The 54,537-nt window shown below is 67.0% G+C and carries 54 protein-coding genes and 2 riboswitches (1 of these 56 only partly in view); of the genes, 24 read left to right on the forward strand and 30 right to left on the reverse strand.

Going from position 1 to position 54,537, the window contains the following annotated elements:
• The first annotated feature begins 217 nt into the window (after positions 1 to 217).
• From AC1DQK_RS05080 to AC1DQK_RS05095, 4 genes are read left to right on the forward strand one after another with little or no spacing between them, the layout of a single operon-like run.
• A complete protein-coding gene (locus AC1DQK_RS05080) occupies positions 218 to 520 on the forward strand; it encodes a YggT family protein (protein ID WP_477868065.1) in 303 nt (100 codons plus the stop codon).
• A gap of 32 nt (positions 521 to 552) precedes the next feature.
• Positions 553 to 834, forward strand: coding sequence for a DUF167 family protein (locus tag AC1DQK_RS05085; RefSeq protein WP_477869232.1), 282 nt, complete (start codon positions 553 to 555; stop codon positions 832 to 834).
• Positions 831 to 1,724, forward strand: a complete 894-nt coding sequence (gene folD / locus AC1DQK_RS05090) for a bifunctional methylenetetrahydrofolate dehydrogenase/methenyltetrahydrofolate cyclohydrolase FolD (RefSeq protein ID WP_477868067.1) — start codon at positions 831 to 833, stop codon at positions 1,722 to 1,724. Before AC1DQK_RS05085 ends, folD begins: the two co-directional genes overlap by 4 nt.
• Before the next feature lie 25 nt (positions 1,725 to 1,749).
• On the forward strand, positions 1,750 to 2,391 hold the full coding sequence (locus AC1DQK_RS05095) for a MarC family protein (RefSeq protein ID WP_477868069.1): 642 nt from the start codon (positions 1,750 to 1,752) through the stop codon (positions 2,389 to 2,391).
• Positions 2,392 to 2,439: 48 nt separating this feature from the next.
• Here AC1DQK_RS05095 and AC1DQK_RS05100 read toward each other — a convergent pair whose 3' ends face one another.
• The gene (locus tag AC1DQK_RS05100; protein ID WP_477868071.1) at positions 2,440 to 4,257 is read right to left on the reverse strand and encodes an AcrB/AcrD/AcrF family protein; all 1,818 of its coding nucleotides are present in this window, start codon (positions 4,255 to 4,257) and stop codon (positions 2,440 to 2,442) included.
• A gap of 311 nt (positions 4,258 to 4,568) precedes the next feature.
• Here AC1DQK_RS05100 and AC1DQK_RS05105 point away from each other — a divergent pair, with 311 nt between their 5' ends.
• Genes AC1DQK_RS05105 through AC1DQK_RS05115 form a run of 3 tightly spaced genes read left to right on the forward strand, consistent with a single transcriptional unit; the run spans position 4,569 to position 6,705 of the window.
• Positions 4,569 to 4,985 (forward strand): GtrA family protein, encoded by a 417-nt coding sequence (locus tag AC1DQK_RS05105; RefSeq protein ID WP_477868073.1) that lies wholly within the window; start codon positions 4,569 to 4,571, stop codon positions 4,983 to 4,985.
• Entirely contained in the window at positions 4,982 to 5,974 is a 993-nt protein-coding gene (locus AC1DQK_RS05110; protein ID WP_477868075.1) for a glycosyltransferase family 2 protein, read from the forward strand. The genes AC1DQK_RS05105 and AC1DQK_RS05110 overlap by 4 nt, the downstream gene beginning before the upstream one ends.
• Positions 5,974 to 6,705, forward strand: a complete 732-nt coding sequence (locus AC1DQK_RS05115; protein ID WP_477868077.1) for a class I SAM-dependent methyltransferase — start codon at positions 5,974 to 5,976, stop codon at positions 6,703 to 6,705. The genes AC1DQK_RS05110 and AC1DQK_RS05115 overlap by 1 nt, the downstream gene beginning before the upstream one ends.
• Here AC1DQK_RS05115 and AC1DQK_RS05120 read toward each other — a convergent pair.
• From AC1DQK_RS05120 to AC1DQK_RS05140, 5 genes are all read right to left on the reverse strand, one after another.
• On the reverse strand, positions 6,633 to 8,249 hold the full coding sequence (locus AC1DQK_RS05120) for a hypothetical protein (protein ID WP_477868079.1): 1,617 nt from the start codon (positions 8,247 to 8,249) through the stop codon (positions 6,633 to 6,635). The genes AC1DQK_RS05115 and AC1DQK_RS05120 overlap by 73 nt on opposite strands.
• A gap of 43 nt (positions 8,250 to 8,292) precedes the next feature.
• Positions 8,293 to 10,083 (reverse strand): hypothetical protein, encoded by a 1,791-nt coding sequence (locus AC1DQK_RS05125; RefSeq protein WP_477868081.1) that lies wholly within the window; start codon positions 10,081 to 10,083, stop codon positions 8,293 to 8,295.
• A gap of 238 nt (positions 10,084 to 10,321) precedes the next feature.
• Complete coding sequence (locus tag AC1DQK_RS05130) at positions 10,322 to 11,857, reverse strand: NAD(P)/FAD-dependent oxidoreductase (protein ID WP_477868083.1); 1,536 nt, start codon at positions 11,855 to 11,857, stop codon at positions 10,322 to 10,324.
• Between the two features lie 157 nt (positions 11,858 to 12,014).
• The gene (gene acnA / locus AC1DQK_RS05135; RefSeq protein ID WP_477868085.1) at positions 12,015 to 14,699 is read right to left on the reverse strand and encodes an aconitate hydratase AcnA; all 2,685 of its coding nucleotides are present in this window, start codon (positions 14,697 to 14,699) and stop codon (positions 12,015 to 12,017) included.
• An 84-nt stretch (positions 14,700 to 14,783) separates the two neighbouring features.
• Positions 14,784 to 15,218 (reverse strand): DUF6628 family protein, encoded by a 435-nt coding sequence (locus AC1DQK_RS05140; protein ID WP_477868086.1) that lies wholly within the window; start codon positions 15,216 to 15,218, stop codon positions 14,784 to 14,786.
• Positions 15,219 to 15,401: 183 nt separating this feature from the next.
• On the opposite strand from AC1DQK_RS05140, the gene AC1DQK_RS05145 reads away from it, so the two are divergent.
• On the forward strand, positions 15,402 to 16,334 hold the full coding sequence (locus AC1DQK_RS05145) for an MBL fold metallo-hydrolase (RefSeq protein WP_477868088.1): 933 nt from the start codon (positions 15,402 to 15,404) through the stop codon (positions 16,332 to 16,334).
• Positions 16,335 to 16,370: 36 nt separating this feature from the next.
• Here the strand turns inward: AC1DQK_RS05145 and AC1DQK_RS05150 are convergent, their stop codons facing one another.
• From AC1DQK_RS05150 to AC1DQK_RS05185, 8 genes are all read right to left on the reverse strand, one after another.
• Positions 16,371 to 17,699, reverse strand: coding sequence for a bifunctional folylpolyglutamate synthase/dihydrofolate synthase (locus AC1DQK_RS05150; RefSeq protein WP_477868090.1), 1,329 nt, complete (start codon positions 17,697 to 17,699; stop codon positions 16,371 to 16,373).
• Between the two features lie 150 nt (positions 17,700 to 17,849).
• Positions 17,850 to 18,704 (reverse strand): acetyl-CoA carboxylase, carboxyltransferase subunit beta, encoded by an 855-nt coding sequence (accD, locus tag AC1DQK_RS05155; protein WP_477868092.1) that lies wholly within the window; start codon positions 18,702 to 18,704, stop codon positions 17,850 to 17,852.
• Positions 18,701 to 19,516, reverse strand: a complete 816-nt coding sequence (gene trpA, locus AC1DQK_RS05160; RefSeq protein ID WP_477868094.1) for a tryptophan synthase subunit alpha — start codon at positions 19,514 to 19,516, stop codon at positions 18,701 to 18,703. The genes accD and trpA overlap by 4 nt, the downstream gene beginning before the upstream one ends.
• Complete coding sequence (trpB, locus tag AC1DQK_RS05165) at positions 19,513 to 20,727, reverse strand: tryptophan synthase subunit beta (protein WP_477868096.1); 1,215 nt, start codon at positions 20,725 to 20,727, stop codon at positions 19,513 to 19,515. The genes trpA and trpB overlap by 4 nt, the downstream gene beginning before the upstream one ends.
• On the reverse strand, positions 20,724 to 21,368 hold the full coding sequence (locus tag AC1DQK_RS05170; RefSeq protein WP_477868098.1) for a phosphoribosylanthranilate isomerase: 645 nt from the start codon (positions 21,366 to 21,368) through the stop codon (positions 20,724 to 20,726). Before AC1DQK_RS05170 ends, trpB begins: the two co-directional genes overlap by 4 nt.
• A 44-nt stretch (positions 21,369 to 21,412) precedes the next feature.
• On the reverse strand, positions 21,413 to 22,099 hold the full coding sequence (locus tag AC1DQK_RS05175) for a Crp/Fnr family transcriptional regulator (RefSeq protein ID WP_477868100.1): 687 nt from the start codon (positions 22,097 to 22,099) through the stop codon (positions 21,413 to 21,415).
• Positions 22,100 to 22,178: 79 nt separating this feature from the next.
• Positions 22,179 to 22,625 carry a cupin domain-containing protein gene (locus AC1DQK_RS05180; protein WP_477868102.1) on the reverse strand — a complete coding sequence of 149 codons (447 nt, stop codon included), beginning with the start codon at positions 22,623 to 22,625 and terminating at the stop codon, positions 22,179 to 22,181.
• Positions 22,625 to 22,846: a hypothetical protein gene (locus tag AC1DQK_RS05185; RefSeq protein WP_477868104.1), complete on the reverse strand. Its 222-nt coding sequence runs from the start codon at positions 22,844 to 22,846 to the stop codon at positions 22,625 to 22,627. The genes AC1DQK_RS05180 and AC1DQK_RS05185 overlap by 1 nt, the downstream gene beginning before the upstream one ends.
• 93 nt (positions 22,847 to 22,939) lie before the next feature.
• Here AC1DQK_RS05185 and AC1DQK_RS05190 point away from each other — a divergent pair, with 93 nt between their 5' ends.
• The 5 genes from AC1DQK_RS05190 to AC1DQK_RS05210 all read left to right on the forward strand — a co-directional run bounded on the left by AC1DQK_RS05190 (position 22,940) and on the right by AC1DQK_RS05210 (position 26,440).
• Complete coding sequence (locus tag AC1DQK_RS05190; RefSeq protein WP_477868106.1) at positions 22,940 to 23,452, forward strand: hypothetical protein; 513 nt, start codon at positions 22,940 to 22,942, stop codon at positions 23,450 to 23,452.
• A 108-nt stretch (positions 23,453 to 23,560) separates the two neighbouring features.
• Positions 23,561 to 23,938 (forward strand): fluoride efflux transporter CrcB, encoded by a 378-nt coding sequence (gene crcB, locus AC1DQK_RS05195; protein WP_477868108.1) that lies wholly within the window; start codon positions 23,561 to 23,563, stop codon positions 23,936 to 23,938.
• Positions 23,935 to 25,068 (forward strand): RluA family pseudouridine synthase, encoded by a 1,134-nt coding sequence (locus AC1DQK_RS05200; RefSeq protein ID WP_477868110.1) that lies wholly within the window; start codon positions 23,935 to 23,937, stop codon positions 25,066 to 25,068. The genes crcB and AC1DQK_RS05200 overlap by 4 nt, the downstream gene beginning before the upstream one ends.
• Entirely contained in the window at positions 25,065 to 25,751 is a 687-nt protein-coding gene (locus tag AC1DQK_RS05205) for an HAD-IA family hydrolase (protein ID WP_477868112.1), read from the forward strand. The genes AC1DQK_RS05200 and AC1DQK_RS05205 overlap by 4 nt, the downstream gene beginning before the upstream one ends.
• A complete protein-coding gene (locus tag AC1DQK_RS05210; RefSeq protein ID WP_477868114.1) occupies positions 25,748 to 26,440 on the forward strand; it encodes an ATP12 family chaperone protein in 693 nt (230 codons plus the stop codon). Before AC1DQK_RS05205 ends, AC1DQK_RS05210 begins: the two co-directional genes overlap by 4 nt.
• A 7-nt stretch (positions 26,441 to 26,447) precedes the next feature.
• On the opposite strand, the gene AC1DQK_RS05215 is transcribed toward AC1DQK_RS05210, so the two are convergent.
• The 5 genes from AC1DQK_RS05215 to AC1DQK_RS05235 all read right to left on the reverse strand — a co-directional run bounded on the left by AC1DQK_RS05215 (position 26,448) and on the right by AC1DQK_RS05235 (position 30,282).
• On the reverse strand, positions 26,448 to 27,011 hold the full coding sequence (locus AC1DQK_RS05215; RefSeq protein WP_477868116.1) for a hypothetical protein: 564 nt from the start codon (positions 27,009 to 27,011) through the stop codon (positions 26,448 to 26,450).
• A 147-nt stretch (positions 27,012 to 27,158) separates the two neighbouring features.
• Positions 27,159 to 27,800 carry a guanylate kinase gene (gene gmk / locus AC1DQK_RS05220; RefSeq protein WP_477868118.1) on the reverse strand — a complete coding sequence of 214 codons (642 nt, stop codon included), beginning with the start codon at positions 27,798 to 27,800 and terminating at the stop codon, positions 27,159 to 27,161.
• Between the two features lie 61 nt (positions 27,801 to 27,861).
• Positions 27,862 to 28,080, reverse strand: a complete 219-nt coding sequence (locus tag AC1DQK_RS05225) for a hypothetical protein (RefSeq protein ID WP_477868120.1) — start codon at positions 28,078 to 28,080, stop codon at positions 27,862 to 27,864.
• 119 nt (positions 28,081 to 28,199) lie between these two features.
• Positions 28,200 to 29,591, reverse strand: coding sequence for a class II fumarate hydratase (fumC, locus tag AC1DQK_RS05230; RefSeq protein ID WP_477868122.1), 1,392 nt, complete (start codon positions 29,589 to 29,591; stop codon positions 28,200 to 28,202).
• 199 nt (positions 29,592 to 29,790) lie between these two features.
• Entirely contained in the window at positions 29,791 to 30,282 is a 492-nt protein-coding gene (locus tag AC1DQK_RS05235) for an SspB family protein (protein ID WP_477868124.1), read from the reverse strand.
• 130 nt (positions 30,283 to 30,412) lie between these two features.
• On the opposite strand from AC1DQK_RS05235, the gene hisB reads away from it, so the two are divergent.
• The 4 genes from hisB (at position 30,413) to hisF (ending at position 33,222) form a co-directional block, all read left to right on the forward strand.
• On the forward strand, positions 30,413 to 31,009 hold the full coding sequence (gene hisB, locus AC1DQK_RS05240; RefSeq protein ID WP_340314251.1) for an imidazoleglycerol-phosphate dehydratase HisB: 597 nt from the start codon (positions 30,413 to 30,415) through the stop codon (positions 31,007 to 31,009).
• Between the two features lie 5 nt (positions 31,010 to 31,014).
• A complete protein-coding gene (gene hisH / locus AC1DQK_RS05245) occupies positions 31,015 to 31,632 on the forward strand; it encodes an imidazole glycerol phosphate synthase subunit HisH (RefSeq protein ID WP_477869234.1) in 618 nt (205 codons plus the stop codon).
• Between the two features lie 103 nt (positions 31,633 to 31,735).
• Complete coding sequence (hisA, locus tag AC1DQK_RS05250) at positions 31,736 to 32,464, forward strand: 1-(5-phosphoribosyl)-5-[(5-phosphoribosylamino)methylideneamino]imidazole-4-carboxamide isomerase (RefSeq protein ID WP_477868126.1); 729 nt, start codon at positions 31,736 to 31,738, stop codon at positions 32,462 to 32,464.
• Complete coding sequence (gene hisF / locus AC1DQK_RS05255; protein ID WP_477868128.1) at positions 32,461 to 33,222, forward strand: imidazole glycerol phosphate synthase subunit HisF; 762 nt, start codon at positions 32,461 to 32,463, stop codon at positions 33,220 to 33,222. Before hisA ends, hisF begins: the two co-directional genes overlap by 4 nt.
• A 127-nt stretch (positions 33,223 to 33,349) precedes the next feature.
• Here the strand turns inward: hisF and gorA are convergent, their stop codons facing one another.
• Together gorA and pgi are read right to left on the reverse strand one after the other, a co-directional pair.
• Positions 33,350 to 34,696, reverse strand: coding sequence for a glutathione-disulfide reductase (gene gorA, locus AC1DQK_RS05260; RefSeq protein WP_477868130.1), 1,347 nt, complete (start codon positions 34,694 to 34,696; stop codon positions 33,350 to 33,352).
• 113 nt (positions 34,697 to 34,809) lie between these two features.
• The gene (gene pgi / locus AC1DQK_RS05265) at positions 34,810 to 36,315 is read right to left on the reverse strand and encodes a glucose-6-phosphate isomerase (RefSeq protein WP_477868132.1); all 1,506 of its coding nucleotides are present in this window, start codon (positions 36,313 to 36,315) and stop codon (positions 34,810 to 34,812) included.
• Positions 36,316 to 36,488: 173 nt separating this feature from the next.
• Between pgi and AC1DQK_RS05270 the strand changes: the two genes are divergently transcribed.
• From AC1DQK_RS05270 to rsmD, 3 genes are all read left to right on the forward strand, one after another.
• Entirely contained in the window at positions 36,489 to 37,514 is a 1,026-nt protein-coding gene (locus AC1DQK_RS05270; protein ID WP_477868134.1) for a cache domain-containing protein, read from the forward strand.
• Positions 37,515 to 37,585: 71 nt separating this feature from the next.
• The gene (locus tag AC1DQK_RS05275) at positions 37,586 to 38,527 is read left to right on the forward strand and encodes a pseudouridine synthase (protein ID WP_477868136.1); all 942 of its coding nucleotides are present in this window, start codon (positions 37,586 to 37,588) and stop codon (positions 38,525 to 38,527) included.
• 120 nt (positions 38,528 to 38,647) lie between these two features.
• On the forward strand, positions 38,648 to 39,169 hold the full coding sequence (gene rsmD / locus AC1DQK_RS05280) for a 16S rRNA (guanine(966)-N(2))-methyltransferase RsmD (RefSeq protein ID WP_477868138.1): 522 nt from the start codon (positions 38,648 to 38,650) through the stop codon (positions 39,167 to 39,169).
• Here the strand turns inward: rsmD and AC1DQK_RS05285 are convergent.
• The 6 genes from AC1DQK_RS05285 to AC1DQK_RS05310 all read right to left on the reverse strand — a co-directional run bounded on the left by AC1DQK_RS05285 (position 39,144) and on the right by AC1DQK_RS05310 (position 45,455).
• Complete coding sequence (locus AC1DQK_RS05285; RefSeq protein ID WP_477868140.1) at positions 39,144 to 39,767, reverse strand: DUF938 domain-containing protein; 624 nt, start codon at positions 39,765 to 39,767, stop codon at positions 39,144 to 39,146. The two genes, rsmD and AC1DQK_RS05285, sit on opposite strands and share 26 nt — an antisense overlap.
• Before the next feature lie 15 nt (positions 39,768 to 39,782).
• Positions 39,783 to 41,321 carry an aminomethyl-transferring glycine dehydrogenase subunit GcvPB gene (gcvPB, locus tag AC1DQK_RS05290; protein ID WP_477868142.1) on the reverse strand — a complete coding sequence of 513 codons (1,539 nt, stop codon included), beginning with the start codon at positions 41,319 to 41,321 and terminating at the stop codon, positions 39,783 to 39,785.
• On the reverse strand, positions 41,318 to 42,688 hold the full coding sequence (gene gcvPA / locus AC1DQK_RS05295; protein WP_477868144.1) for an aminomethyl-transferring glycine dehydrogenase subunit GcvPA: 1,371 nt from the start codon (positions 42,686 to 42,688) through the stop codon (positions 41,318 to 41,320). The genes gcvPB and gcvPA overlap by 4 nt, the downstream gene beginning before the upstream one ends.
• Before the next feature lie 117 nt (positions 42,689 to 42,805).
• Complete coding sequence (gene gcvH / locus AC1DQK_RS05300; RefSeq protein WP_477868146.1) at positions 42,806 to 43,177, reverse strand: glycine cleavage system protein GcvH; 372 nt, start codon at positions 43,175 to 43,177, stop codon at positions 42,806 to 42,808.
• 5 nt (positions 43,178 to 43,182) lie between these two features.
• Positions 43,183 to 44,313: a glycine cleavage system aminomethyltransferase GcvT gene (gene gcvT / locus AC1DQK_RS05305; protein WP_477868148.1), complete on the reverse strand. Its 1,131-nt coding sequence runs from the start codon at positions 44,311 to 44,313 to the stop codon at positions 43,183 to 43,185.
• Between the two features lie 52 nt (positions 44,314 to 44,365).
• Positions 44,366 to 44,483, reverse strand: a riboswitch (glycine riboswitch).
• 22 nt (positions 44,484 to 44,505) lie between these two features.
• Positions 44,506 to 44,601, reverse strand: a riboswitch (glycine riboswitch).
• A gap of 206 nt (positions 44,602 to 44,807) precedes the next feature.
• Positions 44,808 to 45,455 (reverse strand): hypothetical protein, encoded by a 648-nt coding sequence (locus AC1DQK_RS05310; protein ID WP_477868150.1) that lies wholly within the window; start codon positions 45,453 to 45,455, stop codon positions 44,808 to 44,810.
• Positions 45,456 to 45,562: 107 nt separating this feature from the next.
• Between AC1DQK_RS05310 and ispH the strand changes: the two genes are divergently transcribed.
• Genes ispH through rnhA form a run of 3 tightly spaced genes read left to right on the forward strand, consistent with a single transcriptional unit; the run spans position 45,563 to position 47,924 of the window.
• Positions 45,563 to 46,513: a 4-hydroxy-3-methylbut-2-enyl diphosphate reductase gene (gene ispH / locus AC1DQK_RS05315; RefSeq protein WP_477868152.1), complete on the forward strand. Its 951-nt coding sequence runs from the start codon at positions 45,563 to 45,565 to the stop codon at positions 46,511 to 46,513.
• Positions 46,513 to 47,475: a homoserine kinase gene (gene thrB / locus AC1DQK_RS05320; protein WP_477868154.1), complete on the forward strand. Its 963-nt coding sequence runs from the start codon at positions 46,513 to 46,515 to the stop codon at positions 47,473 to 47,475. Before ispH ends, thrB begins: the two co-directional genes overlap by 1 nt.
• Complete coding sequence (gene rnhA, locus AC1DQK_RS05325; RefSeq protein WP_477868156.1) at positions 47,472 to 47,924, forward strand: ribonuclease HI; 453 nt, start codon at positions 47,472 to 47,474, stop codon at positions 47,922 to 47,924. The genes thrB and rnhA overlap by 4 nt, the downstream gene beginning before the upstream one ends.
• Positions 47,925 to 47,953: 29 nt before the next feature.
• On the opposite strand, the gene AC1DQK_RS05330 is transcribed toward rnhA, so the two are convergent.
• The 3 genes from AC1DQK_RS05330 to secA form a co-directional block, all read right to left on the reverse strand.
• Positions 47,954 to 49,849, reverse strand: coding sequence for an ATP-binding protein (locus AC1DQK_RS05330; protein ID WP_477868158.1), 1,896 nt, complete (start codon positions 49,847 to 49,849; stop codon positions 47,954 to 47,956).
• A 172-nt stretch (positions 49,850 to 50,021) separates the two neighbouring features.
• Positions 50,022 to 50,393 carry a YbaN family protein gene (locus AC1DQK_RS05335; protein ID WP_477868160.1) on the reverse strand — a complete coding sequence of 124 codons (372 nt, stop codon included), beginning with the start codon at positions 50,391 to 50,393 and terminating at the stop codon, positions 50,022 to 50,024.
• A 59-nt stretch (positions 50,394 to 50,452) separates the two neighbouring features.
• The gene (gene secA / locus AC1DQK_RS05340) at positions 50,453 to 53,191 is read right to left on the reverse strand and encodes a preprotein translocase subunit SecA (protein ID WP_477868162.1); all 2,739 of its coding nucleotides are present in this window, start codon (positions 53,189 to 53,191) and stop codon (positions 50,453 to 50,455) included.
• A 206-nt stretch (positions 53,192 to 53,397) separates the two neighbouring features.
• On the opposite strand from secA, the gene argJ reads away from it, so the two are divergent.
• Positions 53,398 to 54,537: the 5' portion of a bifunctional glutamate N-acetyltransferase/amino-acid acetyltransferase ArgJ gene (gene argJ, locus AC1DQK_RS05345; protein ID WP_477868164.1), read on the forward strand. It continues 87 nt past the right edge of the window; the window shows 1,140 of its 1,227 coding nt (coding positions 1-1,140); the start codon lies at positions 53,398 to 53,400; its stop codon lies off the right edge, out of view.

Below are 54,537 nucleotides of genomic sequence, written 5' to 3' on the forward strand. Positions count from 1 at the left end.
AGGCCGGGCTCATCGTCGGAGCCCGACGGGGCTCCGCAAGGCCGAACGGCCGCCCGAGCTTATTGCGAGGAAGCCAAGCAGCACGGATGTGCTGCGCCCGGCGTTTGAGGGCGAACACAGACTCAGTCGGCACGGCGTGCCGATTGATACGGTCACGTCATTGCCCGCGGCGATCTGCGCCACTACATCCGGCCGCGACACTCTCGAAGGGCTTTAGATGCTTCTCCTCCTCCTGCAGATCGTCGACCTGCTGCTGAGCGTGCTGCGCTGGATCATCATCATCCAGGCGATCATGTCGTGGCTGGTCGCGTTCAACGTGATCAACACCTATAACGACTTCGTCCGCCAGCTGCTCTACGCGCTCGACAAGATCACCGAGCCGATCTACCGGCCGATCCGCCGGATCATGCCCGATTTCGGCGCGCTCGACCTGTCGCCGCTGGTGGCGCTGCTGCTGATCATCATCCTGCAGATGGTGATCGGCCACGCCAAAGCATCGGTGATGATGGCGGGCGTCTGAGCGCCTGGAGCATCGTTGCCGACGGCGTCGTCATCGCCGTCCGCGCCAGTCCCAAAGCCAGCCGCGAGGCCATAGAAGGGATCGTCACAGCCGATGACGGCCGCGACTGGCTGGCGGTCAGGCTGACCGCTCCGCCGAGCGACGGCGCCGCCAATGCGGCGCTGATCCGGCTGGTGGCAAAGGCGCTGCGGGTCGCGAAGGGGGATGTGACGCTGGCCAGCGGCGCGACTTCGCGGCTAAAGAGGCTGCATATCCGGGGCGAGCCCGCGGCCCTGGCCGATGCCCTCGCCCACATCGTCAAGGACAAGGCATGAGCGCGGACATCATCGACGGCAAGGCGTTCGCGGGCGGGTTGCGCGCGCGGATCGCGGAGATGGTTCCGGGCTTCCGTACCGCTGCCGGCCGCGCGCCTGGGCTCGCCGTGGTGCTGGTGGGCGAGGATCCGGCCAGCCAGGTCTATGTCCGCTCGAAGCACAAGGCGACGATCGAGGCAGGCATGGACAGCTTCGAGCACCGGCTGCCGGCCGAGGCCAGCCAGGAGGAACTGCTCGGCCTGGTGCGCCGGCTCAATGAGGACGAGACGGTCGACGGCATCCTCGTCCAGCTGCCGCTGCCGGCGCATATCGACGAGGATCTGGTGATCGCGACGATCGATCCGGACAAGGATGTCGACGGCTTCAACGTCATCAATGTCGGCCGGCTGTCGACCGGCCTGCCCGGCTATGTGCCCTGCACGCCGCTCGGCTGCGTCATGCTGCTGAAGGATCGGCTCGGCGACCTGTCGGGGCTGGACGCCGTGGTGATCGGCCGCTCGAACATCGTCGGCAAGCCGATGGCGCAGCTGCTGATCGCCGAGAGCTGCACCGTGACCGTCGCGCATAGCCGCACCCGGAACCTCGCCGACGTCGTGCGCCGCGCCGATATCGTCGTTGCCGCGGTCGGCCGGCCCGAGATGATCAGGGGCGACTGGATCAAGCCCGGCGCGACGGTCATCGACGTCGGAATCAACCGCGTGCCCGCCGCGGAGCCCGGCAAGACCAAGCTGGTGGGCGATGTCGCCTTCGTGGAAGCTGCCCAGGTCGCGGGGGCGATCACGCCGGTCCCCGGCGGCGTCGGGCCGATGACGATCGCGGTCCTGCTGCGCAACACGCTGGTCGCCGCGCACCGCCGCGCCGGAGTGCCGCTGCCGGCTGACGCGATCTGATGCGCCGTAGCGGGCGCGGCCGGCCATGATGGCGCTGTTCCTCTCGGCGTTCGTCACGCTGTTCGTGGTGATCGATCCGCCCGGCTGCGCGCCGATCTTCGCCGGCCTGACCAGCGGCTCGTCCGATACTCACCGCCGCGCGATGGCGCTGCGCTCGACCATGATCGCGTCGGTCCTGCTGCTGCTGTTCGCGCTGGTCGGCGAGAAGCTGCTCGACACGCTCGGCATCAGCCTCGATGCCTTCCGCATCGCGGGTGGCATCATGGTGTTCCTGATAGCGCTCGAAATGGTGTTCGAGAAGCGCACCGAGCGCCGCGAGGGCCGTGCCGACGAGATCAGCCGCAAGGCGGCCGAGGAGCACCGCCCGGTCGAGGACATATCGGTCTTCCCGATGGCGATTCCGATGATCGCTGGTCCCGGCTCGATCGCGACGGTCATGCTGCTGGTGTCGCGCAGCCATGGCATCCAGCAGACCCTGGTCGTGATCGCCGCGCTGGCATCGGTGCTGCTGCTCACCCTGGCCGCGCTGATCGCCGCCGGCCCGATCATGCGGGTGCTCGGCCCGAAGCTGGAGGCGATGATCAGCCGCGTGCTGGGGGTGCTGCTGGCAGCATTGGCCGCGCAATTCGTGATCGACGGGATCACGGCGGCGTTCCACCTCGGGTGACGCAACCTCCCTCTCCCGCTTTCGCGGGGGAGGGTCGGGGTGAGAGCCCTACCTCACCATCCGCCACAGCCGGAATGGCGAATTGGCCGGCAGCGCCACCGGTGTCAGCCAGGCCGGCACCTTGTCGTCCATAATCTGCATGTAGAAGCCGTCGCGCGCCTGCGCCCGGTAGATGGTCGACTCCGCCATGCCGGGGCACAGCAGCAGCATCGTCGCGCCGTGGAGCTTCATCACGGCATGGGCGACCTCGGGCGATGTCGAGCGGAATGCCCTCTGCACTTCGAGGATGATGTCGCCATTGCGGTGATAGGGGCCGGCTATCGCGCTGTGGCGGGTCATCGTGATCAGCCGCGGTCCCATGTCGATGAAGGTGAGCATCGTTGCGGGCGGGAGCGCATCGAGCTGGCGCAGCGCCGGCAGCGTCGGGCAGCGTCGGGCGTTCTCGGCGGCCTTGGCCGCTGCGCTCGCGCTGCGCACTTCCTTCGCGGTCGGCGGGATCATCGTCGCGAATTGCGCGAGCTGGCCCGACAGCGCGAAGAACACGAACAGCGTGCCGCCGATCCGGATCAGCGACCAGCTCGATTCAAGCAGCCTTGGCAGCAGCAGCCACGCCAGCGAGGTCGCCCCGAACACGCCGATCAGCTGTGCCTGCGGCCCGAAGCGCGATTGCCAGGCGAGTCCCAGCGTCGCGACCAGGCTGAGCAGCGCGATCGACATCCAGGCGCCGGCGGTCGGCGCGCGCCGCGCCTGCCAGGCTGCGATGACGGCACCGATCGTGCCGATCACCGGCAGCCAGGCGGTGCCGAGCGCATCGCGCCATGGCTTGGTGTAGAGCGGCTTCACCTCGCGGATATTGTCGAACCACATCCGCGCCAGCTCGGGCGATATGTGCTCTGGCCGGCCGAGGCATTGCGGGAAGCTGATCGCGAAGAAGCCGGCGATCAGCGCGCCGGCCGCGAGCAGCAGGACCAGCCGCAGCGCCTGGCTCCCGCTGCGCACGAAGCTCAGCCCGAGCAGCAGCGCGCTCGTGAGCAGCAGCGTCGCCAGATAGACCGGCGACAGCACGTCGCAGACCATCGCGCGGTTGTCATAGGAAGCGAAGCCGCCGAACGCGATCGCGCAGCCGCCGCCGAGGGCGATCGCATAGGCCGCCAGCCGACCCGCCTCGGCGCGGTTGCCATTCGTGCCCAGGGCCCAGCGCAGCGCGACCGAAGCGCCCGCTATCGTCATCATCGGGATCAGTTCGAGGCCGATGCCGAACGAAACCGCCGTCGCCAGGCCGGCTACCGCGCCGCCGCGTCGGCCGTTGGGATCGGCCAGGCCCGCCACCACCAACATCAGCGTGGCGAGCTGCCAGCCATGATGGTCGACGCGCAGCGGCATCCACATGAACAGGGTGGTCTGCGCGCACAGCATGATCGCGAAGGCGATCGGATAGGCGCGCGGATGGATCAGCCGCCGCACCGCCAGGATCATCGCCCATAAGGCCGGGCCCAGCGCCAGCATCGGCGCCACGGCGCAGGCGATCTGCTGCGCCATATAATCGCCCACGATAGGCCGGAAGATCAGCAGCATCGCCGCGATCGGCAGGTCGACGATCCGCGACCAGTGGATGTTGAGGCCGTCGGGCGGCGCCAGCTTGTGCTGTCGCAGGTCGAACCAGGCCTGCCCGTCGAGCCACGCCTTGACCTCGGCGAGCCGCATATTGTCGTCGGTGTCGGCGAGGCCCAGCCAGCGTATCTGGCCCCATTTGTAGAACAGGAAATAGGCGCAGGTGCCGGTGAACAGCATCCAGAAGACCGTTCGCCACCGGCGTTCGATCCATGCCATCATCCGTTCTTCGAAATCGCCGCCATCGTCCCGCATCGCGCCCGCTTAGAGCCGCGGCCGCCTGCGGGCAACGCTCGAACCCGGCACAGGACCATTTTTGATCGGCCGCCGAATCGAACTGCCCGCCGGGCCGGGTTCCGCCACCGGCGCGGGACCGCCGGGCTCGCTCGGGCGCCGTTCCGGCTAGCGCGGGGGACAGCGGGACGGGACTGGCAATTTCGGCCGTCCGCGAGAGGCTCCTCCGGGGTGGCCTGTCCCCGGGGGTGCCCTCTGTCCCCCTTTTGCACCAGAGGGATTGGGCACCTCGTGGCTTGAGGCGTCGGCGCTTTTATGGAAGAGCGCGGGCGATGCCTCAGATGCCGATCATGACCCGCGAGCGGATGACGTTGCTGGGCCAGCTTGTCCGCTACGCGATCACCGGCGTTTTCTCGTCGCTGGTCAACATCGGCATCTATCATGTGCTGGTGAAGGCGGGCGGTCTCGATCCTAATCTCGCCTGGACGATCGGCTTCGTCGGCGCGGCCAGCACCGGCTATGTCATCCACGGCCAATGGAGCTTCAAGGGCCATGGCAGCCGCGACCGGCAGATGCAGCGGATCGTGCGCTACGCCATCGTGTCGCTGATCAGCTTCGCCTGCAACAGCCTATGGGTGTGGCTGCTCGTCCAGCATCTGGACCTGCCGCTATGGGCGCCCTATCCGCTGGTGTTGTGCGTGACTCCGCTCCTGGTCTTCTGGCTGAATCGCCAATGGGTGTTCGAATGAGCACCGTGCCGGCCGATGCGCCGCTGCTGTCGGTGATCGTTCCCGTCAAGGACGAGGAGGAGGCGATCGGCCCGTTCGTCGCACGCATGACCCAGGTGCTCGAAGCGCTGCGCGATCCCGCCGGCCAGCCCACGGGCTGGGAGATAGTGTTCGTCGACGACGGCAGCACCGACCTGACCATGGCGGCGATTCTTGCGGCGCACGACGCCGATCCGCGCATCGGCGCGCTGTCGCTGTCGCGCAATTTCGGCAAGGAGGCGGCGCTGTCGGCGGGGCTGGACAATGTCCGCGGCGAAGTGGTCGTGCCGATCGACGTCGACATGCAGGATCCGCCCGAGGTGATCGGCGCGATGATCGACAAATGGCGCGAGGGCTATGAGGTCGTTTATGGCGTGCGCCGCAATCGCCTCACCGACAGCTTGCCGAAGCGGCTGACCGCCGATCTCTACTATCGCGCGCACAACTGGCTCTCGATGGACAAGATCCCCGAACATGCCGGCGACTTCCGCCTGCTCGATCGCAAGGTCGTCGAGGTGATCAAGCGCATGCCCGAGCGCAACCGCTTCATGAAGGGGCTGTTCGCCTGGTCGGGCTTTCGCCAGACCGCGGTCGATTACGACCGGGTCGAGCGTGCGGTGGGCAGCACCAAGTTCAATTACTGGAAGCTGTGGACGCTGGCGATCGACGGGATCACCTCGGCCTCCACCGCGCCGCTGCGGGTGTGGTCCTATCTGGGCGGGGTGATCGCGCTGCTCGCCCTGGTCTATGCGGTGTTCATCGGAGTGAGGACGCTGATCCTGGGCGCGGATGTCGCCGGCTATCCGTCGCTGATGGTCGCGATCCTGTTCATGGGCGGCGTGCAGCTGCTGTCGCTCGGCATCCTGGGCGAATATGTCGGCCGCATCCTGGTCGAGACGAAGCACCGCCCGATCTACATCATCCGCCAGCGGATCGGCTGCCCCGAGCCTGCCGACCAGAGGATCGCCTGATGGATCGCGCCACCTATGACCGCATGGCCGAGATCGACCGCGACCATTGGTGGTTCGTCGCGCGCCGCCGGATCATCGGCCGGCTGATCGAGCGGCACCGGCCGAAGGCCGGACCGCTGAAGATCCTCGAGGTGGGCGCGGGCACCGGCTCGAACCTCGAATTGCTCAAGCGATTTGGCGAGGTCGACGCGATCGAGCCCGACGATGGCGCCCGCGCCTTTGCCGAGCAACGCAGCGGCCTGAAGATCAAGGGCGGCTATTTGCCCCATGTGCCGCTCGACGATGGCGCCTATGACCTGATCGTCCTGCTCGACGTGCTCGAGCATATCCCGGGCGATGTCGAGGCGCTTGCCTATCTCAAGGGCAAGCTGGCGCCGGGCGGACGGATCATCGTCACGGTGCCGGGTAGCCCGTGGATGTGGAGCGCGCACGACGTCGCGCACCATCATCAGCGCCGCTATACCGACGCCAGCCTGTCGCGGGTGCTGCGCGAAGCCGGGCTGCGCCCGCGTTTCACCACGCATTTCAACAGCCTGCTGTTTCCGTTGATCGCCGGCATCCGCCTGGCGGGCAAGCTGCTGCGCCGCGAGGGCGGCGATGATGCGATGCCGTCGCGACCGGTCAACGCCGCGCTGACGGCGATCTTCGGCGCAGAGCGTCACTGGGTGGCGACGCTCTCCATTCCCTTCGGCGTGTCCATGGCGAGCGTCGCGGAGCCGGTGATCCGGTAGAGCACGCCGCGCTCGCCGCCGTTCCAGACCATCTTGAGGGTCGGATCGTTGGCGGGCCAATGGTCCTGGGACGTGTTGATCAGCCACAGATAATCGAACGCCTGGCGGGGAAACAGCGCGATCGAGCTTTCGATCGAGCGCGCGGTCGGCGCGCGGCAGCGGCGCGGCCGCATCACCTGGGTCGGGTCCTCGGCATAGCCCTTGGCCGGCGCATATTTGATGCTGAGCAATTGCGCGCCCGGCATCGTCCACTGGCCGTTGACGAAGGCCTCGCGCCGCACGATCGCCATCGCGCCGAGATGCTCCAGCCGCGGCGATTCCCACAGCGACAGGCAGGGCAGGTCGACCAGCGCGAACACCCGGCTCTGCGGCTCGACATGGTCGAGCGCGGCGAGCTGCTTCTCCTGCCAGGTCGAGAAGGCGATGAAGCGATCGGTCGACTGGTAGACGCGGAAGCCGAAGATGATCAGCGCCAGCGCCGCGATGGTGTTCAGCGCGATCCGGTTGGTGAAGGCCGGCACCACCCCGATCACGCCGATCGCGATCACATAGGGCGCCAGCCGCATGTCGGCATAGGCCGAGCCGATCACGATCCGCGGCATCAGGATATAGGCGATGATCAGCACCAGCAGCGCGACGCCCAGGGTGCGGCGCATCCGGAAGCCATATTGTTGCCAGCCGATCGAGCTCATGCCGAACAGCACGAGCAGGATCAGCGCGCTGACCAGCGCGATATCGAACTGCATCCAGTGGTTGCGCAGCGACGAGACCAGATAGACATATTTGGCGATCCAGTTGAACCAGTCGACGGTCTCCCCCGCGACATTGCCCGAGCGCCACGCCACCATCAGCAGCAGCGGCGGCGCGAGCGGCAGGCAGTGCAGCGCCCCGCGCCACAGCGATTCGCCATAGCCGCGGCCCTCGACGTCGCGCATCCGCACGATCTCGGCGGCGAAGGCGAGCAGGCCAAGCACGCCCCAGGCGAAGCCGTGGCTCAGCCAGATCAGCGCGGCGATCGGCACGAACAGCGCCGCGCGCAGTCGCAGCCGCCCGATCCGAGCCAGATAGAGCCACAGCGCGAACGCGTTGAGCGTCAGCGCCATCGCCAGCACATAGTTGATGAAGCCCCACTGGAACGGCCAGCAATAGGCGAACGGCGCGACCAGCCCGGCCGTCGCGGGCAAGCGGCCATGCACCTCGCGCGCGACCAGCAGCAGGCCGGTGATGGTGAGCGGCGGCACCATCATCACGATCAGCTTCACGCCCAGTTCGAGCCCGAAGATCTTGGCCATCGGCACGACCAGCAGGTCGACGCCGAGATTGCCCATCAACGCCCAGTGGAAGCTGAAATAGCGGGTGAGCAGCGGCGAGGAGGGATCGGCGATCTCGACCCGGTACCGCCCCATATGGCCCATCAGGTCGATCAGCGGCGGCACCTGCGGCTGGATCAGCGGGATGATCGATATCAGCGCGAGAAAGGCGATATACCAGCTACGCGTCCACCAGCCGGACGGCGGCGTTACAGGCGGTGTGGACCGGAACATCGGACCCGCCCTTATGGGGAGCGAGGGGACACCGCAAGAGGTGTCAGCCCGGCATCCGCTTCCACAGTCTGAGCGTGCTGCCTTTCACGGCCACCGGCTCGAGCCACGCCGGCGTCCGCGCCTGCAGCAGATCGGCCATCAGTCCTCGCGGCGCGGCCCTGCTGTAGATCATCGCCTCGTTGCCGTCCGGATCGATCAGCACATAGTCTATGCCGTGACGCGCCATCATCCTGCGCGCAGCCTCCGGCGGGCCGGTGAAGGCATCGATCACCCGCCGGATCGCCTGCGGATTGCGATGGTGGCCGCTGCCGGCGAAGCTGTGCGGCGTCATCACCAGCAGCCGCGGGGTCAGATCGATTCCGGTCAGCATGGTGGCGCGCGGCAGCCGGGCGAGCGCAGCGAAGGGCGCACAGGGCGCCGGGCACACAGGCGGCTCCGATGCGCCGCTGTTGCCCTGCTCGCCGGCCGAGAGCGCGACAGTGCCGATCAGCACCGCGCCGACCGGCGACAGCGCCAGTATCGCGCCGGCCGACACGATGACCCGCAGCAGTCCATGGCGCCAGCGCCCGACAGCGGCGAGCAGCCGCGCCAGCAGGAAGGCGCCGCCCGGCAGCGCACAGCCCTGCGCGAATCCTCCGGCGCGCTGGACGAGCAGCGACAACGCGAAGGCCGCGAGCAGCAGCGCGAGCATCATCAGCCAGTCCCGCGCGGCGCGCGCGGTTGCGGCGGAGCGCCAGGCCAGCAGGGTGCCGAGCAGGCCGATCGGCGGAAAGCCGACCAGCAGCAGGCGATTGTCGAAGGGCTGCTTCCAGACCGGTAATCCTTCGAGAACATTGTCGTACCAATAGAAGCGCACCACCGGATCGAGCGCCGCGAACGGCCCGTGGAGGCAGGCTGGCGCGGTTGCGGCCAGCAGGGCCACGCCCGCGGCACCGGCGGCGGCGATGCTGGCGATGCGCAGTGCCATGCCGTAGCGCGAGGCCAGCGACACGAGCAGCGCCGCGAGCGCGGGCGTCAGCACCATCGGCCCGAACCAGGCCGGGCTGACGGCATCGCAATAATTGCGCGCATAGGCGGCTGGGCCGTGGAACAGGACGAACAGCGCCATGCCCGAAAGCGCGAACGCGCCGGCGAAGGCCTGCAATCGCTTCCCCTCGTCACTCCGGCCTCCGCCGGACTGACGATTGGGGTGAGCATCTGCGCCGAACCGCAGCGCCAGCAGCGCTGCGATCGCCGCCACCATCGGCAGCGCCTCGAGCGAGATCGCCAGCCACAGCGCCGCCGTCGCGCCCGCGACCATCCCGCCGCGCCGTGGCCGCGGATCGAAGCAGGCGGCGATGGTGAACAGGCCAAGCATGGTCTGCCAGCCATGATGGTCGATCCGCAGCGGCATGATATGGAACAGCATCAGTGGCGCCGCCGCCGCCAGCATCACCGCGATCAGCGCGGTGCGCCGGTCGGCGAGCCGTGATCCGATCAATGCCAGCGCCGCCAGCGAACCACCGAAGATCAGCAGGGGCACGGCGCTTATCGCGACGCGCTCCGCCAGCATGGCGCCCAGCATCGGCCTGAGCGCCAGGATCAGCGCCGCGATCGGCAGATCGACGATCCGCGACCAGTGCATGGGCACCCCGTGCGGCGGATCGATGCGATATTGCGAGACGTCGAAAAAGCTCTGCCCCCCGAGCAGGTCGCGGACCTGCTGGAGGCGGAGATAATCGTCGGGATCCCACATGCTCAGAGCGGCGATATGGTGCCGCGCGATGACGAGCAGGATCGCGCTGGCGAGCAGCCAGACCGCGAACACGGAGAGACGCAGCCGCGCGGCGGTCACTTGCTTTATACCCCTCCCTGCAAGGCTGTTGGATTCACAGTTCGCCGCTCGCACGAAGAGATCATTCGTGCGCAGGAACTTACCCAATGCCGTCATTCCAGCGAAAGCTGGAATCTCTCTGCTCTACCCTGTTGAGAAAAGTGCCAAGAGAGATCCCAGCTTTCGCTGGGATGACGAAAAAAGGAAAAGGTGTGAAGGGCGTAGGCCTACAAACGGAGAGACGAAAAGGCATATCGCCTCACGCTGCGCGCTTGCTTGCGATCCGCTCCGGCACCAGCCGCTCCGATCGCAGCGCCGCCGCCACGCCGGCATCGTCGCCCTCGGCGCCTGCCTCGTGATATTCGGCGTCCTCGTTGACCGCCCAGACATCGTGCCGCCGTGTTCCGGCGATGATGTTGCGGGCGGTGAGCATCGCCGTCATCATCGCATGGTCCTGGTTGTTGTAGCGGTGCATGCCGTTGCGGCCGACGAAGTGCAGCGTGGGATAGCGCGCCTCCAGTTCGGCGCGCACGGCCGCGACATTGTCGGCATAGCCATCGTCATAGACCGGATAGGCCTTCTCCTGCCGCACGACCGCGCCGCCCACCACCTGGCCGGCATTGCAGAGCCCGAGCTGCGCCAGCTCGCGCGTCGCCAGCGCGATCAGGTCGGCGTCGGAGGAGGTCCACAACCCGTCCCCCTCGAAGCAGAAATATTCGAGCCCGACGCAGGCGAGGTTCTCGTCCGGCACCATCTCGGGCGACCAGCTGCGAAAATTCTGGATGCGGCCGACCTGGACCTTGTCGTCGTGGATATAGATCCAGTTGTCGGGAAAGAGATCGTCGGAACGGATCATCAGCGCGACGGTGAGGAAATCGCGATAGCCGAGCGCCATGGCGCTGGGCAGGCTCGCGGGCACCGGATGGACCCGCGCCGCCAGCTCGCGCATCGGCGCCGAGCTGATGACATGATCGGCGGTGAGCATCGCCAGCCGGCCGTCCTGCCCCATCGCCGCAACCCGCCAATAGCCGGCCGTCGCATCCCAGGACAGCTGATGGAGCTGGTGCCCCATCAGCAGGCGGTTGCCCTGTTCGAGGATGCGGTCGCGCGCGGCGTCCCACATCATGCCAGGGCCCTTGCGCGGATAGCGAAAGCTTTCCAGCAGCGTCTTTGTCTGCATGCCGTCATTGGGCCGCTTGTTGAGCCCCAGCGAACGCCGCATCCCGTCGAGCACCGCCTTGCCCAGGCTGAGACCCTTGATGCGCTGGGCCGCCCAGTCGGCCGACATCTCGTCGCACGGCATGCCCCACACCTTCTCGGTGTAGGTCTTGAAGAAGATGCCGAACAAGCGCGCTCCGAACTGGTTGACCACCCATTGCTCGAAGCTCTTCACTTCCTTGTGGGGGAAGAGTTTCCAGCGAAAGAAGGATGCCATGCACAGGCTCGACTGCCACAGGCCGAGATTGCGCAGCGCTTCGAACGCCCGCAGCGGATAGCTGTAATATTTGCCGCCATAATAGATCCGGCTCATCCGCGGCCGCTCGATGAAGTCGTCGGGCAGCAGTTCGTTCCAGAGATCGACCACCTCGCGCGACTTGGAGAAGAAGCGATGGCCGCCGATGTCGAACCGGAAGCCCTGGTGCTCGACCGTCCGGCTGATGCCGCCGACCTGCACCGGATCCTTCTCGACCAGGGTGACGCTGAACCCTGCCTTGCCGAGCATATAGCCGGCGGTGAGCCCGGCCGGTCCTGCGCCGATGATCGCCACATCGGCGTGATTGGTGGCACGCGGCATGTACTTCCCTCATCGTCCGGAGCTCGGCGGACAATGGCGGGAACGCGTTAGAACATGGTTAACGGGCCTCCGTTCTCCCGCGGAGGTGAGGGCCTCCGGCAAGAAAAAGGCCGGCCCGCCTCGCAGCGGACCGGCCCTGTCTTCAAAACGGCGTCCCTTACGCGGCCAGCTTGCGCAGCACGTAGTGGAGGATGCCGCCGTTGAGGAAATATTCGAGTTCGTTGACGGTATCGATCCGGCAGAGCGTCTCGAACGTCTCGGTCGAGCCGTCGGCGCGAGTGAGCTTCACCGATACGGTCTGGCGCGGGCGCAGGCCGGCGACATTCTCGATGGTGAAGGTCTCGGTGCCGTCGAGCTTGAGCGTCGTGCGATCGATGCCCTCGGCGAACTGCAGCGGCAGCACGCCCATGCCCACGAGGTTCGAGCGGTGGATGCGCTCGAAGCTCTCGGTGATGACCGCGCGGACGCCGAGCAGGTTGGTGCCCTTCGCCGCCCAGTCGCGCGACGATCCGGTGCCATATTCCTTGCCGGCGACCACCACCAGCGGGGTACCCTCCGCCTTGTACTTCATCGCGGCGTCGTAGATCGCCATCACTTCCCCGGTCGGGATGTGCTTGGTCATGCCGCCTTCGATGCCGGGGATCATCTGGTTCTTGATGCGGATATTGGCGAAGGTGCCGCGCATCATCACGTCATGATGGCCGCGGCGCGCGCCATAGCTGTTGAAATCCGCCTTCGACACCTGATGCTCGGTCAGGAAGCGTCCCGCCGGGCTGTCGGCCTTGATCGAGCCCGCCGGGCTGATGTGGTCGGTGGTGATCGAGTCGGCGAAGATCGCCAGCGGACGCGCCTCGATGATGTCCTGCACCGGTGCCGGCGTCATCGACATGCCCTCGAAATAGGGCGGGTTGGCGACATAGGTCGATCCGGCGCGCCATGTGTAGGTGTCCGAACCCTCGACGTCGATCGCCTGCCAGTTCTTGTCGCCCAGGAACACATCGGCGTAGCGCTTCGAGAACATCTCCGAGTCGATCGCCGCCGCGACGGTGTTCGCCACCTCCGCGGTCGTCGGCCAGATGTCCTTCAGATAGACCGGCTTGCCGTCGGTCGACTCGCCGATCGGTTCGACGGTAATGTCCTTGGCAGTGGTGCCGAAGATCGAATAGGCGACCACCAGCGGCGGCGATGCCAGATAATTGGCGCGCACGTCGGGTGAAACGCGCCCTTCGAAGTTGCGGTTGCCCGAGAGCACCGCCGAGGCGACCAGGTCGTTCGAGTTGATCGCCTTCGAGATCGGCTCGGCGAGCGGGCCGGAATTGCCGATGCAGGTCGTGCAGCCATAGCCGACGAGGTTGAAACCGACCGCGTCGAGATCCTTCTGCAGGCCGACGCGGTCGAGATAGTCGGTGACCACCTGCGATCCGGGAGCAAGGCTGGTCTTGACCCAGGGCTTGGCCTTCAGCCCGAAGGCGTTCGCCTTGCGCGCAACCAGGCCGGCGGCGACGAGCACCGACGGGTTCGAGGTGTTGGTGCAGCTGGTGATCGCGGCGATCACGACATCGCCATGGCCGATCTGGAAGTCTTCGCCCTCGACGGCGACGCGCTTGTCGCCTTCGTCGCCCTTCTTGTAGCCCGAGGCGAGCTCATTGTTGAAACCCTCGTCGACCGAGCTGAGCAGGACGCGGTCCTGCGGGCGCTTGGGGCCGGCCATTGACGGCAGCACGGTCGACATGTCGAGCTCGAGATTGTCGGTGAACACCGGATCGGGGGCGGTCGCGTCGCGCCAGAAGCCCTGCTCCTTGGCATAGGCTTCGGTCAGCTCGATCGTCTCCGCCGGGCGGCCGGTGAGGCGCATATAGACGAGCGTCGCGTCATCGATCGGGAAGAAGCCGCAGGTGGCGCCATATTCCGGCGCCATGTTGGCGATCGTCGCGCGGTCGGCGAGCGACAGCGAGTCGAGGCCCGGGCCGTAGAATTCGACGAACCGGCCGACCACGCCCTTGGCGCGGAGCATCTGGGTGACGGTCAGCACCAGGTCCGTGGCGGTGATACCCTCGGTCAGGGTGCCCGACAGCTTGAACCCGACCACTTCGGGGATCAGCATCGACACCGGCTGGCCGAGCATCGCAGCTTCGGCCTCGATGCCGCCGACGCCCCAGCCGAGCACGCCGAGGCCGTTGATCATCGTGGTATGGCTGTCGGTGCCGACGCAGGTGTCGGGATAGGCGACCGGGGTGCCCGAGCCGTCGGCCGAGCTCCACACCGCCTGGGCGAGATTCTCGAGATTGACCTGGTGGCAGATGCCGGTGCCGGGAGGGACCACCTTGAAGTTGTTGAGCGCCTTCGAACCCCAGCGGAGGAATTCATAACGCTCGCCGTTACGGGCATATTCGAGCGCGACATTTTCGTCGAACGCCTTCGGCGTGCCGAAGCTGTCGACCATCACCGAATGGTCGATGACGAGATGGACCGGCACCAGCGGATTGATCTTCTGGGCGTCTCCGCCGAGCTTGTTCATCGCGTCGCGCATCGCGGCCAGATCGACCACGCAGGGCACGCCGGTGAAATCCTGCATCAGCACGCGCGCCGGGCGATACTGGATCTCGCGGTCGGACTTGCGCTCCTTCTGCCAGTCGATGATCGCCTTGACGTCCTCGACGGTCACGGTGACGCCGTCCTCGAACCGCAGCAGGTTTTCGAGCAGCACCTTCATCGAGAAGGGCAGGCGCGAGATATCGCCGAGCTGGCCCGCCGCCTTGGCGAGCGAATAATAGGCGTAATGCTTGCCGTCGACGTTGAGGGTAGAGCGGGTTTTGAGAGTGTCCTGACCGACGGCCGTCATTGCTGTAGCCCCTGTGCTGCAATTGCGAGAATCCACGGGGCTATAGCGAGCGCGATGGCCAAACGAAAGGGGCCGAAGCCGCGATTATCCTGCTTCGATCGGCCGGCCCAGATCGGCGAAAGCCTGCGCCACCGCCTGCGCGCTCGACAGCACGCCGATGGCGCTTTCCATGCCGCACAGGTGGCACAGCATGTCATGCGACTGGCGCGGCCGCTCCGACGACCTCGCCACCGCGCCGAGCAGCATCGATTCGGCGATCGTCATGCGGCAGCAGCACGAGGGCGCGATCATGATCGATCGCTGCGAAGCACGCGCCATCTCGGCCATCAGCGCGCGCATCAGCACCAGCGGACGGCGGAAGGACAAGCCGAAAGCGCCGATCAGCGCGCTGGCGGCCTGGGCGTCGCCGAGCCCCCCGACTCCCATCCGGCGCACGCTGCTGAGGAACAGTCGTGCACCGCTGCCATCGGGAGTGCTGTGGGGCAGAAGGCGGGCGGTGGACTCGGCGTGCTCGGACATGATGCTCTCCTTTCGAATACCGAGAACAGATCATTTATGCTATTGCAAGTCAATCGCAATAAAGAAGGGCGGCGGTCAAAGGAGCCGGCGGCGATCGGCTCTTTGCCAACTGCTCGATCTCCGCCGATAAGGCTGGCAGGCTGCGAGTCGATGATCGGCGATCAAGACGGCTGAGGAGAGGATATGGCGGAGATATCGTTCGAAGCCCCGTCTGGCGCCGCCGTGCTCGAGCGCGCGACCGCGCTGCAGAGCTGGCAGATCGGCGAGGTGAAGGTCAGCAAGCTGGTCGAATTCGCGATGAGCGCGGCGATCGAGGATATCTTCGCCAATGCGACCAGCGAGGCCTTCCGGGCGATCCCCTGGCTCCAAGCCGATTTCCGCAGTCCCGAGGGGCTGGCGCTGATGAGCATCCATGCGCTCATCGTCGAGACGCCGACCCGGCGGATCATGGTCGATACCTGCGTCGGCAACGACAAGGAACGAGCGTCGCCGGGGATGGAGCATCTCCAGACCCCGTTCCTCGCCAATCTGGAAGCCGCCGGCTTTGCGCGCGAGAGTTTCGACGTGGTGCTGTGTACCCACCTCCATTTCGACCATGTCGGGTGGAACACGATGCTCGTCGACGGGTGCTGGACGCCGACCTTTCCCAAAGCCCGCTATCTGATCAATCGCACCGAATATGATTATTGGGAACGCGACGAGGGCGTGTACACCGGCAATGACTGGGCGCTGGTCCAGCGCCAGACCTTCGCGGATTCGATCCGGCCGGTGATCGATGCGGGTCTGGTCGATCTTGTCGAGGGGATCCATCAGGTCTGCGACGAGGTCAGCCTGGTGCCGACGATCGGCCATTCGGCGGGGCATGTCAGCATCCGCATCCGCTCCGGCGGCAAGGAGGCGCTGATCACCGGCGACATGGCCCACCATCCGAGCCAGCTTGCATATCTCGAATGGGGCATGCCGATCGATCATGATGCCGAACAGGCGATCCGCACCCGCCAGGCGATGTTCGCCGACGCGGCGGAGCGCGACGTGCTGATGATCGGTACGCATTGGCCGGGGGCGACCGCGGGACGGATCATCCGCGACGGGACGGTTTTCCGGCTGGAAATCTGATGATGTGCTCTTTCCCTTCGGGGCAGGGACAGGGCTTCAATCGATAACGGTTCCGTTCAGCGCCAGCGCCTCGCCGGCCAGGTAGAGCGAACCCGCGATCAGCACGGTGGGTGGCGCGCTACCGGCATGACGCCGTGCGATCGCGGCGATCGTCGCCTCGATTCCGTCACAGGCAACCGCGGTGAACCCAGCCAGGCTGGCGATCTCCGCCAGTTCGGTTGGCCTGTGGTGGGCGTGGCCCCGCACCGGAACCATGTGGAAGCGGGCGTGCAGCTGTCCCATGGCGGCGAGGAAGCCGGCGGCGTCCTTGTTCTCGAGCAGGCCCATGACGATGTGCAGCGGCCGGTCGATCGCGACATGGCTGCGCAGGAAGTCGCCGATAACGCGGCCCGCAGACGGATTGTGGCCGCCATCGATCCACAGCTCGGCCCCGGGCGGCAGCTTTTCGACGAGGGCTCCGCCGCGGACATTCTGAAGCCGGGCCGGCCAGTCGGCCCAGCCCATTGCGGCGCGTAGCGCCGAGGCGGGGATGGCGAGGGCGTCCTGCTGTCGCAGCATGGCGATCGCCAGGCCTGCATTCATCGCCTGATGCTGCCCGGCAAGGCCCGGAAGCGGCAGATCGAGCTTGCCCGCGCCATCGCGATAATGGAGCCGGCCCTGATAGGCGGCGGCATCCCAGGATCCGCCCTTCATATGCCAGATGGCGCCCGCTGCATCGATTACCTGGCCGACGCGATTGGCGATCGTCGCCGGATAATGGAGCGTGACGATCGGCACGCCGCGCTTGGCGATGCCGGCCTTTTCGGCGGCGATGTCCTCGATCGTGTCGCCGAGGAAGCTCTGATGATCGAGCCCGAGCTGCGCGACCCCGCAGATCAACGGCGCGGGGATGATGTTGGTGGCATCGAGCCGTCCGCCGAGCCCGACCTCGATGATGCAGGCATCGGCCGGCGCCCGCGAGAAGGCGAGCAGCGCAGCCGCGGTGGTGACCTCGAAGAAGCTTGCGCCGATGCCGTCCGCGACATCGAGCACCTCGGCGAGCAGCGGCGCAAGCTCGGCATCGGCGATCAGCTCGCCGGCGATGCGGATGCGCTCGTTGAAGCGGATAAGATGGGGGCTGGTGAAGACATGGCAGCTCATCCCTGCGGCTTCGATCGCCGCGCGCAGATAGGCGCAGGTCGATCCCTTGCCGTTGGTGCCGGCGACGTGGAACACCGGCGGAAGCCTGCGCTCGGGGTGGTCGAGCCGCTCCATCAGCTGCGAGATACGCTCGAGCCCGAGGATATCGGCGCCGGGGGAAAGCAGCGTCAGGCGATCGAGCTGGGCCTGGACGGCCGGGTCGGTGGAGGAAGCGTGGTCGGCCATACGACTGAAGCGTTCTCGTAAAACGGTCCGTCATTCCCCAGAAAGCGGGAATTTACGGCCAGGGAAGGTTAGATCCTCCATCGCCCCTCCCCCATGGATTCCCGCTTTGGCGGGAATGACGGAGAGGATAGTCCTGTCCTGCCGCTGAGGCTAGGCCGCCTTTTTCCCAGGGCAGAGGAAGTCGATCAGCCGCGCCAGCTCGGCGCGCAGGCTGTGACGGTCGACGACCATGTCGAGCATGCCGTGCTCGAGCAGATATTCGGCGCGCTGGAAACCTTCGGGCAGCTTCTCGCGGATCGTCTGCTCGATCACCCGCTGTCCGGCGAAGCCGATCAGGGCGCCCGGCTCAGCGATCTGGATGTCGCCCAGCATGGCGTAGGAGGCGGTGACGCCGCCGGTGGTCGGATCGGTCATCACCACGATATAGGGCAGCCCGGCCTCGCGCAGCTTGGCGATCGCCACGGTGGTGCGCGGCATCTGCATCAGCGAGAGGATGCCCTCCTGCATGCGCGCGCCGCCCGCCGCGGTGAAGATGATATAGGGGCATTTATCGGCGATCGCCGCGTCGATGCCGGCGATGAAGGCGCTGCCCACCGCTAGGCCCATCGATCCGCCCATGAAGGCGAAGTCCTGCACGCCGACCACCGCCCTGAAGCCCTCGATCGTGCCGCGGGCGTTGATCAGCGCGTCCTGCTCGCCGGTCGCGGTGCGGGCGGTCTTGATGCGATCGCTGTAGCGCTTGGTGTCGCGGAACTTCAGCGGATCTTCGCGGACCTGCGGGCTCGGCAGCACGGTGTGGACGCCGCCGTCGAACAGGTGGTCGAAGCGCGCACCGGGGCCGATCCGGCCATGATGGTTGCATTTCGGGCAGACCGACAGGTTTGCCTCATATTCCTTCGAGAAGATCATCTGCTGGCAGGCGGGGCATTTATGCCAGAGATTGTCGGGGCTCTCGCGCTTGGCGATGAACGGGATCTTCTTGCGGACACTGTCGAGCCAGCTCATGCGGCCTTCTCCCTGACGGCGCGACGGACCGCCGCGCTCAAGGTGGAAATGAAATCGCGGACCAGCGGCGCTGAGCCCGCGCCATGCTCGCCGATCAGCTCGACGATCGCGGAGCCGACGACGACGCCATCGGCGACGCGACCGATCGCTTCGGCCTGCTCGGGCCCGCGCACGCCGAAACCGACCGCCACCGGCAGGTCGGTCGCCGCCTTGAAGCGGGCGACGGCGGCCTCGATGCTGGCCTGCCCCGCCTGCTGCAGGCCGGTGATGCCTGCCACCGAGACATAATAAAGGAAGCCGGACGCGCCTTCCAGCACGGCCGGAAGCCGCGCGGCATCGGTGGTCGGCGTGGCGAGGCGGATCAGGTCGAGCCCTGCCGCGCGTAGCGCCGGGCCAAGCTCGGCGTCCTGCTCGGGCGGGATGTCGACGCAGATCACGCCGTCCACCCCGGCGCGAGCGGCTTCCGCGGCGAACCAGGGCGCGCCGCGGCGGACCATCGGATTGGCATAGCCCATCAGCACCAGTGGCACGCTGGGATGGCGGGTGCGGAACGCGCTGGCGATCTCGAGAAGATCCGCCGTGGTGGTGCCTGCGGCCAGCGAGCGCAGATTGGCGCGCTGGATCGCCGGCCCGTCGGCCATCGGATCGGTGAACGGCATGCCGAGTTCGATCACGTCGGCGCCGCCCTCGACCAGCGCATCGAGGATCGCGCCCGTGTCGCCCGGCGTCGGATCGCCGCCGGTGACGAACGCGATCAACGCAGCGCGGCCCTCGGCGCGCGTGCGGGCGAAGCTGTCGGCAAGGCGGCTCATATTTCTACTCCCAGCGCCTTCGCCACGGTGAAGATATCCTTATCGCCGCGCCCCGACAGATTGACCACGATCAGCTTGTCGGCGGGGAGGCCCGGCGCGATCTTCTCGACCGCGGCGAGGGCGTGCGCCGTCTCCAGGGCCGGGATGATGCCTTCAAGCTTGGCCAGCCGCTGGAAGCTGTCGAGCGCCTCGGCATCGGTGACGGGGACATAGTTCACCCGGCCGATGTCGTGCAACCAGCTATGCTCGGGGCCTATCCCCGGATAGTCGAGCCCCGCCGAGATCGAATGTGCCTCGGTGATCTGGCCGTCCTCGTCCTGGAGCAGGTAGGTGCGATTGCCGTGGAGCACGCCGGGTTCGCCGCCGGCGAGGCTGGCGGCATGCTTGCCGCTGTCGATCCCCTCGCCCGCCGCCTCGACGCCGATCATCTCGACCTGCGGGTCGTCGAGGAATGGGTGGAACAGGCCGATCGCGTTCGATCCGCCGCCGACAGGAGCGATCAGCATGTCAGGCAGGCGCCCCTCCGCCGCCAGCATCTGCTCGCGGGTTTCGGTGCCGATCACCGACTGGAAATCACGCACCAGCTCGGGATAAGGGTGCGGGCCGGCTGCGGTTCCGATGATGTAGAAAGTGTCGTGGACGTTCGCGACCCAGTCGCGCAGCGCCTCGTTCATCGCGTCCTTGAGGGTCTGCGAACCCGAGGTGACGGCATGGACCTCCGCGCCCAGCAACCGCATCCGGAAGACATTCGGCTGCTGCCGCTCGACATCGACCGCGCCCATGAAGATCGTGCAGGGCAGGCCGAAGCGCGCCGCGACCGTCGCGGTGGCGACCCCGTGCTGGCCGGCGCCTGTTTCCGCGATGATGCGGGTCTTGCCCATCCGGCGGGCGAGCAGGATCTGCCCGATGCAGTTGTTGATCTTGTGCGCGCCGGTGTGATTCAGTTCCTCGCGCTTCAGATAGATCTTGGCGCCGCCGAGATGCTCGGTCAGCCGCTCGGCATAATAAAGCGGGCTGGGGCGACCGACATAATGCGTCATCAGGTCGTCGAACTCGGCCTTGAACGCGGGATCAGCCTTCGCCGCGCGATATTCACGCTCGAGATCGAGGATCAGCGGCATCAGCGTCTCGCTGACATAGCGGCCGCCGAACTGGCCGAAAAGCCCGCGCTCGTCGGGGCCGTTGCGCAGAGTGTTGGGAATGGCGGTCATAATGATGCGATCCGTTGAAGGAAGGCGGCGATCTTGTCCATATCCTTGATCCCCGGTGCGGTTTCCACGCCGGAGGAGATGTCGATCAGCCGCGCGCCGGTGATGGCCGCCGCACGCTCGACATTGGCGGCATCGATCCCGCCCGATAGCGCCCAGCGTTGGGGATGGGCGAAGCCGTCGAGGAGCGTCCAGTCGAAGCGCAGGCCCATGCCTCCGGGCAGCGTGCCTGCCGGGGTCTTGGCATCGTAGAGGATCAGGTCGGCGATCGTGGCATAGGACCGCGCCGCCTGCAGGTCGGTGCGGGTGCGGACCGGAACCGCTTTCCACAGGCCGATCTTCGGATGGCGGGCGCGCAGTCCGGCGACTCGTTCGGGCGGCTCGCTGCCATGGAGCTGGAGCGTGTCGATCCCGCCGACCAGGATCGCCTGGTCGATCAGGGCATCGTCGGCATCGACGAACACGCCGACCTTGCCGATCTGCGGCGGCACGATCGGGGTAAGCGAGGCTACCTGCTCGGGGGTGACGTTGCGCGGACTCTTCGGAAAGAAGACGAAACCGACATGACTGGCGCCCAGCCGCACCGCCGCACCGACGGTCTCGGGAGACGAAAGCCCACAGATTTTGGCGCTGACGCGATTCATGGCGGGCATGTCGGCCTTGCACGGGGCAAGGTCAAGCTTGCCGCTTAGTCCACCGCCTCGGCGATCTGGGTCAGATACTCGAAATCGACGATGCGGATCTTGCCCTGGGTGAGCTCGATCACGCCTTCGCTAGCCCAGGCGGCGAGCTGGCGGTTGATATTCTCGCGGCTGATGCCGACGAAACTGCCCAATTCGGACTGGCTGAGATCGCGCGTCAGCCGCGTGCCGTGGACCTTCTGGTCCGTCAGCCGCTTCAGGTAGCGGGCGAGCCGCGGGCCGGTCGTGAAGGCGCGGTCGCTCTCGATGGTGCTGTCGGTTTCGCGCAGTCGCCGCGCCATTTCGCGCAGCAGCCGGATCGCCACCTTGGGATGGCGCTCGATGAAGCCTTCGAAGGCGGTGCGCGACAGGCGGAAAAAGCGGCCCGCCCACATGGCGGTCGCCGAGGCGGTGCGGGGCTGGCCGTCGAGCACCGCAATCTCCCCGATCACGGTGCCGGCTTCGGCATAATCGAGGATGATCTCACGGCCATTGGGGGTGACCATCGAGATGCGCACCACGCCGTCGAGCACGATCACCAGCGAGGTGCCCTCGTCGCCCTGGCGCAAGATCTCGTCATTGGCGCGGGTTGCGTGGACGCTGCCGACGCTGAGCAGGTCGGCAAGCTGGGCGTCATCGCATTCGGCGAACACGCTGCCCTTCGGCAGGTGCGCGGCAAGCTCGGCTGGCGTCATCGAATATCCCCCCGGTCGGATCCCCATCCTCCGGCGCGTGCAAAGTGCCGACTTTCATCGTTGTTGGCAAGCAAGGGGCTCAGGGCGCGGATCGGGGCTGCCAATCCGGCGCGGCGAGCTCGAAGCCGGCGAAGTCGAACCCCGGCGCCACGACGCAACTCAGCAGCGCCCAGCCATCGCGTGTCTCGGCCGCCTGCCACCAGCCGGCCGGTACCAGCGCCTGTGGCCGCTCGCCCGCCGCGACGTCCACGCCGACCCGGATCGTCTCGACCGCCCCGGAGTCGCCGGGCGCCATCCGCAGATCGATCGCGGTGCCGGCATGGAACAACCACATTTCGGCAGCGTCGACCCGGTGCCAGTGCGAACGCTGGCCAGCTTCGAGCAGGAAATAGATGGCGGTGGCATGGCCGCGTTGGTCGCCGCCCGCCGTTTCGCGCCCCGCCGTTTCGCGCCATGTCTCGCGATACCAGCCGCCCTCGGGATGGGGGGCGAGGCCGAGCGATGCGATCAGCGCCTGGGGATCCATCAGAACAGGCCGCCGCCGATGATCAGCCGGACGATACCGACCACCAGCACGAAGCTGTTGAGACGCCGCCCGCTGTCGTGCTGCGACACCATGCCGAAGCCGGCACCCATCAGCGCGAGCGGCACCACCGCCCAGTTCATCCAGCCGAGGAACGGAAAGAAGCCGAGGATCGCTCCGCCGAGCGCGATGAAGCCGATGATCAGCGAGACGAGATTGAACATGGCGCCAAGCATCGCCGATGAAGGTTCGGATTGCAACAGCTGTACTGCTAATATAATACAGTTTCGGGAGACGCCGCCGAGGAGGAGGACAGGATGCGCAAGGCCATGGCAGGGCTGGCGGTGCCGATGCTGCTGCTCGCCGCCTGCGAGCTGAAGGTCGGCAAGGACGGCCAGGGGTCGGCGAAGCCCGACGCCGATCGCGACGTCGCGATTGCGCAGCCGGACGGGACGCAGGGCGTGTCGATCGCGATCCCCGGGCTCGACGGCCGAATGAAAGTCCCCGGGATTTCGCTGAGCGGCGACGACATGGATATCGACGGGATAAAATTATACCCGGGGACGAAGCTGAACGGCCTCAACGTCACGGCGCGCGAGGGCGCCAGCGACGGGGTCGTCGAGATGCGCTTCACCAGCCCCGCCGCGCCCGATCTGCTCGCCGCTTATTATGCCAGGGCGGTGCGCGCCAGCGGGTTCAGCGGAACCAGCGTCGCCGGCTCCGGCGGCAAGGTAACGCTGACGGCGACGAAGCCGGGCGGCGATGCCGTGATCATAGAAACGGCGCCGGCCGCGGGCGGCACCGCCGGACGGATTCTCGTGAAGGGCTAGGGTCCGACTCCAGGCCCCGACCCTTCGACTCGCCATCCGGCCATGTCGGGGCGGCAACAAGCCAAGCCGCCACTGGCGCCCAATCGCCCTTGCGGCTAAAGGGCCGCCATGCCCCCGCTTTTTCTCGTCATGCTCGGCGGCGCCATCGGCGCAGGCTTTCGCTACCATATCGGCACGGTCGCGCTCAGGAATCTGGGCCCCGGCTTTCCGTTCGGTACCTGGCTCGTCAACCTGCTGGGCGGATTGCTGATGGGCGTGCTCGCCGGGGTGATCGCGCGCACGCCGATCGAGGGCGAGCCGCTTCGGCTGTTCCTCGGCGTCGGCGTGCTGGGCGGTTTCACCACCTTTTCGGCGTTCAGCCTGGAGACTTTCAACATGCTGTCGCGCGGCGAATATGTCATGGCGGGCGCCTATGCGGTGTCGTCGGTCGCGGGGTCCGTGCTGATGCTGTTCCTCGGCCTCGGCCTCGGGCGGACACTGGCATGAGTGAAGCTCCCGCCACCGGCGCCACCCAGGCCGAGATGCGCCAGTTCGTGGTCGCCGACGATGACGACGGCATCAGGCTCGACCGCTGGTTCAAGCGGCACATGCCGGACACCAGCTTCAACATCGTGTCGCGCTGGGCGCGCACCGGCCAGCTGCGCGTCAACGGCAAGCGCGCTGCGCCCGGCGACCGGCTCGAAGCGGGACAGATGATCCGCCTGCCCCCGCCCGAGGTCGCCGCAGCGGCCGCCACCGCCGCGAAGGCGCCGCGTCCCAAGGCCCCGCGCGAGCCGCTGTCGGCGGAGGAAACCGAGCTGGTCCGCGGCTTCGTCATCCACCAGGACCGCCAGGCGATCGTCATCAACAAGCCGCCGGGTCTCGCCACGCAGGGCGGCACCAAGACCGAGCATCATGTCGACCGGCTGCTCGACGGGCTCCAGTTCGAAGCTGAGAACCGGCCCAAGCTGGTCCACCGGCTCGACAAGGATACGTCGGGCGTGCTGCTGCTCGCGCGCACCTCGCGCGCGGCGGCGCACTTCGCCAAGGCGTTCAGCAGCCGCACCGCGCGCAAGGTCTATTGGGCGATCGTCACCGGCGTGCCCTCGATCACCGACGGCATGGTCGAGTTGCCGATCGGCAAGCAGCCCGGCACCGGCGGCGAGAAGATGCACGTCGACGAGAAGGAAGGCAGCCCTGCGCGCACCCGCTATCGAGTGATCGAGCGCGCCGGCAACCGCGCCTGCTGGGTCGAGCTGCAGCCCTATACCGGACGCACCCATCAGCTGCGCGTCCACATGGCGGCGATCGGCCATCCAATCGTCGGCGACGGCAAATATGGCGGCGCCGAAGCTTTCCTGTCCGGCACGATCAGCCGCAAGATGCATCTCCACGCGCGGCGGCTGAAGGTCGATCATCCCGATGGCGGCGTGGTCGACGTCGTCGCCGAGCTCCCCGAGCATTTCGCGGAGACGTTGCGCAACCTGGGCTTCGAGGAAAGCAAGGGCAACGCCCTGCCTGTGGACGACGTCAAATTCTCCGAAACCGCCGAAGGCAGGCGTCGCGCGATCGCCCACAAGGCCAAGGACGCCCGCAAGGCCCGGCGCGGCGAGCGGCGCGGCCGGAACCGCGAATGAGCGCAGGCGCCGCCAACCGGCTGGCGATCTTCGACTGCGATGGCACGCTGGTCGACAGCCAGGCGAATATCTGCCGCGCGATGATCGACGCCTTCGGCGCCGAGCAGCTGGTGCCGCCGGCCCATGGCGCCATCCGCCGGGTCGTCGGCCTCAGCCTGACCGAGGCGATGCGCGCATTGCTGCCGGAGGGAGAGCCCGCGCTCCATGCCCGGCTCGGGGACATGTACAAGCGCGCTTTCCAGGCGCTGCGCGGTGCTGGCCAGGTCGAGGAACCACTGTTTCCGGGCATCGTCGAGGTACTGCATGCGCTCGAGGCCGATGGCTGGCTGCTGGCGGTCGCCACCGGCAAATCCGATCGCGGCCTGCGCCATTGCCTCGACGTCCATGGCATAGCCGATATGTTCGTGTCGTTGCAGACTGCCGACCGGCACCCGTCAAAGCCGCACCCGGCGATGATCGAGCAGGCGATGGCCGATGCCGGCGCGCGGCCGGGAACGAGCGCGATGATCGGCGACACCAGCTTCGATATCGGCATGGCGGTTGCCGCGGGCTGCACTGCGGTCGGCGTGTCCTGGGGCTATCATTTGACCGCGGAGCTGTTCGAGGAGGGTGCGCATTTCGTCGCGGAAAGCCCCGATCAGCTCCCTGAAATCCTCCGGCGGGCGATGGTGGCGAAAGCGTGAAGCGTTTCTACAAGACAGTGTCGGTCGAGCCGGTGGCCGGCGGCGGCGCGATCCGGCTCGACGGTCGGGCCGTCAAGACTCCCGCCCGCCTCGAACTCGTGCTGCCCACGCCGGCGCTCGCAGCCGCGGTCGCTGCCGAATGGGAGGCGCAGGCCGAAACCATCGATCCGCGATCGATGCCGCTGACCGGCCTCGCCAACGCCGCAATCGACCAGATCGCGCCCGATCCTGCCGCTTTCGCGCAGATGCTGGCCGTCTATGCCGAGACCGACCTGCTGTGTTATCGGGCCGAGAGCCCGGCCGAGCTGGTTGGGCACCAGGCCGAGTGCTGGGACCCGCTGATCGACTGGGCGCAGCAGCGCTACGGGATCGAGTTCGAGATCGTGCATGGCATCATCCACTGCCCCCAGCCCGATGAAACCATCGCCCGATTGAGCGCGGCGATCCGCGGCTATGGGCACTTCCAGCTCGCAGGGCTGCAGCAGCTGATCACCATATCGGGCTCGCTGGTGATCGCGCTGGCGCTGGCCGAAGGCGAGATCGATGGCCGGGCGGCGTTCGACGCGGCGCACCTCGACGAGCTGTGGCAGGTCGAGCAATGGGGCGAGGACGAGCTGGCCACGTTCGCCCGCGACGCGCGATCGGCGGATTTCAGGGCGGCGGCGCGGTTTCTGGGGTTACTCGTCTAGCGGCTCTTCAGCTCTGAATTCCGCCGCGTGGCAGGAACCAGCGCGCGATGATCAGGCCTGCCACCGACAGCCCGATGAAGTCGCTCAGGAAGAGGTAGGTCCAGTAGCCGAAGCCGAAATGGTTGAAGATCGGCTGACCGAGCTCGGTATAGAGCGTGCCCGCCAGCGCGAACAGCACCGCGACTTGGGCGCGGCTGAAGAAGTCGGTGACCCGCGATCCAATGGCGCCGAGCGCCAGGGCGATGATGAGGCCGGTAACGATCGCGAGCAGGAATCCGGACAGAAGCGCGCCCGAGTCGACGACCGGAAAGCCGGACGTGTTGAAATGCACCATCGCGACCGGGCCGCGGGCGTAAAGCAGGTCGCCGGCCGCGGTGCCGGTGGCGGGCACCAGATAGGTGCCGGTGCCGCTCGTCGTCAGCGTTTCCGCCAGCGCCTGCTGGAGCGCCGCCGATTGCGGCTCGCCGATGCTGTTGAAGGCGAGCAGGCTCAGCGGCGTTCCCCAGAACAGGAACCCTACCAGATACAGCGCGATCCCGGCGACGACGCCGCCGATCAAGGTCTTGGCCATGGGCTGCCTCCTCTCCAAACCAGATCGCGGCAGGCTAGGCTCAATGCCATCGCATGCAAGCCAAACTGCGGTGGGGCGTTGCAGCGGTCGGCTTGCGCGGCGCCCTGGACGCCGCCATGTCCTGCGCCGCGACTGCGCTGGCCTGCGTTATGCCGCGGGCGTCGTCAGCTTGCGGATGAAACCGATCAGGCCGGTCTGGCGGCTGCGCTTGAGGCGCTCCGCTTCGAGGATATCCTTCACCTCGGCGAAGCAGCGGTCGATGTCGTCATTGATGAGGACATAGTCATAACCGTCCCAGTGGCTGATCTCGGCGGCGGCGCGCTGCATCCGGCCGTTGATCACCTCTTCGCTGTCGGTCGCGCGGCGGCGCAGCCGATCCTCGAGCTCCTCCATCGACGGCGGCAGGATGAAGACGCGGACCACATCGCCGCCGCAGGTCTGGTAAAGCTGCTGCGCGCCCTGCCAGTCGATGTCGAACAGCACGTCGAGTCCGGCCGCGAGCATGTCTTCGATCGGCTGCTTGGGGCTGCCATAGCGATGGTTGAAGACATGCGCCCATTCGAGGAACTCGTGCTTCGATGCCATTTCGCGGAAATGCTCGAGGTCGACGAAATGATAATCGACACCCTCGACCTCGCCGGGCCGCATCGGGCGGGTCGTCGCCGAGACCGACATCTTGAGATGGTCGTCGGACGCGAGCAGCCGGCGGGCGATGGTGGATTTGCCCGCCCCGGAAGGCGAGGAGAGGACGAACAGCACGCCACGGCGCTTGAGCGAAAGATGGGCCATGGCGGCACTTGCATCGGACAAGGCGTCCGCGTCAATGCGAGATCGTGCCGCTCGCGGCGCGTCATTCGTGCGAAGAGATGCTCCCTGCGGCGCGGTCGGCCTTGCGACGGTCCATCGCTTTCTTGGCGACCCAGGCGCCGCCGATCAGCAGGCCGATCGGGCCGGCGCGGCGGATGAGGCCGGCGCCGGCCGCGCCGAGAACCGCACCCTTGAGCCCGCCCCGGCCGTCGCGTCGGTCGATCTCGCGGCCCACCAGGGCGCCCAGAATCTTGCCGATCATGCGTGTCTCCTATGGAACTGATTTGACAAGGAATCGCGCGGGATAGGTGGAAGTTCCTTATCGTTTTAACTCTGCCGCGTCATTCCAGCTTTCGCTGGAATGACGGTGGTAAGATGCTGCTATCTTCCCACCATGTCTTCCGGCCGCACGATCCGGTCGAACATCGCCTCGTCGACCAGGCCCAGCGCCAGGCCGGCTTCCTTCAGGGTCAGGCCCTGTGCATGTGCATGCTTGGCGATCCTGGCGGCATTGTCATAGCCGATCTCGGGTGCCAGCGCCGTCACCAGCATCAGCGATCGGCCGACCAGATCGGCGATCCGCTGTCGGTCGGGTTCGAGACCGGCCAGCGCGCGCCGCGTGAAGCTCTCCATGCCGGTCGACAGCAGCGCGATCGAGCGAAGCACCGCCGCGCCGATCAGCGGCTTGAACACGTTGAGTTCGAGATGGCCCTGCAGCCCGCCGATCGTAACCGCCTGATGGTTGCCGATCACCTGCGCGGCCACCATCGTCAGCATTTCGACCTGGGTGGGATTGACCTTGCCCGGCATGATCGAGCTGCCGGGTTCGTTCTCGGGCAGGGTCAGCTCGCCGATTCCGGCGCGCGGGCCCGAGCCGAGCAGGCGGATGTCGTTGGCGATCTTGCCCAGCGCGACAGCCAGCGTGCCGAGAGTGCCCGACAGGTGGACCAGCGCATCGTTGGAGGCGAGCGCCTCGAATTTGTTCGGAGCGGTGACGAAGGGCAGGCCGGTCAGCCGGGCGATTTCGGCGGCGATGTCCTCGGCGAAACCGGGGGCTGCGTTCAGCCCGGTGCCGACCGCCGTGCCGCCTTGCGCAAGCTTCATCATGCCGCCGGTCACCGCGCCTTCGAGGCGTTTGCGGCAAGCGATCAGCTGCGCGGCATAGCCCGAAAACTCCTGGCCGAGCGTGAGCGGGGTGGCGTCCTGCAGATGCGTGCGGCCGATCTTGACGATATCGTCCCACGCCGCGGTCTTGCCGAGCAGGTCGGCGAGCATCGCATCGAGCGCGGGATAGAGACGCTGGTGCACCGCGAGCGCGGCGGCGACGTGCAGCGCGGTCGGGAAGCTGTCGTTCGAGGACTGGCCCATGTTGACATGGTCGTTGGGATGGACCGGGCTCTTGCCGCCGCGCGTACCGGCCAGCAGCTCGTTGGCGCGCCCGGCGATCACCTCGTTGACGTTCATGTTCGACTGGGTGCCCGAGCCGGTCTGCCAGATCACCAGCGGAAACTGGTCGTCGAGCTTGCCGGCGACGATCTCGCCCGCCGCCTGCTCGATCGCCTGGGCGAGCTTGGGGTCGAGCCCGTGCCCGCGATTCACCCTCGCCGCCGCCTGTTTCACGATCGCCAGGGCATGGACGATCCCGATCGGCATCCGCTCTTCGGGGCCGAACGGGAAATTCTCGATCGAACGCTGGGTCTGTGCGCCCCAATAAGCGGAGGCGGGAACCTCGATTGGCCCGAAGCTGTCGGTTTCGGTGCGGGTGTCGGGCATGGCTGATCTCTATATCGTCGTGCCAGCGCAGGCTGGCACCCATGTCTGTCATAACGCGCAATGCCATTTCATGCCGCAAGAGACATGGGCCTGGCGTGTGAGCCACCAACCGAACGCCAACGAGACGAAGATCAACCTCTCGAATGCCCACAGCGCCATGAGCGCCCGGCTTCCAACTCTCTGGATCTGGTCGCGTGTTCTACTTCTTCCGGGTAAAGTCGACCGACACGACGTTGGAGCCGTCCTCGGCCGGAGCTCCCGGGGCTGCCGGGGCGTCGTTTCCGGCCGAGCTGTGGCCGGTGTCCTCGCCGTCATCATCGATCTGCGCCTGGAATTGCAGCGCGAAATTGACCGCGGGATCGACGAAGCCGGTCACGGCGGCAAAGGGGATGATCAGCTTGGCCGGGACCTGGTTGAACGACAGGCCCACCTCGAAGCCGTCGGGCTTCACCTTCAGGTCCCAGAATCGATTCTGGATGACGATCGTCATCTCGTCGGGGAATCGCTCGACGAGGTGCCTGGGGATGTCGACCCCGGCGCCCTGCGTCTTGAAGGTGATGTAGAAATGATGCTCGCCGGGGAGGCCGCCGGCGGTTTCGACCTCGCCCAGCACCCGGCCGACCACGGCGCGGAGCGCCTCCTGGACGATCTCGTCATAGGGAATCAGGCTGTCGGGCGCTTGGTCGCTCATCGCGCTGTGGTGGACGCTGAGTCCGGCCCGGTCAAGTCGGCGTTGCAGCGTCGCGCAACCTCGCTATAGCGGCGCCGTCCGGTGTGGAGGATTTGCCACACCGGCTTCGAGCCAGCTTCAGGGGTGGGCCATGCGGACCGCATCGATCACGCGCAAGACCAGCGAGACCGACATTTCGGTCGAGATGAATCTCGATGGCAGCGGCGCCTACACGGTGTCCACCGGCATCGGATTCCTCGATCATATGCTCGAGCAGCTGTCGCGCCATTCGCTGATCGACCTGACGGTGAAGATCGCCGGCGACCTTCATATCGACCAGCATCACACCACCGAGGACAGCGGCATCGCCATCGGCGAGGCGCTCGCCAAGGCGCTCGCCGACAAGCGCGGCATCACCCGTTACGGCCACGCCTATGCGCCGATGGACGAAACGCTGACCCGTGTCGCGCTCGACATTTCCGGGCGGCCCTATCTGGTGTGGAAGGTGGCGCTGTCCGGTCCGAAGCTCGGCGAATGGGACACCGAGCTGATCGAGCATTGGTTCCACAGCTTCGCGCAGGCGGCCGGGATCACGCTCCACGTTGAGAATATCTATGGCGCCAACATGCACCATATCGTCGAGAGCTGCTTCAAGGGCCTCGCCCGTGCGCTGCGCGTCGCCACCGAGATCGACCCCCGCAAGGCGGACGCGATTCCCTCGACCAAGGGAACGCTGGGCAGCGCATGACCGGCATGCGCCCCGAGACGATCGCGCTCATCGATTATGGCGCGGGGAATCTGAGGTCGGTCGACAACGCGCTTCGTGCGGCGGGGGGCAATCCCACCGTCACCGCCGATCCCGACCTGGTCGCCTCGGCCGATCGCGTCGTGCTACCGGGCGTCGGCGCCTTCGGATCGTGCATGGCGGGGCTGGCTGCCATCCCCGGCATGATCGAGGCGATGAACCGCGCGGTGCATGACCGCGGCGCGCCGTTCCTCGGCGTCTGCGTCGGCATGCAGCTGCTCGCCGATGCGGGCCACGAACATGGCCGCACGCCGGGGCTCGGCTGGATCGGCGGCGATGTGCGGATGATGACCCCCGGCGCGGACTTCAAGGTGCCGCACATGGGCTGGAACGATGTCGTGCCGGCGCGGGATCATGCGCTGCTCGTCCCGGGCGAGGCCTATTATCTGCACAGCTTCGCGTTCGACGTGGCCGACCCCGCCGACCGGCTGGCGACCAGCGATCATGGCGGCCCGATCACCGCGGCGGTGGGGCGCGGGAATGTCGTCGGGGTGCAGTTCCATCCCGAGAAGAGCCAGGCCTATGGGCTGCGGTTCCTCGGGCGATTCCTGGAGTGGCGGCCGTGATGTCCTTTAGGCCGTCCCCGTTCGTGTCGAGCGAAGTCGAGACACGTCATGCAACGCTCGCGTCCCTCGACTTCGCTCGGGACGAACGGATTTTTCTACCGCTATGATAACCGTATTCCCCGCGATCGATCTCAAGGGCGGCCAGGTCGTCCGCCTGGCCGAAGGCGATATGGCGCGTGCGACCGTCTATGGTGACGATCCCGCCGATCAGGCGCGCAAATTCGCCGAGGCGGGGGCCAACTGGCTCCATGTCGTCGATCTGGACGGGGCGTTCGCCGGCAAGGCGGTGAATGCCGGCGCGGTGGAGGCGATCCTCAAGGCCTTTCCGGGCAAGGTGGAACTGGGCGGCGGCATTCGCGACCGCGCGGCGATCGACCGCTGGCTCGGCCTGGGCGTCGAACGCGTCATCATCGGCACGGCCGCGCTCCAGGATCCCGAGTTGGTCAAGGAGGCTGCCAGGGCGCTGCCGGGCAGGATCGTCGTCGGCGTCGACGCGCGCGACGGCTATGTCGCGACCCATGGCTGGGCGGAGGTCTCGACCGTCAGCATCACCGACCTCGCCGATCGCTTCGCCGATGCCGGTGTCGCCTCGCTGCTGTTCACGGATGTCGGCCGCGACGGGCTGCTGAAGGGCTGCAATGTTGAGGCGACGGTCGCGCTTGCCCGCCATGCGTCGATTCCGGTGATCGCCAGCGGCGGCGTGGCGAGCATCGCCGACATCCATGCGCTGGTCGCCCATGCCGCGGACGGCATCGAAGGCGTGATCACCGGCCGGGCGCTCTATGACGGGCGGCTCGATCTGGCCGAGGCGCTGGCGGTGGCCCGCGCATGACCGTCCGGGTTCGCGTGATTCCCTGTCTGGACGTGGCGGGCGGGCGCGTGGTCAAGGGCGTCAACTTCGTCGACCTCGCCGATGCCGGCGATCCGGTCGAGCAGGCCAAGGTCTATGATGCCGCCGGCGCGGATGAGCTGTGCTTCCTCGACATCACCGCCAGCCATGAAGGGCGCGGCACCATCCTCGACGTCGTAGCGCGCACCGCCGCGGTCTGCTTCATGCCGCTGACCGTCGGCGGCGGGGTGCGCACCCCCGAGGATGCCCGCGCGCTGCTGCTCGCGGGCGCCGACAAGGTCGCGGTCAATTCGGCGGCGGTGGCGCGGCCCGAGCTCTGCGCCGACATGGCCAACCGATTCGGCGCGCAGTGCGTGGTCGGCGCGGTCGACGCGCGCAATGTCGGCCCCGGCAAGTGGGAGATCTACACCCATGGCGGCCGCAAGCCGACCGGGATCGATGCCGTGGCGCATGCCATGCGGCTGGCCGAGCTCGGCGCGGGCGAGATATTGCTGACCTCGATGGATCGCGACGGCACCCGCGACGGCTATGATCTCGCGCTGACGCGCGCGGTCGCGGATGCGGTGTCGGTGCCGGTGATCGCCAGCGGCGGAGTCGGCAATCTCGATCATCTCGTCGACGGCGTGATGCACGGCGGCGCGAGCGCGGTGCTGGCAGCGTCGATCTTCCACTTCGGCCAGCACAGCGTGGCGCAAGCGCACGCCGCGCTGAAGGCTGCGGGGCTGCCGGTTCGGGCGTAGACGGCCTATTCTTCCTCGTCATCCTGAACTTGTTTCAGGATCCACCGTTTCACGATCCTGGACTGCAAGGATGATGGGTGGATGCTGAAACAAGTTCAGCATGACGAGCTAAAGACAACGCCCACCCTTATTTCATCAGCACCAGTTCCTCGGCCATCGATGGGTGCAGCGCGACGGTGTCGTCGAACTGCGCCTTGGTGAGCTTCGCCTTCACCGCGATCGCCGCTGCCTGGAGGATTTCGGGCGCGTCGGGGCTGATCATGTGGATGCCCAGCACGACGTCGGTCTCCGGATGCACCACCAGCTTGTAGAGCGAGCGTTCGTTGCGGCCGGCCAGCACGTTGCGCATCGGCCGGAAGTCCGACGTGAAGATCTTCGGGTCGCCATATTGCTCGCGCGCCTGACGCTCGGTGAGGCCCACGCCTGCCATCGGCGGATTGCTGAACACCGCGCTCGGGATCATCTGGTAATCGACCCGGTGCGGCTTGTTGCCGAACAGCGTGTCGGCGAAGGCCTGGCCCTCGCGGATGGCGACGGGGGTCAGCTGGACACGGTTGGTGACATCGCCGATCGCATAGATGGACGCTACGCTCGAGCGGTTATCCTCGTCGACGACGATCGCGCCCTTGTCATCGATCTCGACGCCGGCAGCCTCCAGCCCCAGCCCGTCGATCTTGGGGCTGCGGCCGATCGCAAACAGCAGCAGGTCGGTGTCGCACTTCTCATGGTCCTTGAAGTGGACGCAGAGCGAGCCGTCCTCCTGCTTCTCGATCTTGTCGAACGAGGCGTTGAAGATGAACTCGATGCCCTTGTGGGTCGAAATCTGGAACAGTCGGTCGCGGATCTGCTCGTCATAGCCGCGCAGGATCTGGTCGGAGCGGTTGACCACCGTCACTTTCGAGCCGAGCGCGTGGAAAATGCCGGCGAACTCGTTGGCGATATAGCCCGCACCGGCAATCACCACCCGCTTCGGCAATTTTTCGATGTAGAAGACCTCATTCGAGCTGATGCCGTGCTCGGCGCCGGGCACCTTCGGCACCACCGGCCAAGCCCCGGTGGCGACCAGGATGAACTTCGCGGTGATCTTTCGCCCGCTCGCGAGCAGGATCTCGTTGGCACCGGACACCGTCGCGCGCTCGTGGAAGATCTCGACCGCATTGTTCGTGAGGGTGTTCGTATAAAGCCCCTCGATCCGATCGACATCCGCGTTGACGTTGTCGCGCAGCGTCTTCCAGTCGAAGCGGATGTCGCCCAGCTGCCAGCCATAGCGCGCGGCATCCTGAAGGTCCTCGGCGAAGTGCGAGCCATAGACGAGCATCTTCTTGGGCACGCAGCCGCGGATCACGCAGGTGCCGCCGACCCGATGTTCCTCGGCCACCGCCACGCGCGCTCCATAAGCGGCCGCCACCCGCGACGCGCGCACCCCGCCCGAACCGGCGCCGATGACGAACAGGTCATAGTCATACTCGGCCATCGGCCCTTATCCTTCTTCATGTTCCGGCATCGATATGGGGGCGGTATGATTGCCGGGCAAACCGATCGTCATCATCAGAGTGATCGAGCGAGTAGGTCAGGCTACAGGCGCCATTACGATCCCAGCGCACGGGCGATCAGCGCCCTGGTCGAGGTATCGAAGCGCGCGGTGCCCTCGCTCTCGATCGAGCGGGCGATCTCCTTGCCGAGCTCGACCCCGAACTGATCGAACGGGTTGATCTCCATCAGCACCGCATTGGCAAAGGTGCGGTGCTCGTAAAAGGCGAGCAGCGAGCCGAGCCGCGCCGGATCGACGCGGTCGAGCAGGATCGTCGTCGACGGCCGGTCGCCGGCATAGGCGCGGGCGGGATCGTCATTGGCCTTGCCCGCCATCAACGCCGCAGCCTGCGCGAAGCAGTTGATCAGCAGCGCCCGATGATGCCCCTCGTCGAGGACATGCTCGGGCTCGATCGCGGCGACGAACTCGACCGGCACCAGCCTCGTCCCCTGGTGGAGCAGCTGGAACACCGCATGCTGCGCGTCGGTGCCCACCCCGCCCCAGCTGATCGCCGCCGTCGGCCCGTCCACCGCCGAGCCGTCGGTCTTCACGCTCTTGCCGTTCGATTCCATCTCGAGCTGCTGGAGGTAGGAGGGCAGCAGCCGCAGCCGCTCGTCATAGGCGAATATGGCGCGGGTCTCGGCGTTGCGGATGCGCGAATAATATTGATCGACGAAGGCGGCGAGCAGCGGAAGATTGCGCTCGGGCGGTGCCAGGCGGAAATGGCGGTCCATCGCCGCCGCGCCCTCGAGCAGGTTTTCGAACGCGTCCCAGCCGAGGCCAAGCGCGGCCGGAAAGCCGATCGACGACCACAGCGAATAGCGTCCGCCGACGCTTTCGGAGAAGGGCAGGATCCGGGTCTCGTCGACACCCCATTCCACGGCCTTTTCCGGCGCGGCGGTCAGCGCGACCACGCGCGAATAGGGGTCCTCGACATTGGCCTCCTCCATCCAGCCGAGCACGCTGCGCGCGTTCATCATCGTCTCGGTGGTGGTGAAGGTCTTCGAGGCGACGACCAGCAGCGTCGCGTCGGGATCGAAGCGCTTGAACACTTCGTCCAGCGCAGCGCCGTCGACGTTGGAAACCACCGCCACCTCATAGCGATCGGCGTCGCGGCCGAGCGCGTCGACCAGCAGGTCCGGGCCCAGCGCCGATCCGCCGATCCCGACATGGAGGATGTGGCGGATCGGCCCCAGCACCTCGGCCTCGATCGCATCGATCATCGCCCGCATCCGGGCCTGGAAACCGCGCGCGCGCGCCACGCTGTCGGGTGCGCCCTGGCCGCGCTCGGCAGGATGCTCGGCGGCGCGGCCTTCGGTGACGTTGACCGGCTCGCCCCCGAACAACGCGCCGCGCTTGCCGGCGAAGTCGCATGCTTCCGACAGGGCGACGAAGCGCTCGATCAGCGGGGCGGAGAGATGCGTCTTGGAGAAATCGAACAATATGCCCGACTCGTCGATGGCCAGCCGCGAAAGCCGGTCGGGCTCCGTGGTGAAGAGCTCCGAAAGCGTGGCCGAGGGGAGCCCAGCGATCGCGTTCCAGGCGGCTTTTGCATCGGTCATGTCGAATCTCCGTGGTGCAAATGCGAAAATTGGCAGATTTTGGTCGTAACGGGGCGGCTTGGTTACCAGTTATTTACGAAATCAGGCCATGCCTTTCGGCGAAAGAGCAACCTAATGCTACCATCAAGATGCCGAGAGGGTGCCGCAAGCGAGGTCGAACTGGGAGACCACGAATGCAGGACGACATATTACGCTTGGCTTATGAAGTCTCGCGGATCACCGAAGAGAAGGTCGATCGCATCGACCGCGTCATGAAGCAGACCGGCATGCTGGCGATCAACGCCCGGCTCGAAGCCGCCCGCGCGGGCGAAGCCGGCCGCGCCTTTTCGGTCGTGGCCCAGGAACTCGGCGCGCTGGCCGCGTCGATCTCGGGAATCGGCGGCGAACTGCGTTCGGCGATCGCGTCCAACATCGCCTCGCTGCGCACGGCCGGCAGCCAAATGCTCGTCGATTTCAAGGGGACGAGGCATACCGATCTCGCGCGTTCGGCGGTCGAGATCATCGACCGCAACCTCTATGAGCGCTCCTGCGACGTGCGCTGGTGGGCCACCGACAGTTCGGTCACCGATGTGCTGGAAGCGCCGTCGGCTGCCACTATCGACCATGCCACCGAGCGGCTGGCGACGATCCTGCGCTCCTATACCGTCTATCTCGACCTCTGGATCGCCGACAGCCAGGGCCGCGTGATCGCCACCGGCCGGCCCGATCGATACCCTGATGCGATCGGCCAGAATGTCGCCAGGGAAGACTGGTTCCGCGCCGCGATGGACACCCATAGCGGCGACGACTTCCGGGTCTGCGACATTTCGGTCAATCGGACTCTGGGCGGCGCCCAGGTCGCGACCTACTCGACCGCGGTGCGCGCGGGCGGCCGCACCGGCGGCAACCCGATCGGCGCGCTCGGCATCTTCTTCGACTGGGCCCCGCAGGCCTCGGCGATCCTCGAAGGCATCGGCCTGTCGCCGGCCGAGCGCGCGACATCGCGGCTGATGCTGCTCGACTCCGACCACAGGATCATCGCATCGTCCGATGGCCAGGGCATCTGCACAGATCATTATCCGCTGCGGACCGACAAGCGCGAGAGCGGCTATTATCAGCGCGACGGCAAGCTGATCGCCTTTGCGCTGACACCTGGCTACGAGACCTATCGCGGACTTGGCTGGCTGGGCTGCATCGAGAGCCAGATGCTCGAGGAATAGGGACCGCCCGATCGGGGCGGCGCCGAAACCCCAACTGGCGCTAAGCCCGGCTTGTCGCTACAGCGGCGGCTATGCGTCCTCCCAGAACCCCAGGCGGCCGGCCTCCCGGCCGATCGACCACCGGCAAGCCGGCCGGCATCAACTCGCCTGGCAAGACCACGCCGCCGCCCAAGCTCGGCCGCCGGCAGGCGCGCGGACTGGCGCGTCCGGTCAAGCCGTCGGTGCCGCATCCCGCCCGTGCCGAGGCGAAGCCCGGCCAGGAGCCGCAGCGCATCGCCAAGCTGCTCGCGCGGGCCGGCGTCGCCTCGCGCCGCGAGATCGAGCGGATGATCGAGGACCGCCGCGTGGCGATCGACGGCGTGGCGATCGAGACCCCGGCCACGCTGCTGAAATCGCTGAAGGGCGTCACCGTCGACGGCAAGCCGGTCGCGGCGCCCGAGCCGACCCGGCTGTTCCTCTATTACAAGCCGCAGGGGCTGCTCACCACCGAGCGCGATCCCGCCGGCCGGCCGACCATCTATGACAAGCTGCCCAAGGACCTGCCCCGGGTGATGCCGGTCGGGCGACTCGACCTGAACACCGAAGGCCTGCTGCTGCTGACCACCGACGGCGAGTTCAAGCGCCAGCTCGAGCTGCCGAGCACCGGCGTGACCCGCGTCTACCGCGCCCGATCCTATGGCAATGTCACCCAGGCCCAGCTCGAGGAACTGATCGAGGGCGTCGAGATCGAAGGCGTCCGCTACGGCTCGATCGACGCCAATATCGAACGGCGCACCGGCGCGAATGTCTGGATCGAGATGAAGCTCAGCGAGGGCAAGAACCGCGAAGTGCGGCGCGTGCTCGAACATCTCGGGCTCCAGGTTTCGCGGCTGATCCGCATCGCCTATGGCGCGTTCGAGCTGGGCGACCTGCAGCCCGGCGAGGTCGGCGAGATATTGCAGCACCAGCTGGTCGCCTTCCGCAAGACGCTCAAGTCGGTCCGGGGGCCGAAGAAACCAGGCGCGGCTGAATGACGCCAATACGCCCCATCCTCACCGTCATGCTGAACTTGTTTCAGCATCCACCCATCGTCTCGGGCCCGCCCCCGAGTGGAGAAGTGGAACCTGAAACGAGTTCAGGATGACGGATACGATATGCGTATAATTGCAGGGGCCTGGCGCGGCCGCACCCTCATCGCACCCACCGGCGATGTCACGCGTCCGACCGCCGACCGCACCCGCGAGGCGCTGTTCTCGATGCTCACCAGCCGGCTCGGCAGCCTGGAGGGGCTGAAGGTCGCCGATGTCTGCGCGGGCACCGGCGCACTCGGCCTCGAGGCGCTGTCGCGCGGCGCGGCGCACTGCACCTTCGTCGAGCGCGAGCGCGGCGCGATCGAGGCGTTGCGCGCCAACATCGCCAAGCTGGGCGCCGAGGCCGAGGTCCGCGCGATCGCCGCCGAGAGCTTCAGCGGCGGCCCGTTCGATCTGGTGCTGATCGATCCGCCCTATGGCACCGGCCTCGGCCAGAAGATCCTCCCCAATATCGGCCTCGCGCCGGGCGGCTGGGCGAGCATCGAGACCGCCAAGAACGAGCCGGTGACGGTGGACGGCTTCACCGTCGAGGCCGAACGGGTCCACGGCAAGGCGCGGATCACCCTGCTGACGCGCGAACGCTGACCCGGCGGAGCGTCACGGAGAGATTGTTGGCGGGCATCTCGACGATGTGATCGAGCATCATTCCACTATCCTCGGCAAGCGCGATGATTTCTTCCAGGTGGCGCAGCCCCCATCGCTGGTCGCGCATCTTCAGGCTGGCGTCGAATGCCTCGTTGCTGTCGGCGGTCGCAACGCCGGCGCGGAGATAAGGACCATAGAGAACAAGCGGTCCACCCACCGGAAGCAGCTTTGCGCTGTGTCTCAGCAAACCCACCGTCGCTTCCCACGGGCTGATATGGACCATGTTGATGCACAGGATCGCATCGGCCTTCTCGATCGGCCATTCGGGTGCCGCGGCATCGAGCAGCAGCGGCGGGCGCAGGTTGCCCAGCTTGCCCGCCTCGGCCCAGGCGCGGATCGAGGCGAGGGCGGAGGGGTCGGGGTCGCTCGGCTGCCAGACCAGATCGGGCAGGGCGCGGGCGAAATGGATGGCGTGCTCGCCGGTGCCGCTCGCAACCTCCAGCACCGTGCCGCTCGACGGCAGGACGTCGCGCAGGACCACAAGGATCGGCTCGCGGTTGCGCGCGGTCGCGGGGGCGTGGCGGCGGGGATCAGTCATCGGCCAACCCCTACGTCATTCCAGCGAAAGCTGGAATCTCTCTTGCCCTCGTCCAAAGAAGGCCGGCAGCGGGGCGAGCGCAGGCGCAGCCTTGAGCGCGGGGTCGCCGGCGCGGGCGCGTTCGGCCACCGAGCGCAGTGCGCCGATGAACTGGTCGAGCGTCGCCTTGCCCTCGGTCTCGGTCGGCTCGATCAGCATCGCGCCGTGGACGACGAGCGGGAAATACATCGTCATCGGGTGGAAACCCTCGTCGATCAGGCCCTTGGCGATGTCGAGCGTGGTGAAGCCGGCCGCGAGCCCGGCGTCGCTGAACAGCGCCTCGTGCATGCACGGCCCGCTCGCGGCGAAGGGCGCGTCGAGCAGGTCCTCCAGGCTGCGCAGCACATAATTGGCGTTGAGCACCGCATCCTCGGCGACCTGGCGCAGCCCGTCGGCGCCATGGCTGAGGATATAGGAGAGCGCCCGGGTGAACATGCCCATCTGGCCGTGGAAGGCGGCCATGCGGCCGAAGCTCGACCCATGATGCTCGCCGGTGGTCTCTTCCTCGACCAGCACATAGCGGTCGCCCTGCCTGTCGACGAAGGGCAGTGGCGCGAAGGGCGCCAGCGCGGCGGAGAACACCACCGGCCCGGAGCCCGGCCCGCCGCCGCCATGCGGGGTCGAGAAGGTCTTGTGCAGGTTGATGTGCATCGCGTCGATTCCGAGGTCGCCCGGCCGCACCCGCCCGACGATCGCGTTGAAATTGGCGCCGTCGCAATAGACCAGACCGCCAGCCGCATGGACCGCGTCCGAGATCGCCTTCATGTCCCGCTCGAACAGGCCGCAGGTGTTGGGGTTGGTGATCATCACCCCGGCGACATCCGGCCCGAGCCGGGCCTTGAGCGCGTCGAGGTCGACGCGGCCTTCGGCGGTCGCGGGGATGTTCTCGACCCGGTAATTGCAGAAGGCGGCGGTCGCCGGATTGGTGCCATGCGCCGATTCGGGGACCAGGATCACCGAGCGGGCGTCGCCGCGCGCTTCCTGCGCGGCGCGAATCGCCAGCAGTCCGCACAGCTCGCCATGCGCGCCGGCCTTCGGCGCCATCGCCACCGCTGCCATCCCGGTCAGCGTCTTCAGCCATCCGGCCAGCTCGTGGATCACCGCCAGCGCGCCCTGTACCGTGTCGACCGGGGCGAGCGGGTGGATATCGGCGAAGCCGGGCATCCGCGCGACCTTCTCGTTGAGGCGCGGATTATGCTTCATCGTGCAGCTGCCGAGCGGGAACAGGCCGAGGTCGATCGCGTAATTCTGCCGGCTGAGCCTGGTATAATGGCGCACCGCCTCGGGTTCGGGCAGGCCGGGCAGGCCGATCGGCCGGTTGCGCTCCAGCCCGCCGAGGCGGCTCGCGACCTTCGGCGGCTCGGGCAGGTCGACGCCGGTGCGGGCATAATCGTCCTGCTCGAAGATCAGCTTTTCCTCGAGCATCAGCGCGCGGTTGCCGGTGAAGGTCGGCGGCGCCGAGGACGAGGCGGTGTTTTCCGGCCGGGTGACGCGGCCTTCGCTGTTCATGCTCATGCCGCCAACTCCGCTTCGAGGGCCTGCGCCAGGGTTTCGACATCTTCCGCGCTGCTTGTCTCGGTGACCGCGACGACGAGCCCGTTCGCGAGCGCCGGCGCCTCGGGGTAGAGCCGGCCGAGCGAGACGCCGCCCAATATCCCCTTGTCGGCCAGCGCGCGGACGACCGGGCGCGACTCCGTCGGCAACTTGAGGGTGAACTCGTTGAAGAAGGCGCCGTTGACCAGTTCGACGCCGGGCAGCTTCGCCAAGCGGTCGGCCGCGGCGACCGCGCCGGCATGGTTGAGCGCGGCGAGGTTGCGCAGGCCGGTTTCGCCCAGCAAGGTCATGTGCGCCGAGAAGGCGAGCGCGCACAGCCCGGCATTGGTGCAGATGTTCGAGGTCGCCTTTTCGCGGCGGATATGCTGCTCGCGGGTCGACAGGGTCAGCACGAAACCGCGCTGGCCATCGGCATCGTGGGTGACACCGGCGAGGCGCCCCGGCATCTGGCGGACATATTTCTCGGCGCAGGCGAACAGGCCGACATAGGGGCCGCCGAAGTTGAGCCCGACGCCGATCGACTGGCCTTCGCCGACGACGATGTCCGCGCCCATCTCACCGGGCGAGCGGACCGCGCCGAGCGACACCGGCTCGGTCACCACCGCGATCAGCAGCGCGCCCTTTTCGTGCGCGCGCGCCGCCAGTTCGGAGAGGTCGGCGACATGGCCGAGGATGTTCGGATTCTGGACCACCACGCAGCTGGTGTCGCCGTCGATCGCGTCGATCAGCCGCGCCATGTCGTCGCCGGGCGCGCCGGTGGTCAGCTCGGGCAGGGCGATGTCGAGGCTGTCGCCGGTGAAGCGCGCCATCGTCCTGGCGAGCGAGACATAATGCGGATGCAGGCCGGCCGAGAGGATCGCCTTGCCGCGCCGGGTGACGCGCCGCGCCATGGTGATCGCCTCCCAGCAGGCGGTCGAGCCGTCATACATCGAGGCATTGGCGACGTCGCAGCCCAGCAGCCGGGCGACCTGGGTCTGGAACTCGAACAGCGCCTGCAGCGTCCCTTGCGCGATCTCGGGCTGATAGGGGGTGTAGCTCGTCAGGAACTCGCCGCGCTGGATCAGGTGGTCGACGCTGGCGGGAATGTGATGCCGATAGGCGCCGCATCCGAGGAAGAAGGGCGCGTCGGCCGCCGAGAGATTCTGCTTCGCGAGCCGCGCCATGTGCCGCTCCACGGAAAGCTCGGACGCATGCGGGGCAAGGCCTTCGATCGGTCCGGCAAGTTGCGCCGCGGCGGGAACGTCGACGAACAGCTCATCGACCGACGAGGCGCCGATCGTCGCGAGCATCGCGCTGCGGTCGGCGTCGGTAAGGGGCAGGTAGCGCATTTCTTGCTCCTAGCCCTCCCCTTCAGGGGAGGGGTTGGCGTGGGGCCTCAAGTCAGGGTGCGGCGCCTGTGGACAGGCCCCGCCCCGCCTCCCCTGGAGGGGAGGGGTGAAGAAGCGTCAAAGCCCTTCGCAGAAGGCCTTGTACTCGGCGGCATCCATCAGGCCCTCGAGCTCGGACGGATCGGCCAGAGCGAGCTTGAAGAACCAGCCGCCCGTTTCCGGCGCGCTGTTGACCAAGGCAGGGTCTTCCTCGAGCGCGGGGTTGATCTCGCTCACCGTGCCGGTCACCGGCGCGAACACGTCCGACGCGGCCTTGACCGATTCGACCACCGCCGCCTCGCCGCCCTTGGCGACATCGGCGCCGAGAGCGGGCAGCTCGACAAAGACGATGTCGCCCAGCTGGGCCTGGGCATAATCGGTGATGCCGACGGTGGCGGTCCCGTCCTTGACCGAAATCCATTCATGCTCGTCGGTATAGAAGGTCGTCATGGGTCTCAGCTCCCTTGGCGGACATAATGATGTGGAACGAAAGGCATCGGCGCGACCACGGCGTCGAGCCGCTTGCCGCGCACTTCTATCAGGAGCGGCCGGTCGAGCACCGCACTGCCGGCGGCGACATAGCCCATCGCGATCGGCACCTGCAGCGAAGGGCTGAACCCGCCCGAGGTGACAATGCCCACCTCGACGTCGCCGTCGAAGATCGGCGCGCCCTCGCGCGCCGGAAGCCGGCCTTTCAGGATCAGGCCGATCCGCTTGCGCGGCGGCCCCTCGGCGAAATGGCGGCAGACGATGGTCGCGCCGGGGAAACCGCCCTCGGCGCGGCGGCGCTTCGGCACCGCGAAGCCGAGGCCCGCCATCGCCGGATCGGTCATGGCGTCGAGATCATGGCCGTAGAGCGGTAGCCCCGCCTCGAGCCGCAGCGAATCGCGGGCGCCGAGGCCGATCGGCTTGACCTCGGGCTGGGCGGCGATCAGCGACGCGATCGTCGCGGCGTCGTCGGCCGGGATCGAGATCTCGAAGCCATCCTCCCCGGTATAGCCCGAGCGGCTGATCCACAGCGGCACGTCGGCCATCTCGAAGGCGCCGGCGGTCATGAAGACCAGTGCCTCGACGCCGGGACAGATCCGCGCCAGCGCATCCACGGCCTTCGGCCCCTGCAGCGCGAGCAGCGCATGTTCGCCGAGATGGTTGAGGGTAAGCTCCTCGGGCAGATATTCGTGGAGATGGGCTATGTCGTCGGCCTTGGTGGCGCCGTTGACGACGAGGTAGAAGTCACCGGCGCGGCGCGTCACCATCAGATCGTCGAGAATGCCGCCCTGGTCGTCGAGCAGCAAGGAATAGCGCATCCGGTCGACGCCGAGATTGACGATATCGCCCGGCAGCAGCTTCTCGAGCGCGACATCGACGGGCACGCTTTCAGCATCGCCGCTGATCAGCAGCTGGCCCATGTGCGACACGTCGAACAGGCCGGCCGATTCGCGGGTCCACAGATGCTCGGCGATGATGCCGTCATACTGGATCGGCATGTGATAGCCGGCGAACGGCACCATCCTGGCGTCGCGGGCGCGATGCCAATGATCGAGCGGCAGGGTCTGGATGATTTCTTCAGGCTCTTCGTCGCTCACACTCTTGCCTCCGTGACGGTCAATGACGCCGGGCGCAATCCGCCCGACGGTCATTGCCCCCTCTGTCACGGAACCTGAGAGCATTCACACGGGCCGTCCACATCATGGCGGCGCCCGGGCTTACCCCTTCGGTGGGATGATCGTCCGGTCCGGTTTCCCGGGGGCCGTCCATCCGCTTTCCAGAGTGTCGATCCTGTCCACGCGGTCCATTGACCTGAGAGATTCCGGGGCGGTTGCTCCTTCGGCGGCCTTGGGATCGCTCCCGCGGCACTCTCCCGCGTGGTCAGCACCGGCTGCCCGGCGACGACGCTCAAGGCTTGGCGTGGCCGTCCGCCCAAGTCAACGGGGGATGCAGGTGATCGGCGTAATTGTCGGAGCGAGATGCTCATCGTCATCCCAGCGAAAGCTGGGATCTCATTTTCTACGTCGCGGACGTCGCGTGAAGGCAGGGAGATCCCAGCTTTCGCTGGGATGACGGCTCGAGAAGGGGAAGATCAGCGCGAGGCGTTGTAGGCCAGCTGGCTTTCCGACAGCTGGAAGCCGACGAGCAGTTCGAAATTGGCGTTGTTGACCGCCTCGCGCACCGTCGGCTCGTTCATCGGGTCGAGCGCAGCGTCGGCGTCGCCCGCCTTGCGCTTGCGGTTGATCCGCTGGAGAATTTCGGGCGGCAGCGTCGCCGCGGCGCGGGAGACCATCGCCGTCGCCGAGGCATGGGCGCTGCCGCGCAGCTGGCCTTCGGGGAAGCTGATGGTGACTTCGCCGACCTGCTTCGATTCGATCTGGGTGCCGGCGCGCAGCACCGTCGCGAACCAGGGCAGGGTGATGGTACGGGCGGGGCCGGCGGTGCCGCGGCGGGCCTGGACGTCGAAGCTTGCCGTCACCTGGATCTGCGCGCCGTTGCCGCCTTCGTTGCAGCTGGCCTGCAGGTTGGCGATATTGGCGGTGGCATCGATGGCGTTGACGCTGCGATCGGCCGGCGGATCGAACAGCGTGATGTCGCCGGTATAGGTCGCGATCGCCGCCGCCGGGCAGGCCGAGCGCGCGATCTTGAAGCCGCCGCGCTCGTCGAACTCCGCGTCCGTCTTACAACCGGCAAGCGTCAACGCGGCGAGGAGGATCGCGGTCGATTTCGAAAACTGCACTACGGGGCATCCTTCATCATGGTCCGGAGCGGTGCGCACGCCCGGCCGGTCCTGCCGATCATAGGAACCGGCTTTCGCACAGGCAAGCAATCGCTTAAGGCCGGCGCATGACGACCACCGACCGGCCACCCCTCGACCTGCTGATCGCGGCGCCGCGCGGCTTCTGCGCCGGGGTCGACCGGGCGATCCGCATCGTCGAGCTGACGATCGAGAAATATGGCGCGCCGGTCTATGTGCGCCATGAGATCGTCCACAACAAATATGTCGTCGACGACCTGAAGGCGAAGGGCGCGATCTTCGTCGAGGAGCTCGACGAGGTGCCGGACGATGCGCCGGTGGTGTTCTCGGCGCATGGCGTGCCGAAGGCCGTTCCGGCCAAGGCGAGCGAGCGCGGCCTGAACTTCCTCGACGCCACCTGTCCGCTGGTCTCCAAGGTGCATCGCCAGGCCGAACGGCTGGTCAAGAATGGCCATCACATCTTCTTCATCGGCCACAAGGGCCACCCCGAGGTGATCGGCACCTTCGGCCAGGTGCCCGACGGGGTGATGACGCTGGTCGAGACCGCCGAGGATGCCGCGGTCGTCATGCCGCCGGCAGGGGTTCCGCTGGCCTTTCTGAGCCAGACGACGCTCTCGGTGGACGACACGATCGAGATCATCGGCGTGCTGCGCGCGCGCTTCCCCGAAATCGCGGCGCCCCGCTCGGAGGACATCTGCTATGCGACCTCGAACCGCCAGGCGGCGGTCAAGGCGATCGCGGCCCATTGCGATGCGATGCTGGTGATCGGGGCCCCGAACAGTTCCAATTCGGTGCGGCTGGTCGAGGTCGCTACCCGCAATGGCGTCAAGGCGCGGCTGATCCAGCGCGCCGCGGAGATCGATTTCAGCTGGCTCGAGAGCGTGCGCACGCTGGGCATTACCGCCGGCGCCTCGGCGCCGGAGATCCTCGTGCGCGAACTCGTCGACATGCTGGCGACCCGCTTCACCATCCACGAGCGCGAGGTCGAATCGGTGACCGAAGACATGTTGTTCAAGCTTCCCAGGACGTTGGTTGCCTGATGGCGGTCTATACGCAGGTCTCCAGCGAGGAGATGAACGCCTTCCTCCACCGTTATGACCATGGCACGCTGATCTCGGCCAAGGGCATCGCCGAAGGCGTCGAGAACAGCAACTACCTGATCGAGACGACCGCCGGCCGTTATATCCTGACGCTCTACGAGAAGCGGGTGAATGTCGACGACCTGCCTTTCTTCGCGGCACTGACCGACCATCTCGCCGCCAAGGGGCTCAACATCCCGCGGATGCTGCGCGACCGGCGCGGGGAACAGCTCCAGACCCTGGCCGGCCGTCCCGCCTGCCTGATCGAGTTCCTGACCGGTGTTTCGGTTACCCATCCGACGCCGGCGCAGGCCCGGGCGGCGGGCGGCGCGCTGGGCGACATGCACCGCGCACTTGCTGATTTCCGTCAGACGCGGCCCAACAGCCTCGATCTCGGCGGCTGGCAGGCACTGGCCGCCCGCTGCGGCGGCGATCTCGATCGCATCCATGACGGCCTCGGCGCGCGGGTGGCGCGCGAGCTCGACTGGCTCGATGCACATTGGCCGCGGCACCTGCCGACATCGGTGGTCCACGCCGATCTCTTCCCCGACAATGTCCTGATGCTCGGCGAAGAGGTGAGCGGCGTCATCGACTTCTACTTCGCCTGCACCGACATCCGGGCCTGGGACGTCGCGGTCACCCATGCCGCCTGGTGTTTCGAGAATGACGGCACCGGCTATCATGCCGATCTCGGCCGTGCGCTGATTGCTGGATATGACAAGCAGTTCGGCCTCTCGACCGAAGAGCGGCTCGCCTTTCCGGCGCTGGCGCGCGGCGCCTGCCTGCGCTTCCTGCTGACCCGTGCCTGGGACTGGCTCAACACCCCCGCCGACGCCATGGTGACGCGCAAGGATCCGCTGGCCTTCCTGCGCCGCCTGGATTTCTATGCGGAAGCCGACCCGGAAACGCTGGTGACGATTTGACCGAGCTTTCCCCTGAACTTCCGCTGGTCGAGATCGCCACCGATGGCGCGTGCAAGGGCAATCCCGGACCGGGCGGCTGGGGCGCGCTGATGCGCTTCGGCGGTACCGAGAAAGAGTTGTCGGGCAGCGAAAACCCGTCGACCAACAACCGCATGGAGCTGATGGCGGCGATCCGCGCGCTCGAGGCGCTCAAGAAGCCGTGCCGGGTGAAGCTGTCGACGGACAGCCGCTATGTGATGGACGGCCTCACCAAGTGGATCCACGGCTGGCGCAAGAATGGCTGGAAGACCGCCGACCGCAAGCCGGTCAAGAATGCCGAGCTGTGGCAACGACTGCTCGATGCCGCCGCACCGCACCGGATCGAATGGCTGTGGGTGAAGGGCCATGCCGGCCATCCCGACAATGAGCGCGCCGACAGGCTGGCCAGCGACGCGGCGCTACGAATTTAGCGCCAGCGCCGCGGCCCTCGGCTCCGTCTTCAGCCCCTCGTACCGCGCATGAAATCGGGTTCGACGATATTGTCGATCGCCTGCGCGATCGGCAGGGGGATGGCGCCGACTTCGTGGTGGAGCAGCGTGGCGAGCGCGCGCGACTGGGCGAGCAGTTCGTCCAGCACCGCCGGCTCGCATTCATGGCGCAGGCACTGGCGGCTGATCCCGGTCAGCAGGCGCGAGAGGCTGAAGCTGCCGAAGCTGTCGAGCAGGGTGCGCAATGCCTCCGCCTCCGCCGCCGCCAGCTCCCAGGCCCTGGCGCGAACCGCGGCGGCGATGCGCTGCGGCCGATCACCGATGTCGAACAGCAGCATCTTTATGAGCACTGCGACCTCCTCGTGGCCGCCCTGCTCGACCAGCAGGTTGAGGCGTGCGCGGTCGAACTGGTCACCGCCGGTCTCTGCCTGCACGCGCTTGCTACGGCGCATCTTCCCGATCATGTCGAGCAACTGGCCCGACACGATCGGCTTGGGCAGGAAGCTGTCGACGCCGGCCTCGAAATAGATGCGCCGTCGTTCCGGCAGCGAGTCGGCGCTGATCGCCAAAATCGGCGTATTGCAAGCCGGGGCGTCGAGCGCGCGGATGGCGCGGGTGGCGGCCAGGCCGTCGAGCTCCGGCATCTGCATGTCCATCAGGATCAGGTCGAATGGCTGGACGGCGATGGCGCCGAGTGCCTTGCGGCCATCGTCGACGGCGACGACGTGATGGCCTTCGCGGCTCAGCAGCCCGGCCATCAGGCGGCGGTTGATCGGGTTGTCTTCGGCCAGCAGGATCTGCATTGGGCCGGTGAGCGCATTTTCCGCCGAGGCCCCGCTGTCGGCGTGCTTGAACGGCAGTTCCACCGAGAAGGTGGTGCCGCGCCCCGGGTCGCTCGACACCGCGACCGAGCCGCCCATCGCTTCTGCCAGCTGCTGGCTGATTGCGAGGCCGAGGCCGGTGCCGCCCTGCAGCCGCAAGCGAGCCGCATCGACCTGTTCAGCGCGCGAGAAGATCCGGCCGAGCGCGTCATGGCCGATGCCGCGACCGCTATCGCGCACGGTGATCATCCAGTAATCGCCCTGCTCGCCCGAGCGGGTCGGGGACAGGCCGACCGAGACGCTGCCGGTTTCGGTGAATTTGATCGCATTGCCGACCAGGTTGGACAGCAATTGCTGAAGCCGCGCCGAATCGCCGCGCACGATCACCGGTTCGCCGTCGAGGCCATGGACATCGAGCGCCAGACCCTTGGCGGCGGCGGCGCCGTTATACAGGTTGATCGTCGTGCGAATCGCCGCCTTCAGGTCGAAATTGATGCTCTCGATGACGACCCGGCCGGCTTGCACGCGCGAATAATCGATCATGTCGTCGACCACGCTCATCACCGTGCAGGCGGCTTGGCTCAGCCCTTCGAGCAGCGAGCGGCGCTGTTCGCCGGGCGGATCGCGCCGCAGTGATTCGATCAAGGTGAGCAGCCCGTTCATCGGCGTCCGGATCTCGTGGCTCATCACCGCGAGCAGCTCGGCCTTGGCGCGTTCCGCCGCACGCGCCTGGTCGCGCATGGCGATCAACGCGCGCTCGGCTTCGACTTCCTCGGTGATCTCGCGGATGATGCCGAACAGGCTTTCGGGGCCATCGCACTGCGCGGCAATTTCGACGTGGATGAGCTTGCCGTCGGGGCGGGTGATGCGGAACCGCGTTGGCGGCATCGCTCCGGTTCGGACCGCTTCGTCGACGGCCAGATCGATCCGCCCGAGCTCTTCGGGGTGATACAGACTCCGCATGAGCTCATAGGTCAGGACGATATCGTCCGCGATGCCGAGGATCCGGCGCAACTGGGGGGACCAGACATGGCGGTTGCTCCCATAGTCGGAGCGCCAGGTGCCGAGCCCCGCAAGCGACTCCACGAGGGCCAGCAGACCGTCGGCCTCGGTTTTGTCATCCAGCGAAATCGGCCCATCCCCCCTTTTCGCCGAGCGGTTAACCTCCCGCCCAGACTGATCTTTAGGGCCAGATCGGGCCTGAGGGAAAGCGATAGATGTAAACTTCGGTTAACTCGAGACCTGACCGGCCGAGATCTCACGCAGCGGGCCGCGTCGCCACATAGATGGCGCAGGCGACCAGCGCAGACGCAACGATGACCGCCAGCCACCACATCGGCCGTAGCGTGAACAGCATGATCGCAAAGCCCCCGGCCATGCTCGTGATCGCGACGATCTTAGCCTTGCGCGGGATGGCGCCGCGCTCGCGCCAGCGGCGAATCGAGGCGCCGAACCAGCGATGATCGAGCAGCCACGACTCGAAGCGAGGGCTGGAATGGCTGAAACAGCCGGCCGCCAGGATCAGGAAGATCGTGGTCGGCATCACCGGCAGCAGCAGGCCGATAAAGCCGAGCGCAACCATCACCCAGCCCAGCGCGAACCAGCCCCAGCGCTTGATGGGGCTATGCATGGGCTAGTGGTTCCGCCGAGGCGCGGCGCCGCCGCCCCCGAGCCGGGCCGCAACTGCCACTAAAGCGCGCCGTGGCAGTGCTTGTACTTGCGGCCCGACCCGCAAGGGCAGGGCGAGTTGCGGCCCAGGGTCGCGGCGACCTCGGGCGGGATGGCGAAATCATCGCCAGCCATGCCCAATGCCGCTTGCGGTGCCCGCGTCGTGATCAAGCCCAGCATGCCCGCGTCGCGGTCGGCCGAATCATCGTCGCCGGTGAACGGATCGAGGTGGCTGGTGATGAAATCGGGCATCGGCGGCAGTTCGGCGAAGTCCTGCGGCGCGGCCTCGAAGCGCACGGTAGCAAGGATGCGGGTCACCTCTTCGCGGATGGCGAACAGCATCCGCTCGAACAGCGCGAACGCCTCCGACTTATACTCGTTGATCGGCGTTTTCTGTGCATAGGCGCGCAGGTGGATGACCTGGCGCAGCGCGTCGAGCGTCGCGAGATGCTCCTTCCAGTGATGGTCGAGCGTCTGCAGCAGCACGCTCTTCTCGACCCCATGCCAGTTCTGCTCGTCGATCACCTCGCGCTTGGCGGCAATCACCGCATCGGCCTCGGCCAGCACCCGTTCGGTGAGCCTCTCGGGATCGATGCCGTCCTCGGCCAGCCAATCGTCGAACGGCGGCTCGATGCCCAGCGTCTCGGCGGCGCGCGCCTTCAGCATCTCCATGTTCCACTGTTCGGGATAGGAGTGGGGCGGGCAGGCTTCGCCGACGATCACGTTGGCGGTGTCGGCGCGCATGTCGGAGACGACCTCGTCGACGGTGTCGGCATCCATGATGTCGGCGCGCTGCTCGTAGATCACCTTGCGCTGGTCGTTCATCACGTCGTCATATTCGACGACCTGCTTGCGAATGTCGTAGTTGCGCGCCTCGACCTTTTTCTGCGCGGTCTCGATCGCCTTGGAGATCCAGGGAGAGACGATGGCTTCGCCATCGGCCAGATTCTTGTTCATCATCCGCGCGAACATCGTCTGCGGGCCGAAGATGCGCAGCAGATCGTCGTCGAGCGACAGGTAGAAACGGCTGAGGCCGGGATCGCCCTGACGGCCCGAACGGCCGCGCAGCTGGTTGTCGATGCGGCGGCTCTCATGGCGCTCGGTACCGAGCACGAACAGGCCGCCGGCGGCGAGCACGGCTTCCTTCTCGGCAATGATCTCGCCCTTGATGCGTTCCGCCGCGGCATCGAATTCGGGTGTGCCGATCTCGAGGTCGGGATGCTCGTCGAGCAGGCGGAATTCGAGGTTGCCGCCGAGCTGGATGTCGGTGCCGCGGCCGGCCATGTTGGTGGCGATGGTGATCGCCCGCAGCCGGCCCGCCTGCGCCACGATATGCGCTTCCTGCTCGTGATAGCGCGCGTTGAGCACCTTGTGTTCGACGCCCTCGCGGGTCAGGAACTCGGACAGCAGCTCGGATTTCTCGATCGACACGGTGCCGACCAGCACCGGCTGGCCGCGCTCCTTGGCTTCGCGGATCGTCTGGGTGATCGCGGCGAACTTATCCTGCATGTTCTTGTAGAATTCGTCGTCCTGGTCGATCCGCTTGACCGGCAGGTTGGTCGGGATGGTAACGACGTTCATCTTGTAGATCTGGTAGAATTCGGGCGCTTCGGTCGCCGCGGTGCCGGTCATCCCGCCCAGCTTGGGATACATGCGGAAATAATTCTGGAAGGTAATCGAGGCGAGCGTCTGGTTCTCGGGCTCGATCTGGACGCCTTCCTTGGCTTCGACCGCCTGGTGCAGGCCATCGGACCAGCGGCGTCCGTCCATCATCCGGCCGGTGAACTCGTCGATGATGACGACCTTGCCGTCCTTGACGATATAATCGATGTCAGCCTTGAACACGATGTTCGCCTTCATCGCCTGGTTCAGGTGATGGACGACCTGGGTATTCTCGAAATCATAGAGGTTGGCGCCCTCGAGCAGGCCGGCATCCTCCAGCAGCCGCTCGACCCGCTCGGTGCCGTCCTCGGTGAGCACCACCGAGCGCGCCTTCTCGTCGAGCTCATAGTCGACGGGCGTGACCTGCTGCACGATCGCGTTGACCTGCTTGTACAGCTCGGACTTGTCGTCGGTCGGGCCGGAGATGATGAGGGGCGTGCGCGCCTCGTCGATCAGCACCGAATCCACCTCGTCGACCACGGCAAATCTGAACGGGCGCTGCACCATCGAGCTGCGCTCATATTTCATGTTGTCGCGCAGATAGTCGAAGCCGAACTCGTTGTTGGTGCCGTAGGTGATGTCGCAGGCATAGGCGTCGCGGCGCTGATGATCGCTGAGATTGGGAACGATCACGCCGACGGTCAGGCCCAGGAAGCGATAGACCCGGCCCATCCACTCGGCATCGCGGCTGGCGAGATAATCGTTGACGGTGACGACGTGGACGCCCTCGCCCGGGAGCGCGTTGAGATAGACCGCCAGCGTGGCGACCAGCGTCTTGCCTTCGCCGGTCCGCATCTCGGCAATCTCGCCGCGGTGGAGGACGATGCCGCCGATCATCTGGACGTCATAATGCCGCTGGCCGAGCACGCGCCGGGCGGCCTCGCGCACCGTCGCAAAGGCCTCCGGGAGCAGCGAATCGAGCGACTGGCCTTCGTCGAGCCGCTTGCGGAAGATGGCGGTCTGACCGGCCAGTTCCTCGTCGCTCATCGCCTCCAGCGTCGGCTCGAAGCCGGCGATGCGCTGGACGATCGGCCGCAGCGACTTCACATAACGGTCGTTCGACGACCCGAAAATGGCTTTGGCGAGGCCGCCGAGCATGGGCATTCCTTGAAACATGGGCGCGCGGGCGGCGTTTATGCCGCCTCGCGATCGTGCGGGTGCAGATAGGTGCCGGGGCCGACTACGTCAATTCGCCGCCCTAATGATGATGTGCCGGCGGAGTTCCTCCGCATCGGCCCGGCGCTCGTCCGATATTTCAAAGTCTGACCCTGCCCCCTATAGCGGCGGTCCCTCCGGAGTAGCTCATGACCGATCGTTCGCCGCTTGCGCCCGCCGCCTTTCCCGTCCTGCCGCCGATCGCCGGCGTCCGCGCCGCCGTGACGCGCGCAGGCTACAAGGCGTGGGAGCGGAGCGATCTCACCTTCGTCTCCTTCGCCGAGGGCACGGCGGTCGCCGGCGTCACCACCAGGAGCAAATGCCCCTCGCCCGAGGTCGAATGGTGCCGCGCCGCACTGCCGCTCGGCCGGGCACGGGCGCTGGTCGTCAATGCCGGCAACTCCAACGCCTTCACCGGCGATCGCGGCCGCGCCGCAGTCGAGGCGATCACGGCGCGGGTGGCGGGCGCGCTCGGCTGCAATCCGTCGGACGTCTATGTCGCCTCGACCGGGGTGATCGGCGTGCCGCTGCCGATCGACAAGGCCGAGGCCGGGATCGACGCGGTGCTGACCGCGCCCGAGGCGAGCTGGGAACAGGCCGCCGAGACGATCATGACGACCGACACCTTCGCCAAGGCCGCCATGGCCTCGGCGATGGTCGGCGGCACGAAGGTCGAGCTGGTCGGCATTGTCAAGGGCTCGGGCATGATCGCACCCGACATGGCGACGATGCTGGGCTTCGTCTTTACCAATGCCGCCATCGCGGCGCCGCTGCTCCAGACGATGCTGGACGAGGCGAACGGCAGGAGTTTTTCGTGCATCACCGTCGATGGTGACACCTCGACCAGCGACACGGTGCTCGCCTTCGCCACCGGTGCGGCGGGCAATCCGCCGATCACGACGGCCGACGACGCAGGCGCCGATGCCTTCCAGGCGGCGCTGGCCGATGTCTGCCTGCAGCTGGCGCAGCTGGTGGTGCGCGACGGCGAGGGCGCGTCGAAGTTCATCAGCATCGCCGTCGAAGGGGCGGAGAGCGACGCCAGCGCGCACCGTATCGCAATGTCGATCGCCAATTCGCCGCTGGTGAAGACCGCGATCGCCGGCGAGGACGCAAATTGGGGCCGGGTGGTGATGGCGGTCGGCAAGGCGGGCGAGCCGGCCGAACGCGACAAGCTGTCGATCCGCTTCGGTGCCACCCAGGTGGCAAGCGGCGGCCTCGCGGTCGAAGGCTATGACGAGGCGCCGGTCGCCGCCCATCTCAAGGGCCGCGAGGTCGACATCGGCGTGAAC

It is taken from the genome of Rhizorhabdus sp. P4_G5 (assembly GCF_056401065.1).

What these genes read in the sequence shown, in the direction of transcription:
- AC1DQK_RS05080 (WP_477868065.1), top strand. Translation starts at nt 218, where the DNA reads ATGCTTCTCCTCCTCCTGCAGATCGTCGACCTGCTGCTGAGCGTGCTG.
- folD (WP_477868067.1), top strand. Translation starts at nt 831, where the DNA reads ATGAGCGCGGACATCATCGACGGCAAGGCGTTCGCGGGCGGGTTGCGC.
- AC1DQK_RS05095 (WP_477868069.1), top strand. Translation starts at nt 1,750, where the DNA reads ATGATGGCGCTGTTCCTCTCGGCGTTCGTCACGCTGTTCGTGGTGATC.
- AC1DQK_RS05100 (WP_477868071.1), bottom strand. Translation starts at nt 4,257, where the DNA reads ATGCGGGACGATGGCGGCGATTTCGAAGAACGGATGATGGCATGGATC.
- AC1DQK_RS05105 (WP_477868073.1), top strand. Translation starts at nt 4,569, where the DNA reads ATGCCTCAGATGCCGATCATGACCCGCGAGCGGATGACGTTGCTGGGC.
- AC1DQK_RS05110 (WP_477868075.1), top strand. Translation starts at nt 4,982, where the DNA reads ATGAGCACCGTGCCGGCCGATGCGCCGCTGCTGTCGGTGATCGTTCCC.
- AC1DQK_RS05115 (WP_477868077.1), top strand. Translation starts at nt 5,974, where the DNA reads ATGGATCGCGCCACCTATGACCGCATGGCCGAGATCGACCGCGACCAT.
- AC1DQK_RS05120 (WP_477868079.1), bottom strand. Translation starts at nt 8,249, where the DNA reads ATGTTCCGGTCCACACCGCCTGTAACGCCGCCGTCCGGCTGGTGGACG.
- AC1DQK_RS05130 (WP_477868083.1), bottom strand. Translation starts at nt 11,857, where the DNA reads ATGCCGCGTGCCACCAATCACGCCGATGTGGCGATCATCGGCGCAGGA.
- acnA (WP_477868085.1), bottom strand. Translation starts at nt 14,699, where the DNA reads ATGACGGCCGTCGGTCAGGACACTCTCAAAACCCGCTCTACCCTCAAC.
- AC1DQK_RS05140 (WP_477868086.1), bottom strand. Translation starts at nt 15,218, where the DNA reads ATGTCCGAGCACGCCGAGTCCACCGCCCGCCTTCTGCCCCACAGCACT.
- AC1DQK_RS05145 (WP_477868088.1), top strand. Translation starts at nt 15,402, where the DNA reads ATGGCGGAGATATCGTTCGAAGCCCCGTCTGGCGCCGCCGTGCTCGAG.
- AC1DQK_RS05150 (WP_477868090.1), bottom strand. Translation starts at nt 17,699, where the DNA reads ATGGCCGACCACGCTTCCTCCACCGACCCGGCCGTCCAGGCCCAGCTC.
- accD (WP_477868092.1), bottom strand. Translation starts at nt 18,704, where the DNA reads ATGAGCTGGCTCGACAGTGTCCGCAAGAAGATCCCGTTCATCGCCAAG.
- trpA (WP_477868094.1), bottom strand. Translation starts at nt 19,516, where the DNA reads ATGAGCCGCCTTGCCGACAGCTTCGCCCGCACGCGCGCCGAGGGCCGC.
- trpB (WP_477868096.1), bottom strand. Translation starts at nt 20,727, where the DNA reads ATGACCGCCATTCCCAACACTCTGCGCAACGGCCCCGACGAGCGCGGG.
- AC1DQK_RS05170 (WP_477868098.1), bottom strand. Translation starts at nt 21,368, where the DNA reads ATGAATCGCGTCAGCGCCAAAATCTGTGGGCTTTCGTCTCCCGAGACC.
- AC1DQK_RS05175 (WP_477868100.1), bottom strand. Translation starts at nt 22,099, where the DNA reads ATGACGCCAGCCGAGCTTGCCGCGCACCTGCCGAAGGGCAGCGTGTTC.
- AC1DQK_RS05180 (WP_477868102.1), bottom strand. Translation starts at nt 22,625, where the DNA reads ATGGATCCCCAGGCGCTGATCGCATCGCTCGGCCTCGCCCCCCATCCC.
- AC1DQK_RS05185 (WP_477868104.1), bottom strand. Translation starts at nt 22,846, where the DNA reads ATGTTCAATCTCGTCTCGCTGATCATCGGCTTCATCGCGCTCGGCGGA.
- AC1DQK_RS05190 (WP_477868106.1), top strand. Translation starts at nt 22,940, where the DNA reads ATGCGCAAGGCCATGGCAGGGCTGGCGGTGCCGATGCTGCTGCTCGCC.
- crcB (WP_477868108.1), top strand. Translation starts at nt 23,561, where the DNA reads ATGCCCCCGCTTTTTCTCGTCATGCTCGGCGGCGCCATCGGCGCAGGC.
- AC1DQK_RS05200 (WP_477868110.1), top strand. Translation starts at nt 23,935, where the DNA reads ATGAGTGAAGCTCCCGCCACCGGCGCCACCCAGGCCGAGATGCGCCAG.
- AC1DQK_RS05205 (WP_477868112.1), top strand. Translation starts at nt 25,065, where the DNA reads ATGAGCGCAGGCGCCGCCAACCGGCTGGCGATCTTCGACTGCGATGGC.
- AC1DQK_RS05215 (WP_477868116.1), bottom strand. Translation starts at nt 27,011, where the DNA reads ATGGCCAAGACCTTGATCGGCGGCGTCGTCGCCGGGATCGCGCTGTAT.
- gmk (WP_477868118.1), bottom strand. Translation starts at nt 27,800, where the DNA reads ATGGCCCATCTTTCGCTCAAGCGCCGTGGCGTGCTGTTCGTCCTCTCC.
- AC1DQK_RS05225 (WP_477868120.1), bottom strand. Translation starts at nt 28,080, where the DNA reads ATGATCGGCAAGATTCTGGGCGCCCTGGTGGGCCGCGAGATCGACCGA.
- fumC (WP_477868122.1), bottom strand. Translation starts at nt 29,591, where the DNA reads ATGCCCGACACCCGCACCGAAACCGACAGCTTCGGGCCAATCGAGGTT.
- AC1DQK_RS05235 (WP_477868124.1), bottom strand. Translation starts at nt 30,282, where the DNA reads ATGAGCGACCAAGCGCCCGACAGCCTGATTCCCTATGACGAGATCGTC.
- hisB (WP_340314251.1), top strand. Translation starts at nt 30,413, where the DNA reads ATGCGGACCGCATCGATCACGCGCAAGACCAGCGAGACCGACATTTCG.
- hisH (WP_477869234.1), top strand. Translation starts at nt 31,015, where the DNA reads ATGCGCCCCGAGACGATCGCGCTCATCGATTATGGCGCGGGGAATCTG.
- hisA (WP_477868126.1), top strand. Translation starts at nt 31,736, where the DNA reads ATGATAACCGTATTCCCCGCGATCGATCTCAAGGGCGGCCAGGTCGTC.
- hisF (WP_477868128.1), top strand. Translation starts at nt 32,461, where the DNA reads ATGACCGTCCGGGTTCGCGTGATTCCCTGTCTGGACGTGGCGGGCGGG.
- gorA (WP_477868130.1), bottom strand. Translation starts at nt 34,696, where the DNA reads ATGGCCGAGTATGACTATGACCTGTTCGTCATCGGCGCCGGTTCGGGC.
- pgi (WP_477868132.1), bottom strand. Translation starts at nt 36,315, where the DNA reads ATGACCGATGCAAAAGCCGCCTGGAACGCGATCGCTGGGCTCCCCTCG.
- AC1DQK_RS05270 (WP_477868134.1), top strand. Translation starts at nt 36,489, where the DNA reads ATGCAGGACGACATATTACGCTTGGCTTATGAAGTCTCGCGGATCACC.
- AC1DQK_RS05275 (WP_477868136.1), top strand. Translation starts at nt 37,586, where the DNA reads ATGCGTCCTCCCAGAACCCCAGGCGGCCGGCCTCCCGGCCGATCGACC.
- rsmD (WP_477868138.1), top strand. Translation starts at nt 38,648, where the DNA reads ATGCGTATAATTGCAGGGGCCTGGCGCGGCCGCACCCTCATCGCACCC.
- AC1DQK_RS05285 (WP_477868140.1), bottom strand. Translation starts at nt 39,767, where the DNA reads ATGACTGATCCCCGCCGCCACGCCCCCGCGACCGCGCGCAACCGCGAG.
- gcvPB (WP_477868142.1), bottom strand. Translation starts at nt 41,321, where the DNA reads ATGAGCATGAACAGCGAAGGCCGCGTCACCCGGCCGGAAAACACCGCC.
- gcvPA (WP_477868144.1), bottom strand. Translation starts at nt 42,688, where the DNA reads ATGCGCTACCTGCCCCTTACCGACGCCGACCGCAGCGCGATGCTCGCG.
- gcvH (WP_477868146.1), bottom strand. Translation starts at nt 43,177, where the DNA reads ATGACGACCTTCTATACCGACGAGCATGAATGGATTTCGGTCAAGGAC.
- ispH (WP_477868152.1), top strand. Translation starts at nt 45,563, where the DNA reads ATGACGACCACCGACCGGCCACCCCTCGACCTGCTGATCGCGGCGCCG.
- thrB (WP_477868154.1), top strand. Translation starts at nt 46,513, where the DNA reads ATGGCGGTCTATACGCAGGTCTCCAGCGAGGAGATGAACGCCTTCCTC.
- AC1DQK_RS05335 (WP_477868160.1), bottom strand. Translation starts at nt 50,393, where the DNA reads ATGCATAGCCCCATCAAGCGCTGGGGCTGGTTCGCGCTGGGCTGGGTG.
- secA (WP_477868162.1), bottom strand. Translation starts at nt 53,191, where the DNA reads ATGCTCGGCGGCCTCGCCAAAGCCATTTTCGGGTCGTCGAACGACCGT.